Below are 57494 nucleotides of genomic sequence, written 5' to 3' on the forward strand. Positions count from 1 at the left end.
CAAGGCGAATATAGGTGAAATAGGGGTCATCTAACTCTTGCTCGGCGGAATGATGATAAACCACGCACAGTTGAATTGGGCTTTGGTGGCCGCGTTGGTAATTGGCCCGAGCAATAATACGTTGCTGCTCGGGTTGGTTTTGTCTACGCTGCCTAGGTGAAAGGTAAGCTAGGCTGGCGGCTACCTCTAATATTTTTTCACGTTTGTCATGACTAATCGATAAGGTTGGATCTTGATTAATGACGCGCGACACCGTTGACGGTGAAACTCCGGTCATTTTCGAGATATCGCTGAGTTTTGCCATATTTTAATCTCTTAGAATACTTCAGATATCTAGCGGATTGCTCTAGAGGTAGCAGTATACGATTAAACTAGTGGTGGGTTCCAAGTTGATTCCCCCTCGCCAAATAAATTATCTTATTTCGAGTGATAGAACAGCATGTTTGTTGGTTATTTGTTGGCATTTTGTTGTATTTCTCAGTTGGAGGTAAAATTTAGTAAATTTTTACCTGTGAATTGCTGTCCTTGTTTTATATTTCGCATAAAAACTACAAAAGATGTGATGCCACGCGCTTTTAGGCCGAAATGAAATTTGCTAGATGTTGTAAGCACTCATCGTAAGCTTAATAATGTAAACGTTACCACCATTGTCATTCAGCATTCAGTATGGAGATTGGAGAGATGAATCGTTTGCAACTATTAAGTATTGCAGCTTTAGCTAGCTGTAGTGTTCAAGCCACTGAAATTACGGCATGGGCTTGGGATCCTAATTTTAACGTTGCAGCATTGAAGGAAGCGGCAAGCGTTTATCAAAAAGATCATCCTGATTTTACCTTAAATGTGATTGCTTCAGGTAAAGAAGATGTGGAGCAAAAATTACACACCATGCTAGCCTCGGGCGTGACGTCTGCCCTACCTGATATTGTATTGATCGAAGATTACAACGCTCAAAAATATTTGAATGCCTACCCCGGTTCGTTTCAAGCTATGCAGTCGGTGGTTGACTATCGTCAATTTGCACCTTACAAAGTCGAAGTGATGACTGTTGGTAAAGACGTGTATGGCTTGCCTTTTGATTCAGGGGTTGCGGGGTTGTTTTATCGCCGTGACTTGTTGAAGCAGGCGGGAATCAGTGCCGATGATTTGCAAAGTATCAGTTGGGATGAGTACATCGATATCGGTAAGAAAGTGAAGCAAACCACAGGCAAATATATGATGGGGTTTGATATTCAAGACACCGTGTTTATCCATATTTTGATGCAGTCGGGTGGCGAGTGGTTCTTTAATCATGATGGTAGTTTGAACATTTTGCATAACAAGGCTTTAAAAGAAGCATTGAAAACAGTGAAAGCGATCCATGATGCAAAAATTGTTCGTCCGGTATCGGGCTGGTCTGATTTTGTGGGTAGCTTCAACAGCGGCAAGGTTGCTTCGGTGACTTCTGGCGTGTGGATGATTGGCTCAGTGAAAAGTGAAGCCAGCCAATCTGGTCAATGGGGGGTCGCACCGATCCCTAAATTGAATCTGGCCAATTCCGTTCATGCTTCTAACCAAGGTGGTTCTAGCTGGTACGTATTGAGTGCGGGTAAACAGCCTCAATTAGCCATCGACTTTTTGGATAAAACCTTTGGTGGCGATGTTGATATGTACCAGAAATTGTTAGTTGAGCGGGGGGCTTTAAGTACTTATCTGCCAGCTAAAACGGGTAAAGCCTACCAAGTCGATGATGCCTTCTTTGGCGGACAAAAAGTCTATGGCGACTTTTCCAAGTGGGTCGCTCAGATCCCGAAAGTACCTTACGGTATGTATACCCAAGAAGTGGACAATGCTTTGTCGGCTCTGATCCCATCATTACTTTCTGGTACGCCAGTAGATGAGATATTGGAAAGCTTAAATAATAATCTTAAGTACCAAATTCAATAAGTAAGGCGGTTAAAAGGTCACTTTCGTGGCCTTCGCATTCAACTTTTAAGTCGCTTTTTTCTGGAAGGTGTTTCGATGTCTAGAACACAAGCCAAGCTCCATCGTATGTACGATATTAATGGCTGGCTATTTGTAAGTATTGCCGTGGGTTTAGTGGCATTGATGACTTTGTACCCCATCGTAAGCTCGTTATGGTTATCTCTCCATTCGGGTAAGGGGGTGGTGACTAAGTTTGTCGGGTTCGGTAATGTTATTCGATTATTTTATGACCCCGTATTTAAGCAAGCTTTATGTAACACCTTAATCTTCTTAGTGGTGCAGGTGCCGATCATGATCCTGTTATCGCTAGCTTTATCATCTTGTTTAAACGCTCCTCAATTGAAATTTCGTAGTTGGTTTCGACTCGCGATATTTTTACCCTGTGTGACATCATTAGTAGCCTATTCGATTTTGTTTAAGAGCATGTTTGGTTTTGATGGTGTACTGAATGTCGCTCTGTTATGGACTGGGATTATTGCCGACCCAATCCCGTGGTTATCGGATCCGTTTTGGGCAAAAGTGACCATTATTATCGCGATTACTTGGCGTTGGACGGGTTACAACATGATCTTCTATTTGGCGGCGATGCAAAATATCGATAAGTCCATTTATGAAGCGGCAAGAATTGACGGGGTTAACCCTATTAAACAGTTTTTCTTTATTACTATCCCCTTATTAAAACCTGTGATTTTGTTTACCAGTATTACCTCGACCATAGGGACTCTGCAACTCTTTGATGAGGTGGTTAACATCACCAGTGGCGGGCCTGCAAATTCGACGATGACCTTGTCGATGTACATCTATAACTTATCGTTTAAGTTTGTGCCTAACTTTGGTTATGCAGCAACCGTATCTTACGTGATTGTTACTTTTGCTGCTGTGCTTGCATTGATCCAATTTAAAGTCGCTAAGGATAAATAATTTGATTAAATTTCGATTTGGTCGTATCGCAATGTATGGCTTTTTAATTGTGATGACCTTTGTTTCTTTGTTTCCTTTCTATTGGATGCTGGTGTCTAGTACTAACAGTAGCTCACAGATCAATAGTGGTAAATTGAGCTTTGGCGACCAGCTGATGGTCAATTTCAACAACTTAACGGATCAGATTGATGTTGCTCGGGTTTTTTGGAACACCAGCAAAATCGCCATTCTTAGCACTATCTTTACTTTACTGATTTGTTCGTTGGCGGGTTATGCCTTCGAAGTTTTTAAAAGTAAGGCTCGAGATCGCGTTTATGTCGCGTTGTTGGCAACCATGATGATCCCTTTTGCCGCATTAATGATCCCCTTGTTCACTATGTTTGCTAAGGCTGGGTTATTGAATACCCATTTTGCGGTAATTTTACCAACGGTATCCGGTGCTTTTATCATCTTCTACTTTCGTCAGTGCACTAAAGTTTTCCCCCGAGAATTGATTGATGCGGCTAGGGTCGATGGTGTGAAGGAATGGAAGATCTTTACCTTTGTGTATATGCCAATCATGAAGTCTAGTTATGCCGCAGCCTTCATTATTGTGTTTATGGCTTCGTGGAATGCCTTTTTGTGGCCGCTGATTGTGTTGCAATCGAGCGAGTTGAAAACAATTAATTTGGTGTTGTCTGGTTTTATTTCTGCTTATACTCCAGATTTCGGTTTGATCATGATAGCAACGGTTATCTCAACCTTACCGAGTTTATTTATTTTCTTTGCCATGCAGAAACAGTTTGTGGCGAGTATGACTGGGGCTGTTAAGTAGGCTGTGTACTCCAAGCATTTAGGATTAAAAGATAGGATTTATTATGGCTGATATACAGTTAAAAAAAGTCATCAAACGTTTTGGTAAGCTTGAAACTATTCATGGCATAGATTTACAGGTTGAGGATGGTGAGTTTGTGGTCTTTGTTGGACCATCGGGCTGTGGTAAGTCGACGCTGCTGCGACTGATTGCCGGCTTGGAATCGATCAGCGATGGAGATATCTATATTGGTCAGGACTTGGTCAACCAAAAGGATCCCTCTGAGCGCGGTGTGGCAATGGTGTTTCAGTCTTATGCTCTTTACCCTCATCTCAGCGTTGAGCAAAACATGGGATTTGGCCTACGGATGAATGGGCATCCTAAAGATAAGGTCAATAAATTGGTTGCTGAGGCTGCTGAAGTTTTGCAAATCAGTCATTTACTGGAACGTAAGCCGAAAGAATTATCTGGAGGGCAGCGTCAGCGAGTCGCGATTGGCCGGGCTATAGTGCGCGACCCTAAGGTATTTTTATTTGATGAGCCGCTTTCTAACCTTGATGCAGAATTGCGAGTGGATATGCGGATCGAAATATCCAAGCTACATAAAAAACTAAAAACCACCATGATCTACGTGACTCATGATCAGGTGGAAGCGATGACATTGGCCGACAAAATTGTGGTTTTAAAAGATGGCAATATCGAACAAGTTGGAACACCAATGGATTTATACCATCGTCCGTCGAATCAATTTGTTGCAGGGTTTATCGGTTCACCTAAGATGAATTTTATTCCGGCTCGTGTTGAACAAGTGAATGGTCATCATGTCACTTTAAGTACTTTGGATAAGCAGCAATTACTTATCGACACAAATGTTGCGAATGTTCATCCGGGTCAAGGTGTTAAATTAGGGATCCGTCCAGAGCATTTAGAAGTCGAAGGAGAAGGGGATGTTCGTTTTCGTTTTCAGTGTGATTTAGTTGAGAGGTTGGGTAATAGTACTTATATGTTTGGTCAAGCTTGTGGTGTTGAACATTTTAAAGTGCACTTACCTCGTGACCGAGAATTATCTGAAGAGAATGATAATTTCAATTTGACATTTAGTAGTAATGAATGTCATTTGTTTGATAAAGATGGTGTTCGAATATAAATAGCCCCTTTGCTAATATGCCTTAAGTCTCGTATTTTATATTCTATTGGCTTAATTATTTTTGTCTTTGGCCCTTCACTTATAATGTAGGGTCTTTTTTTATTTCAAGTTCATGGAGCGTCTAATCCTCTAATATTAAAAAAGACGTTTCGAAAGTCATCTGATTGATTTTAAATGCTAATTTGTAAAGCGTACGCTTCGTTCCTTCTACAGTTTCTTGCTTGTTCTTGAAACAGTGTTTCTTAAAATATGAATTTTAAAGTAGAGCGCTACTTAATAATATCGGTAAATTTTTACCATCTATTTTATATAACTTTGCTAGAGCTTGTGTTTTGAGTTTTTATATTTTTAATGGTGTTATGTTTTGTTTTTATTGAGGTAATATTTAATCGATTATTTAATTGGGTGTACATGACTAATAGTGTCTAATTTTATTCATTAGATGCGATTTTATTTAGATGGTGTACGTGTATTTAAATTTAAATGGACAGCTATAGTTATCTGAATCTTAGATGTTGGATTCAACCGAGACTGTATGCTGATGCTTGGGATGAAGTATGCAAATAGGAAAACAGTTTTATTGGCTTGTCGTAGTGCTAGCCAGCTTATTTTTGGTTGCTTGTGGGTCGAGTTCGACTGAGGAGGCCGCAAGGTGTGAGGTGGACTTTGGGGAACTCTCTATTCCGGTGCCTAGTCTGCACTCCGGATTTATCAAAGGGGCTGATGTTTCTTATGTTCCTTCGGTGGAAGCGCATGGAGGCAAATACTTTGACAATTGTGTGCAAACCGATCCTTTAGCGATTATGCAACAACATGGATTAAACGCGATTCGAATGCGTGTTTGGGTCGATCCTTTCAATCAAGATGGAGAAGCATACGGTGGCGGTACCAGCACTTTGGCCCAGGCTATCGACATGGGAAAAAGAGCCCATGCTTTAGGGATGCAATATCTGTTGGATATTCACTACAGCGACTTTTGGGCGGATCCTGGTCATCAGACGATGCCAAAAGCTTGGAAAGATCTCGATTATTCTCAGCTGGTTGCCAAAGTGGGTTCTTATACGACGGAAGTGATGGCTGCTCACCGTGCTGCTGGCGTGATGCCGGATATGGTGCAGGTCGGTAACGAAACCAATAGCGGTATGTTATGGCCTTATGGTTATATTTGGAAAGCTGGCTGGGATCAAACCTTATCATTATTTGATGCCGGCGCTAACGCTGTGCGGGCCGCTTATCAGCAAGACGAAACTGTGAAGATCATCTTGCATATTGCCAATCCTCAAAATCAGATCGATTGGTGGTTTAAAGAGGCTGTCGCTTATGGCATCGACTTTGACATTATGGGGGTGTCTTATTATCCCTATTGGCATGGTTCGCTCAGTAACTTAAAGTCAGTTTTAGAAGCGGGGATTTCGGAAACGGGTAAGCCAGTGATGGTGGTTGAAACGGCTTACGCATTTACTTTAGATAATGGTGATGACTTAGAGAATACCTTTACTGCAAGTAATTTGGTAGACGGTTATGAGGCTTCCATTGAAGGCCAAGCTAAGTTTTTAGCCGATCTAATGAATATGCTTGACACTTTGGACAAGCAACAAGGTTTGGGTATGTTCTATTGGGAACCTGCGGTGTTGCCAGTGAAGGGCGTAACTTGGGCTACTGCTGCCGGCATGGAATATAATAATGATGTTTGGTATGAAGGAAATAACTGGGACAACCAAAATATGTTCGACTTTGAAGGTAACGTATTGCCTTCCATAGACGTATTTAGTGGTCAATAAAATCTAGTTACGCGAGTTACATGCCTCTGAATATAAAAGGCGGCCCAATGCATAGGGTCGCCTTTGTTATATCTAAAGTTTGAGAGCTACAGGCCGTAGCTGTAGCTTGCTTGTAAGCCCAGTGGTAAACCCAGTCCCCAGTAGATGAGTAAAAATGCTGTCCATACCACCAGCATCACCAGACTGTAAGGCAGCATCAGTGACATCAGCGTTCCGATGCCGGTGCCTTTCACATAACGCTGGCAGTACACGACCACTAGTGGGAAGTAAGGCATTAAGGGAGTAATGATATTGGATGACGAGTCTCCGACCCGGTAAGCCGCCTGGGCTAAGTCGGGCGAGATATTCAGTTGCATTAACATCGGAACCAGAATTGGCCCAATCAGCGCCCATTTCGCCGAAGAAGAACCCACAAACAAGTTCACAAAAGCGACTAAGAGGATCATTCCCACCACGGTCACAGCGCTAGGCAAGGCCAGCTGTTTGAGCGTATCGGCACCCTTCAGAGCCATCAGAGCACCAATGTTAGATTGGCTGAAGGCGGCGATAAAGAGTGCGCAGAAGAAGGCCATTACAATGTAGTAAGACATGCCATTCATCGATTTACTCATGGCCTGGATCACGTCTCGAGAGTCTTTAAAACTCCCCACGATAAAACCAAAGACGGTGCCGGGAATAATGAACAGTAAGAAAATTAGCGGTACGATTGACTGCATTAATGGCGCCGAGAATTCGACCAGTGAGCCGCTGGCTGAGCGTAGTGGAGAGCTTTCAGGGGCCGAGACTGCCCATAAGCCTGCTAGGCCTGCGAACATCACCGCCGAAGAAACTTTAAAGGCAAAGCGTTCTTTTTGGGTGATTTCATCGAAACGAGGAATATCTTCCGGGTCGCCATCCACGGGGGTATCTTTGAGGCGTGGCTCGATAACTTTATCGGTCAAATACCAGCCAATTAAAATGATCAGCAGACTGGAGGCCGAGGAGAAAAACCAGTTGTTGAGCGGGTTGATTTGAATCGCTGGATCCAAAACCTGCGCCGCACTTTGAGTAAAGCTTTGCAGTAACTGGTCGATCGCCGATGGAATAAAGTTTGCGGAGAAGCCACCACTCACGCCTGCAAATGCGGCGGCGATGCCGGCCAGCGGATGCCGTCCAGCGGCATAGAAGATCACCCCGGCCAGCGGGATCACCAGTACATAACCGGCATCGGTTGCGGTATGGCTGATGATTGCGACTAATACGATGGAAGGCGTCAGCAGTTGTTTCGGCGTGACCTTGAGCATCATTTTTAAACCGGCACTAATATAGCCAGAATGCTCGGCAACCCCCACGCCTAACATGGCAACGAGTACCACCCCCAGTGGAGCAAAACTGGTAAAGGTGGTTACCATGCCAGACAAGAAGCCGGCAAGCGCCTCTCCGGTTAATAAGTTATTGACAAAAATGGCTTCGCCAGTGCGTGGATCAATTTCAGCAAATTGGACATTGGCGAGCAGTGCAGACACCACCCACACCAAAAATAGGGCGCCTAAAAATAATACCGCGGGATCCGGTAGTTTATTGCCAACGCGTTCTACAGTGTCAAGCATGCGGGCGACGCCACCCTTGGCAGTGGGTGTGGCGGTTGTTGAACTCATATTTACCTCTAGGTTATATTCTAAACTCTTCGGTTCAGTTGATTTTGTTGTGATTGAACCCTATTGACTGGGCATAAAGAAAACTATCGCCGGTAAATTAGTTTAATTCACTGTATTCTTCTTTGATTTGAGTTAATAAAACCACACGTGGTTTGGTTGGTGGTTTAATATGTTTTGTTTGGTTGTTTTTATAATATGCTAAGGCGGTAATACCAATGCAACATTGGATGTTTGCTCTTTCGACCACCGGTCCGATTATTTTAATGCTGTGTTTGGGGTGGTTTTTGCGCCGTCGTGAAGTGTTGAATGAGAATTTCATCAAACAAGGCAATAGTCTGGTGTTTAACATCAGCTTGCCGAGTTTGCTATTTTTGAGCACCGCCTCTAATCCCCTGAGCCACTCTTTAGATTTCTCTCTGGTGATATTGGGGGTGCTATTTACCCTGACTAGTGTGCTGCTGCTGTTTGTTGTCAGTCGACCCTGGCTGCGCGGTGGACGCCAAGGTGTGTTTATTCAGGGGGCTTTTCGCGGCAATATGGGGATTATTGGCATTGCCATGGTGCTCAATGCCTATGGCATGGATGTATTACCCAAAGCAGCGTTATTCCTGGCTTTCATGACGATGACCTTTAATGTGGTGTCGGTTGCACTATTGGGTGCCAAGCGTAGCCGTATCATCAGTAGCTTGCTTAAGAATCCACTGATCATTGCTATTTTGGCGGGTCTGCTATGCTCGGCGTTGGGGCTGCAACTGCCAGATGTTGTAGCAAAAACGTGTCAGTATCTTGCCAACATGACCTTACCTTTGGCTTTGATCTGCATCGGTGCCAGTCTGCAATGGCAGAGTTTTAAAAGTAATTTGTCGCCAGTGCTCTGGGCCAGTGCCTGTAAGCTGATTATTATTCCATTGTTGGCGGTGACCCTTGCACTGTATATGCAGTTTAGTGGCAGTGATATTGGCCTGCTGTTCTTAATGATGGGCACCCCTACTGCGGCGGCTAGTTATGTGATGGCCAGCAAGATGACTGAACATGGCCAAATGGCCGGCGAAATTGTGGCCTTTACCACGATGTTTAGTGCACTCAGTGTGAGCGTAGGTTTGGTGACTCTGGCCTCTTTACAGTTGATTTAAGCGTTCTCTCGGGTGGGCGGGTTCCACTCACCCGAGATCATGGCATGCGGTTTCTCATGTTGCTGTTTTGCACAGCCAAGGTGTCGCTGCCGGGCTTCAGATCTAGCGCTGTGTTATTGCTCAGTCGCAGCAATAAATTGTTGAATGCTGCCGAGCATTTGCTGGAAATAAGGGTTGTAACTCAGCCGTTGCAATTTGGGGTTACGGCTTAAGTTCTGTTCGCTTATTTCGCCCTTCACCACGTCACTGTCTTGCTTGCACTGCGCGTAGCGCTTTAGGTTTTTGAGGTAGTGGCTACAGTTTCGATAGTCGCCGTTTTCCCCATAATGGGCATTGCTCGGCGCATTAATGGTTGCGGTATGGGCAATCCCTTGAATTGCTTCGCAAGAGGCGGTGGCACAACGCGGCGTGCTGATGCTTAAGTCCTTGGCCAGAGTGGCTGGAATGCTCGCCGGATCGCCATAATAAATCAGCATGTCCTGAGCGGTGGCACTGCGTTTGGCGGGCTGATGCCATTGCTCTAGAATGGCCAGGGTCGCGCGGGTATCGATGGTTTGATCCTGCTCGCTGGCAACCACTAAAAGCGGCACATTGGGTAAGTGTTTACTGTTACGAAACTGCTTGTTTAGATGGTTCATCAAGTCGTTCACCTGCGCCCCGGCGTTATAGGCAAAGGATTCGTATTTGGCGAAGTCTACATCGCCTTCTTTATCCAGCCAGCGACTAAACCAACTCACATATTTTGCCAGCCAGGCAAGGCCGCTGTGTGCTTTGGATGCAGGAGACCATAACATGACCCCCTGAACCTGTGCCGCGTGTTGTGGGTTGGCCAATAGGTGGCTAAGAATTAAGGCTCCACCGGTAGAGAAACCGCCGAGGTAGACCTGGGAGTAGTCTTTGAGACTGCGCTCGATGGCGTAGTCTGCCGCTTGTTGCCACTGTTGATAAGTGACCTTTAGCAAATCGGACGGAGCGGTCGCGTGACCGGGCAATAGCAGCGTTCTTACATCAAAACCCTGCTGGTAAAACTGCCAGGCTAAGTCATGAAAATGAAAGGGCGAGTCGGTTAAGCCGTGGATCAATAACACCAGCTTTTGCTTATTGGGGTGAGTCAGCTGAAATGGTGCCAATAACTGCTGTACGTTGGCTTTACCTTGCCACTGTTGTTGTTTGGCCAACCAACGATAGGTCGTGGTGCTAAGGGGGCATTGCATGTTGGCGCGTGGATTTCTCTCGGCGATAACCTGACGCGCATAATCCAGGTATTGTGGATAGCTTTGTTGCAGCTGGTAGCTAAAGTGAGCGCTGCCACCTTCTCGTGCCTGACGATAGGGTGCCTGCTCAATGTATTGCTCAATCAGCGCTTGCCGTTGATTAATATTAACGCAGTTTTCTGGCTCACTTTGAGCCAGACTAAGGCCTGAGAGCAACAGTGTGCTACTTAAAAAAAGTTTGCCGAGCCAAATTTGAACATGCTTCATGCTGATCCTTCGCGAATGGGAGCGCTGATAGATAGTTAATAGCGCTCTATTGTAATGATAAAAAATTCAGTAGCCTAGTCGCAGTTGATTTTTTTGTAATCGGTGAGTTTGCAACTAAAGTCATTGAATCGCTAAGAGTTATGAAGCGCCCATCCCCCTTAGCTTTTGTCGTCGCAACTTATTGGTGGTGGCAGGACAGGGAGTCGATGACTTGTTGGCTGCTTGCCGCTGGCAGTCCGGCGACCCGGTCTCTAATCAGCGCCATTGTGGAAACAATTTCACTTTGATCCGGCGTACATTGCGCAACCAGCGCGACGATTTTTCGTTCAAGCCGCTGCTGTTCTAATGAATTCAGCTGATATCTTGATTCATTGTGGTTAGCCAGATCAAGCGAGAACCAGAGATTAAGAAAGCTGGCCAGTGCTGCATTATTACTATCAAGGGTATTGTCAGCAGAGCTTAATATTTCTAATTCACTGATAATTTGCTCTGATGTTCGAAGCTCAGATACGCCCTGAACTAAATTGCTCAGCAATGTCTCTGGTAAATCAGTACGGTAAAGTTCGGTCGAAGTGCTCGCCAGATTGCTGACTAAATCCTTATAAACCATTTGCTGAGTATCATTCTTGAGAGAGGAGCTTGCTTTATTAACTTCTATAACAATATAGGTGTTGTCAGTATAAAAACATTCAGCAGGCGATTCTTTGCTTGGGTCATTACAATCGATGCTGATGATTTTATTGTCGGCGTCTTTTTTCTCTATGGTTTTATAGACGATTCGGCCATTTTTGGGGTTGATGCTTAGCTCTGCCCAATTTGTAATATTGTGCCGATCATCTTCTCTTATGAAGGCATAATTTCCGGTTAACAAGATACCGGTTTCTAAGTTTGGATCTCCGCCGACTGGTTTCAGCTCGTAAGTGTAATGAAAAACGCGATCTTCTTGTTGGTCGGTCACCAAACTTCCAGCTAACTGAGATAGTGCTCCAGATAAGGGGGATGCTGGTGGATAGAAAGTCGAACCTAACTCACTTAAGTTTTTAATGAGTTGCTTTAATTGTTCGCCAGGCTTATCAAATTCGACGATGTAAAGATCAATGACAAAATTATTACCGTTATATTTCAGTGGCCCGTAGATGGTGCTTAGGTTTGAAAAGTTAAGCGTTTGCCCCTCTCTTACATCATCGGAAAAGAAAACGACTCGCGCATTCTCCAATCCCTTGGAGCCAAAGTTTAAGCTTTCAGTGCCTTGTTCAAAGGCATTCACTACGATCGCTATCTCGCCATTCGTAGGTTCTCCACGGAGCACACTGAGTGGCGAACGCCATTCGGTAAACTCTTGAATATACATTTGTTTGATTGAAACAACTAAGCCATCCCCGATGGCGAGCTGCGAGTTCTTGACATCTTTGGGTTTGATGTATTTTCCGGCAGTATTGTCGGTGGGGTTATAATACCGGTAGTCGGTGGCACCTTCATTAGATATTGCACAACCAGACATTAGTGCCGCAAGCAAACATAGTTTGATTAGCTTCAGAATACTCATTATTTTCCGTCCTTGTGTATGACTTATTGAGCTCAGCTCAAAACCGTTGGCTAGATGTGTTTCACATCGCTTTGTCAGCTTCGATTGACAAACTTGGCGGCCAAGTTTGTGGTGAAGCTCGACAGCTCTTAAGCGAGCATGCCTTCCTTCCATCCATGGAATTGCTTGCGGATAGCACTCATGGGCTTGACCGCTCAATTGATGAGCCTAGCCAGCATATATAAATAAACCTATCAAATAAAATGAAGGCTTGGCTAGCCATTGTTATATGCTTTGTGAAGCGGCGCTTGCTTGTGTTGCCTGGTTCCCCCTTTGGTTAATATGCCAGCTAAAACTGTTGCTGATAAAGGGCATTTTGGCAGGCATCGCGCGAGCGTCGGTGAGGCCGATTCGACCGGATCTTTGGTTCGGGACCAAATCGCAGCCATGAGGGCACTCGACACAAGCATCGTTGTTGTGGAGCGATTATTTATGACTTCCTCTCCAGTTGATCAAATATCGAGATTTCCCAAGGGCGCATCGCCAGTAGCAGTCCGGTATGGCGTCGTTTATCTAAAGGCAGGCTGGCATCCTGTTGATTGAGCGCCGCCGCTTCCTTGGTGAGTTGATTGAGTTTACGGCGAATGATTTCTATTGAGCTTGGTGAATAGTGACCGCGCAGGTAGAAACGAAAGCTATCATCATCTTCAAACCGAGAATTCATAAATTCGTTCAGCACTTGCTGTTCCATGAAACGCTCCAACGGACCGTTACTGATCCATCTAAAGTCCTGAGCGATTAGCAGTTTATAGGCATTGTTCGGCAGCAGTTGGATCATCTTTAACTTGTCGAGTCGGGCCATCAGGCGAATACATTGGTGTTGGTCGATCTGATAGCGGCTGATGATTTCGTCAAAGCTCCAACCATCGCGGACACACACCGCCACCAGCAATAATTTGTGGTCATCCATCAACTCTTGTTCTTGCTCTCTGGTGAGCTGACTTAGCTTATCTTTTTCTTGATCGGCCAATAGAAACAAATCGATCAGGTTGAGATCAACGATATGACACATTGCTTCCAGGCGCTCCAGAGAAAAACTATTGGTAGAAAACATGCGTTTAATATTGGCTTCGCTCATATGCAAACGCTGGGCGACATCTTTATAGGTGAACCCTTGCTGCTTAAATACTTGCTTGAGGGTATCGCGGATCTGCTGTAATTGGCTCATGGTATATAAATACTATACTAAATGGTCACTCATACTAAACATATTACGCCGAGGTTTACAGTAAATAGACTAATCCCTATTGTTAATTCGAACTTAACCAAGAGGGAAACATCATGAAATTATGGAAATCACTGCTCATCACCGGTATCGCTTTAAGTAGTTTCAATCTTGCCGCTGCCGACTCAGGACAGCACTTCACTCAATCGGCGAAACACTCCGCCCTTGCCGCTTCAAATGGTTTACAGGGCAGCGGGCAAGTGGTTGCCAGCGTAGTGGCAACCCCGATTGTAGTGGTGGGGGCTTCAACAGTGGTGGCTGGTAGCGCGGTACTGGCATCCGGTATGGCTTTAGCCGAGTCGGCGGATAGCTCGGTGCCTTTGGAGATTGGTGACGCCATCGTCGTGGGTTGTAACTAGTCTGCCGCTCTCAATAACAAGGATGCTCAAAATGAAAGTATTAAAACAGTTCGTCATCGTCTCAATGTTGTTCTTTACCGGTTATTGTTTGGCCGGCAGTGCGCCGGCCGATGAAGCGAAGTTTGAACCGGCAGCTATTGCTCAATTCTCCAAGCAGGTCGAGAAATACGCTGCCGCCCATCATGCCAATGTGTTCATCATTGGTCGGGTTGGGCGGCCGCAAAAAGATTTGCCCAAGGGGATCCAGTTTACTCATACCGCTTTGGCCGTTTATTCACAGTTGAAGCTCACTTCGGGAGAAACCACCAAGGGTTATGCTATCTATAATCTCTACCAGAATCAGGGAGACTTGGGTCATAGCAGTTTAGTGACCGACTATCCGGTGGATTTTTTCTGGGGAGTGGATAGTTTAAAAGCTGGCATTGTGATCCCAAAGCCTGAAGTACAAGCGGGCTTGCTGGCCTTAATTGCCAATAATCGCTATCAAACTTTGCATAATCCCAACTACTCGGTACTGGCTAACCCTTATAATGCTCAGTTTCAAAATTGTACTGAATATACTTTGGATATGCTCAACGCGGCAATTTTTGATACCACCAACCGCCAGCAACTGAAAGCACACGCTCAAGCCGAATTTAAACCGCAGGTGCTTAAAATCAATCGCTTTAAGTTGTTGATGGGCGGTTTGTTTCTCGATGAGGTCACGACTAAAGATCATACTGGTAAGTTAAAGACCGCAACCTTTACTTCGATCGCTCGCTACTTACAGCAGAAAGATTTAATTCAGGATGCGGTGGTGCTCTACCCGCACGATGCTTATCAGCCTTTACTTTAGATATATTGATTAAATCTACAATTCGTATAATTTAGGGGACGTTATGACTCAATTCATCAACAGTGAACCGCAAATTCATCAGCCAGAGAGCAACCATGTTCCGGGCCCATTTAATTTCAGGAAGAAAAGCGACATGAAACATCATCACTTGCCAAAACCCAGCGCTGCTTTTATTGCAGCCTCTTGGGCCGCCTTATTACTTGGTGCTGCGGCTTACCTACTTGGCCTATGGAATGCCGAGATGCAGCTCAACGAAAAGGGTTATTACTTTACCCTCTTGTTATTCGGATTATTTTCTTCGGTATCTTTGCAAAAGTCGGTGCGTGATAAGTTAGAGGGTATCAAGGTCACTGCAATTTATTTCTCGCTCAGCTGGTTTTCCTTGGCTGCGGCTATCGCTCTATTGGCCATAGGCTTGTTTAATGCGTCTTTAGCGCTGAGTGAGAAAGGTTTTTATGGCATGGCCTTTTGTTTGAGTTTATTTGCTGCGGTATCGGTGCAAAAAAACACCCGCGACTTAGCTTATTTTAATCAAGAGGATGAGGGCAGCAGCTCAGAGTCGCAGCCTGATGAAGTTGCGTAGTGTGGAGAATTAAACTAGCCAAAGCGGGTGATGTCTGGTTAGCTTAGCAGCTAAGCTCAGATCCGAAGGGGAAGTTTCGGCTTGCCCCTTTGCTTTAAATGAAGGAATGAACATGGCAGTGCAAGTGATCATGGCAGATTTGGCGCAGCTTGAAGCGGTTGCCGAATTGTTTGACCAGTATCGAGTTTTCTATAAACAAAACAGTGATTTAAACTTGGCTCGCGATTTTATCGCCGAACGGATGCGGCTGCAGCAATCGGTGATTTTTGTAGCTTTATCCGCTGAGGGGCGAGCCTTGGGGTTTACTCAGCTCTATCCTAGCTTTTCGTCGACTAACGCGGCGCGGATCTGGATCCTCAATGATTTGTTTGTCACCCCTGCGGCGCGTGGTCAGGGGATTGCGCCACAATTGATGAATGCGGCAAAACAGCATGCTTTAGCCACCCAGGCGGTGGCACTTGAATTAGCCACTGCCACCGATAACCATCGAGCACAGGCGCTGTATCAATCTTTAGCTTATCAGGTCGATCGTGAGTTTATTCACTACCACTTACCTCTGGAGCCAGTTCAGTGAAGGGCGAATTGTGATGCAGCAGGCCTTTGTTTTAATGGCGAACTACAATCGGCAGCTGAATCGGCAGTGTTATGCTTGCGCTGCTCAATTGAGCCAACACGACGTAAAGCAAGAGCGTGGTGCCTACTTTGGTTCGATCTTTGCCACGCTCAATCATATTTTGGTCGGGGACATCCTGTGGTTGCAGCGCTTTGCCCGACATCCTAGTGCTTTTCGTGCCTTGCAGCCAGTGTTGAGTCTGCCTGTGCCGACCGGTTTGCAGCAAATTCTGTATTCGAATTTGGGGGAATTGCAGAAGGCCCGAGAGTTGATGGATGAACTGATTATTGATTTTATCGGGCAAATTCGCCAGTCGAATTTGCAGCATCATCTGCTTTATCACAATAGCAAAGGACTGCCTTACAAAAAGAATTTTGCCAGTTTGCTCCTGCATTTTTTTAATCATCAAACCCATCATCGTGGTCAAATTAGCACCCTCTTGTCGCAATTTGGTATTGATGTGGGAGTGACCGATCTGCTGAGCTTGATTGTCAATGAAGACTAATGTTGGGAGCGCTGCAGCTCGCTTTCATCGAGTCTTAATATATCTTGCTGCCATTGTTCGGCAACAAAATCGATAAATTGTCGAACCAGTGGAGATTGATAGCTGCGCGACAAATACACCGCCCATAAGGCGTGCTGTGGCAGGTGGTACTCATTGAGTATCGGCTGCAACTTTCCAGCCCTGATCAAGGGATTCGCCTGATCGCAGGGCAGTAAAATTATCCCTCGACCTTTTAGCGCTGCATTCAGGAGCAGGCCCATTTCGTTGGCTTGCAGGGTACCGGAAACCTCCACTTTATAGCTTTGCTGGTGGCGAATAAACTCCCATTGCTTATGTCCGAGGTGGAGCAAACAATTATGCTGTTTCAAGGCATTTAAGTCGCTGGGGCGACCAAACTGTTTCAGATAGGCGGGGGCGGCACAAATGACCGAGTCCACTCGCATCAGGCGGCGCGCGATCAACTGTTCATCGGGGGCTTGGGTATAACGAAAAGCTATGTCTACCCGCTCATCCACCAGTTGGGTGAAGCGATCCGAAGCGACGATGTCGATATTGACTTCAGGGTGGCGCTGGCAGAACTGGGTGACTACATCCAGCAATATATTTTGTGAGAAGGCCACTGGGGCGGTGAGCCGAATGCTGCCCATCAAGCGGCCAATTTGTTGCTGAGCTTGTAGTTGCATCGCCACCGTTTGAGCGATGATCTGCTCACAGTGGCGCAGCGCTGTTTCACCAGCCGAGCTCAGGCTGACCTTGCGGGTGGTGCGGTGTAATAGCCGTTGTTTTAACCAGGCCTCTATCTCCTGCACGTGTCGTGAGACTTGTAAGCGGCTTAAGTTAAGCTGCTCTGCGGCCTTAGTGAAGCTTTGGGTATTGGCCACTTCAATGAAGCTGCGCATGGCATCGAGTTTGTCCATTAGCTTATTAGTGCTCTATTTGGATACAATATGCATCATTATTGGCTATTTATCACGAAAAACCTAGATATTAAACTGCAGCAGTTGTTAATCATTTAGAACAAAACAGAATAGGATTGATTGATATGAAAGTAGCAGTATTAGGTGCAAGTGGTTGGATCGGGAGTCATATTGCAGCAGAAGCCAAGCAGCGTGGTCATCAAGTGCTCGCCTTAGTGCGTGAGCCAGGTAAAATTACTGACCCGGCTTATGAAGTGCGTCAGTTTGACATTCAGCAGTCAGCAGATCAATTGAGCGAGCAGCTTGAAGGGGTGGATGTATTGCTGGCCTCAATTAGTGGCCGAGCCGCTGGCAACCATGAAATTGTTGCCGCTACCGCAGAGCAATTGTTGGCACAGTTACTAAACAGCAGCGTTGAGCGCTTGCTGTGGGTTGGCGGTGCTGGCAGTTTAGAAGTGGCTCCCGGCGTCACTCTCGCTTCGGTCCCTGAGTTTCCCGCCGAATATAAAGCAGAATCCACTGCGCAGGCCGAAGCGCTGCAAGTATTTAAACAAACCACCAGCTCCGTTAACTGGACCTACATCAGCCCTGCGGCTGAAATTTTTCCCGGCGATAAACAAGCGGACTATCGTATCGGTGGCGAGCAGCTGCTTAGTGATGAACAGGGCAATAGCCGGATTTCGGTGAGTGATTATGCGGTTGCAGTGATCGACGAGTTAGAAAGTGGCCGTCATCCCAAACAACGGATTGGTGTGGCTTACTAGACTAGAACTAAGTCTGAGCGCCAGCCAATGCTGGGCGCTCAGGATTGGCTTCAAGAATTAGTCAATGGCCAGTTGGTAAACCGTGGTGGTGCCGGAAACTTCGTTCCCTACCGCGATATAGTGCTGGCCGATCCGTGAGAAGTAAGTGATAGACTCCGGCCCTAAATCTCCCGCCTTCGGATTATAAGTGGCGTTGGCACAATCACCATCCTGATCAACTTGGCTACAAACTGGCTGGTTAAAGTCGCGATTATTCACAAAATCCAACAGCACTGGTGCCGCAGGTTTGGAAATGTCGTAAGCGGCGACGCCCCCTTGACGCTCTAGACCGATAAAGGCAATGGTTGCGCCGTTGATCTTGGCAACGGTGATGGCTTCGGGCTCAACGCCCTTGTCATCCGAGCGGTCATCGTTGCTTTGATTGTCATTGCTGGCGTTCCAGTGCTGTGGACTGTTGGCTAAGTCTGATAATTGGTTGCCACTATCGAAGATCCGGTTTGCGGCTAAGTCAAAAATCGAAAAAGAGCGGGCACCAAAGGTATAGATCAAGTCGTTCGGTCCGATGTTTTTATTGTCGGCGACCACCTTGATTCGACCAATGGATTTTTTGTTGGCGATGGTGCCTTTTTTGCCATATCTTGCCTGATCCATTAGCGGGTGCTTGGGATCGACGTTCAGTTTGTAGCCACGAGTTTCGTCGCTATAGGAAATACAATCATCGATATGATGCTGGTATTGCTCGGCATTCTGATGTTTGCCACCCTCTTTATAGTCATCGCCATCCCATTGGTGTCCCGCTTGTTCACATTGTTGCTGGGTGGTGGGGTAAATATACTCTCGGCCATCGCCTTCGTTGGCGGTAATCAGGTAATCCTGACCATCGATGTTAAAGCTGGCAATGGAGTCTGGCATATAATAGCCCACCAACTGCGGGTAGCTGGCTTGGCTAAATTGTTGGTCTTTGTTGCTGAGATCGAGTTTTGCGCCATCGCCCCCCGCTGCAACACTGGCCCAGCTTTTTACCCCTAGCCCCTTAATCGACTCGATCTGCGCACTGGCGATATCGATGATGGCAATGGCATTGTTCTCCTGCAAGGCCACAAGCGCTTTCCCATGTTCTGTTAAAGCGATGTATTCCGGCTCAAGATCTTGCGCGACACTGGCACCAAAGGGACTCGGCAAGCGGACATCTTTGAGTTCGCCATGCCGTGCCTGACCTTGGTTAAATGCGCTAAAGCGTACTTGATGGATTTGCGCTTGTTGGTCGCCAAACCCGTTCGCCAGATCAACGATGGTTACCGAACCTTCAGGATCTTGAGAATAATCTCCATTGGGCTCGCCTTCGTTGGCGCTAAGCAGATAACGGCTATCGGCTGTCATGGTGACCATGTCTGGCAGAGCGCCAGCGGGGTAAGTGTTTATCAGGCTTAAATCATCGGAGCGATAGAGCGCGATAATGCCGTTTTGCTGCTTGTTTTGGTTTTGAATGGCGACCGCCACAATGCCGTTTTTTGCCACCACGCTATTGGCATCGCCGATGGCGATCCCGGCTTTTTGGGCGGCGGCTTGTAAGTTAATTTTACCGTCTTTACTGGGCGCACTTTGTTCCGCAGATAAGCGCAATACATCAATACTCTGATCTTTGGCATTCACTACATAGAGCTTATCGCGACAGCTGTCATAGGAGACGATTTCTGCCGACGAGCTGGCAAACTCACTGCCGGAAAAGTGACTGCCGACGCGCTTCATTTTTAAGCTGTTTAGACCTTGTTTTTGGCTCAGAGCTGCTTCTGTGAGGCAGTTTATGTTTAGGTCTTGGATGCTTTGAATGGCACTTGCCTGAGCGGTTTGAATAGAAAAACTTGCACCGACCAGCAAGGCTAAGCTGCTGTAAATCCGTATCGTGTGGTTTGCTTCCATGTTGATCTCGAGTATTTATGAAAACCCTTAGCATAGGACAGCAATGTGGCAGTTTTGTGTCTCTGGCTCAGTGATGATACGGATACCGCTTTAAGCGGAACTCTGGGATCATCAATTTGACGGGCGTCGTGCGGGCTGGCCAGCCAAGGCAGACTCGTTGGCGATGAACTTAGCCACCGAGCGTCCCAGAGTTTGCGGATAGTAAGGCGATGGCATGGGCGTTAACTGGCCTTGAAGGTCGCTGCTATACCCGCGTTAACTTACTGAGATGGTGTTGTGATGCATCCTTCCTTGCTTGAATTACTTGACGCGGGTAATGCTGATTGAATGCTGTTGACAAAACACTTGCAGTATCGCGCCCGGCCTTAGTTGTTCGATTTGAGATTGATGCACAGCATCAAAACCGCGCTGTTGCCAGCTACGTTGCTTCAGTTCGGCTTCGCCCAGTGGATAAATATCTTGCTGGCTGAGGCTATCATGTCGCGAAATGATCCAGACACGTTGTTGCTCCACCATGACACTGGTGAAGGCTTGTTTGAGTTTCCAGCCAAGGCGTTTGAGCATTTGAGGCTCCTTAAAAATGAACGTCAGTTATACCATAGCCGGATCTTGAAAAACCAATGCCTTCTTTGAGTGCGGGTGCGAGCTCTTAGATCGAACACTCACTCGAGGATTGCCTCCACACCTCCGACCAGATACAATTGTTTTTAACAAAATATTAACAAGGCGTATGGTATGCATATTGATAGACTCTTGGCCGAAATTGCCGAGCGAGTCCCGCAGGGCAAGACACTGACGATATCGAGTTGCTGGACTCAAGGGCGAACCGTATTTGGTGGGCTTTCCGCCGCACTATTGTCTGATGCGATGCAAACTCTCGTGAGTGATTCGCAACGACTATTACGCTCTCTCAGCACCAGTTTTGTTGGCCCCTTATTGGCTGATATGCCTTTTTCGATAGAACTTGAATTACTTCGTACAGGAAACAACGCTAGCCACATCAATGCCAGAATCGTTCAAGCAGGGCAGGTGGCGGTGACTCAACAAGCTAGTTTCGCTCTGCCTCGCAACTCTCGACTGGTGGTAAACTCTCAAATGGGTCACCAGTTGTCGTTGCCTGAGCGTTTAGCGATTTTACCAGATGTAGAGGGGCTGAGCCCTCGTTATATGCAGCATATTGATTTGGCGCTTGCCGCGGGTGGCTTACCTTATAGCGCCAGTCAGGATTCCCATTTACATGGTTGGATGCGCTTTAAACAGCCGCCTCGAGCCTTCAGTGACGCCCATCTGATTTGTTTAGTGGATGCCTGGCCACCAGCCGTGATTCAGATGATGAAACAACGCGCTCCCGCCAGTTCCATGACTTGGAATCTGGAGTTTGTTCATCCACAGCGCACGGTTGCCGCAAGTGATTGGTTAGCTTATCAGGCCCAGACTCGCCAAGCTGCCGATGGGTATGCGCATTGTGAAGCCAATATTTGGGATCGAGATGGCGAACTGCTCGCCATTAGCCGCCAAATGGTGACGGTATTTGATTAGTCGACAGGGGCTGCAGGCTACCTCCGGCTACCCAACTATATTTATGCATGAAGGGCGTAAATGGCATGATCAACGATTCGCCCATTTAGATTTTCTGCATTAGAAATAACCCCTTCTAGTTTCAGACCTAAACGTTCACAGACGGCTCTACTCGCCAAATTCTCTGTAGCGGCGGATATTTCAACTTTATGCATTTGTAATTCATCAAATGCAATGTCTATCAGTTTTTTACAAACACGAGTCATAATTCCATTGCCTTGAGCGGATTCTATAAGCCAATAACCAATGTCGACTTTTTTTAATTCGTGATTAATCGTGTTGAAGGAGACATTACCAACGAGTATTTCATTGTAAAATACGCCACAGACCATTGATTTCCCATCGGCGTAATCATGAAGAGATTTTTGGATAAACGAAGCAAAGTCCTGCTCCGTTTTACAGTGTGGAGGCCACACTAACCACTGCTCAAGATAGGGTAAATTTTCTTGGGCCAATTGAGCGTATATTGGAGCAAAAGACTTTTGAACCAATGACAACTTAATATCATTATCTACTTTTAAACTGAACAAGAGTCACTCCTTAAATATCAGAGACGGCCTTTTTGATGCGCTAGTGTATGTCCCGCAGCGGCATGAATGCAGTGAAAAACCTTTGCAGGAGGCTCACCGTGTAATGATTAAACGCGAAGGACTCGCGAATGGCAAGGGCATTACCGTGAGGGAATGCCTGAAGAAAGCCAAAGGTTTTTTTATCTAAAGAGAGGGCGAGCTAATGAAAAACATCATATGCGGCATAGGCTGGAGGCGAGTTGGCACAAGACAACGAAGCCAAGCTATCTAACGGTCACCGTAAATGATGCAGCAGTGTGCGAGAAAAGAGAAAGTGCATGTTCTACTTCTTATAAACAAAGAGTGGGGAGGTCTGCTTAACCAGCGAACGTTTAACTCACTCGTTCTATATCCGACCGGACTTAGGAACGGTGGCGCCAAAACAGAAGCCATCACTGGGGTACAAAGGGGCTAATCGACCGTTGTATCTTAAACACTTTCAGGAAACGCCCTGTGCGGGGCCGCATACGGGGGCTTGAGGTTACCGGCTACCCGATGAGGCCTTTTTAAAACATTGACCATGCATCTAGGCCAAGACTCTCGATACAGGGAACAAGTACATCAGCTAAGAACTCTTTCTCTTCAGTATCTAAGTCATCCCAAGGTAAATCATCTACCAGATCGTTTACATCCGAAAACCTTTGCTCTGCATCTTCAACTAAAATGCCAACTGATTTCAACTTATCAAGGAAACAGATAGTAGTTTCATTTAATAGCTTAACGACTTCAGGAACTGAAATGTTTAACCCTCGTGATTCCCATGCTTCAAGGGAATAATTGTCAGTCGCTTTAGCTTTAGTAATAATTTGTTCAAAATTGCTCATTAAACACTCCCTTTAGAGCGCCTATACTTGTTAGCACTAAACTCTTTTCAGAGGCAAGTGCGGTGGTTCTGGGAGTTCAACAGTAATTTGGTCTTCAAGTTTGACTATCCCACCTTTTATCACTGTAGCCATAATGCCGGCTTTCCTTATCAAGTTTCCCTCAGCATCTTTATCCAAAACTGCTTTAGTTAATCCTTTTTGATAGTTATCGAGTTGTGCACAAGGGTTTCTTAAACCAGTGACTCGAAGAACAACATTTTCACCTAGCTTGAGTACTGTGTTTGTTGGGAGAGAAAGGAGTTCTAGGCCTTCGGTTAGAACATTTTCACCAATGGTACCAGCTTCAATTTCAAAACCTTTATCTCTTAGTTCTACAAAAAGTTCAGAATGGAGCAAGTGAACTTGACGAAGGTTTGGTTGTGATGGGTCAGCTTTGACACGCGACCTATGTTTAACAGTCTTGCCGCAATGAGCATCCCCTTCTATTCCCATCCCTTTAAGAAAGCATAATGATTCATATGTTTTCTTGGAGAAATTATGTCCTTCATCTTTTGATAGTGATACGACTTTCATAACATCATCCTTTTGCTGGCACGTATTGTTAGAATTTTGATTACACAAATTTGCACATTCCCAAACCAAGTCGGTTACCATTCTTTACTGAATAAGCATATTTTGCATAGAACTCTTCTTTACCTTTTGCTGACAGCAAACCTATTGTTGCCCCGACTCACATGCTAAATTCAAGTATTTTTCTATGAGGCACATTATTTCAGATCCAAGGCCTTGTCTCCGGTATTCTGGTTGTACGGTAACATCCTAAATATAAAAGTACATTTCTCCATCATCAACAACACGACCTGTAGTTATGAGTTCACCTGAACTATAAATGATTGCCCAAAATAATGAGTTATTAATACTATTGAAAATGACTTTTTCTGAAGGAGTCGCCCACCCAATTTATTCCCGTATTTTCAGAAATTCTTGAGCTGTAGGAGCACTTTTTTTCTTCATATAAATTCCAATATGCCACCAAAATAGGTCTGTGAATTTCAATGGATTATTAATTTTTGAGATTTTTTATTGATAAGCTTTATTTTTTCTAGTTTAATGGATTTTATTTTTAATAAGGTGGAATTTATGAGCATAGACTCTCTAATCTCAACCAAACTCAAAAGGTTACGTAAGAGACAAAACTTAACGCTAGACTCCTTAGCGGAGCGAAGTGGCATTAGTCGATCAATGATTTCGTTGATTGAACGTGGTCAATCAAGTCCAACCGCAACGGTACTAAACAAATTGGCTGATGCCTTGGGGATCTCTCTTCCAGAACTGTTTTCTGATGACTCAGAAAAGGCCAGCAATGACTCTCTATCGGTGTCTAATTTGGAGACGCAAAAAACCTGGCGAGATCCAGAGTCTGGTTACATTCGCCGTCAACTTACGCCGAAAAATTCCTCTTCACCAGTTGAATTAACCGAAATTATTTTTCCTCCAAAGCAAAGCGTTACTTTCGAAAACATGCTCAGACATATCGAAATACATCAGCAGGTATGGGTGATCTCGGGCGAGATTGAAATATATGATGATGATTCAACATGGCATCTCAAAGAAGGCGATTGTTTAGCATTTCAACAAAAGGAACACACCACATACTTTAACCCTAATAACACAGAAGCCAGGTATTTAATTACACTTACCAGCCTCCCGCTTTCAAGGAGAACAAATGATGGAATATAAGGTTATAACCTGTACATATGAAAAGCATGCACGAAGCATCCTAGATATATTTAATGATGCTATTGAAACATCTACAGCTTTGTACGAGTACGAAAAACTCTCAATGGAAAGTATGATTGGATGGTTTGAAACCAAAATAAACGGTGCATATCCAGTCTTTGGATTGGAATCTCTAAATGGTGAATTGATGGCATTTGCTAGCTACGGTTCTTTTAGAATGCGGCCTGCTTATAAATACTCGATTGAACATTCTATTTATGTTCATAAGGATTTCCGCGGCAATGGCCTAGGCCGAATTCTACTTGAATTGCTCATCAAATCAGCAAAAGAAAATAATTATCACGCCATCATTGGCGGTATAGATGCTGATAACCTCGGCAGTATCGCTTTACATAAAAAACATGGGTTTCAGCATGTAGGAACTCTACCTGAAGTCGGATTCAAGTTTGGCCGTTGGCTGAATTTAGTTTTTTATCAACTCGTATTAGATACCCCAACATCACCAACTGAAAAATAGAGAGTAACTATTACATAGGAGATGCTCCATGCAATCTTATACCACTTTATTTATCTTGATCGCAGCAGGTATCTCTTTGGTGATTCAAAATATCATTATGGTTAGAATTACTGATAAGGTATCTACAGTAACCATTACGTTATTACTGAATTCAATCAGTGGTCTATTTATATTGCTGATTATTCTGTGTATAAAAAATGGAATGGCAGGTATTTATGAAGCAGTACGGCATATCAGCCCAATGTCTTTACTTCCTGGGGTTTTAGGCTCATTTTTCGTATTTTCAAGCATCTTTGGCTACAAACATGTCGGTGTGGCAACAACAATAGCAGTATTAGTTGGCAGTCAATTAATATTCGGCATCATCGCCGATAGCTTCTATACTTCTTTGCCATCAAAGCACAATATAAGCACTATTGTTGGTGCGCTGTTACTTATAGCTGGCGTAGTTTTGATTGTTCAATCCAAAAAATAATCCGCATATAAATTTAGATATATGCGCAATGAATAAAGCCAGCCACCGTAAAACCTTACTAACGGTTAGGCGGCTATTTTGATGCGCTGTGTACGCCCTGCATGGGCGTCAACGAGCTGAAAGTTACCTATAGGAAGTTTAGCGTTTTGTTATTAAACGCTAAGGGCTCGCGAATGACAGGCGCATTATCGAATGCTTACCTAGCATCTCAATGTGCTTCGAGATGGATGGATTAAGTTTTGCTACTCGAAGTGAAGTGCATACAAACGGACGCGGATTCTGTATTTCAGCTAAGCGGACCTTAAGCTGACTATCAAAATCCAGAAGTTTCATAATTTCTCCTTGCTCCTGAGGCATATCAACGCCCAATTAAGGTGTGACCACGCTATAACATCAAACTAAACCATTGTACTGTAGAAAATTCAAATTGGAGTGAAATCGCCACGCGTTGCGAGTCACTCTCAAATCTTTACAAATATGAATGGCTTCGACATGTGCTGGCTTGTCAGCGAGCACATATTGCGGCGTTTATTAGCCTGAAAGGCAAGCCTTCGAGCTTGCTTGTCTTTATAATGCTGAGCTTGATACATAGATAAGGCCGATTTGCTTGATGCGAGATAACAAGAAAGCTCATCCAAGGGTGAAAAGCCTGCTTCATCCGCGCAATCAACACCGCCAGCGTTATGATTTTGTCGCATTAATTAAAACTTGCCCAGAGCTCAAGGCCTTTGTTGCGCGAAATGCCTACCAAGATCTGTCCATCGATTTCTTTAATCCTCAAGCGGTACGCTGTTTAAACAAGGCCTTGTTAAAGCATTTCTACCATATTGAGGGCTGGCAAATTCCCAAGCACAACCTTTGTCCGCCAATTCCCGGACGCGTTGATTATATCCATTATCTTGCTGATCTGCTCGGGCAGAGTCAGGGGGGAGATATTCCGCGAGGTGCCGGTGTGCGCTGTTTAGATGTTGGCGTGGGGGCGAATTGTGTTTACCCCTTGGTAGGTAGTGCGGAATATGGCTGGTCGTTTGTGGGGAGTGATATCGAAGCCGCCTCATTGCAATCGGCGCGGTTGATTGTGGATGCAAACCCGCATTTAGTGGCGCAAATAGAATTACGTTTGCAGCGCCAACCTGCTGCTATTTTTAAGGGGATGATTCAAGCCGATGAGCGTTTTGCTTTGACCTTATGTAACCCGCCTTTTCATCGTTCGGCGGCAGAGGCTCGCAGTGGTAGCCAGCGTAAGCAAAGCAACCTGAAAGCGCGTGGTAAATATCAACAAAGTTTGAATTTTGGTGGTCAAAGTAACGAGCTTTGGTGTGATGGCGGGGAGCTGAAATTTATCCAAAACATGCTGGTAGAGAGCCAACTTTTTGCAGAGCAATGCTTGTGGTTTACCAGCCTAGTCTCTAAAGAGTCCAACCTAAAAGGCATTTATCAAACGTTAGAACGATTAAAGCCGGCGCAAGTGAAGACCATCAAGATGGGTCAAGGTAATAAAATTAGTCGTTTTGTGGCTTGGAGCTTTATTTCACCCGCACAACACCGTCACTGGTTGAGTAACCCGCGCTGAGTCGATTATTTACTAGCGTAAAATGGTATGGATATTCCATCCTTCGACGAACTAAGGTATAAGGGCGCTATGAAAATACCCAAACGAATACAGCCTTTAGTTGATGATGGTCTGGTCGACGAAGTGCAAAGTCAGTTAATGAGCGGCAAAGAGGCCTCGGTGTACGTAGTACGCTGTGGGAATGAGATCCGCTGTGCCAAAGTTTATAAAGAAGCCAGCCAACGCAGCTTTAAGCAAGCGGTCGCTTATCGTGAAGGGCGTAAGGTGCGCAATAGTCGACGTGCCCGGGCGATGGAAAAAGGCTCAGGATTTGGTCGTGAGCAGCAAGAAAAAGTCTGGCAAAGCGCCGAAGTGGATGCGCTTTACAAGCTTGCTGCGGCGGACGTTCGGGTGCCTGAACCCTATGGCTGCTTTGACGGGGTATTGCTGATGGAGTTGGTGACCGATGACGAGGGCTATGTTGCGCCGCGTTTGAATGATGTGATGATGTCGGCGGAGCAAGCCGTAGAAGATCACGAAATGATGATGCGCTATGTGGTGCGCATGTTATGTGTGGGTTTGATCCATGGTGATTTGTCGGAGTTTAATGTGCTGGTGGATCAGTATGGTCCGGTGATTATCGATCTCCCTCAAGCGGTGGATGCCGCCGCCAATAATAATGCAGAGTGGATGCTGGCGCGGGATATCAACAATATGCGTGATTATTATGGTCAATATGCGCCAGAGCTATTAAAGACCGAGTACGCGAAAGAAATCTGGGCACTTTTTGAAAAAGGTGAATTAGCTGCTGAAACCGAGTTGACTGGTCAGTTTACCCAAGAGGATACGGTGGCCGACCTTGCCGCAATTATGCAAGAAATTGACTCGGCTCGAGAAGAAGAGCTGCGTCGCCGCGAACGGATTAACGAAGCCAAAAATGGTGTAGACGAGAGTAAATATAACTGGGCCGACGACGATTAAAGAAGTGGTAGAGCGTCATTTTTTTAATTGCTTAGGTACTTTTGTGTTAGCTGAGAATGACGCGTCTCGATTCAAGGTTAATCGGTGCGAAGCTAAATGCTCGTAGTGGTGGAGGCCAGAGGCTAAATACCTCAGGTTACCTGATTACACGGCATTAGATATGTGGTTATGATGTTGGCTGGTTTTGTTGTTGCCGTTGCCATTCCAATGCGACTTCACCCATTGTTTTAGGTGCTCCACGCTAAAAGCGTTGCCTTTACTTTCGGTTTATACAGCGAGTAAAGCGGCGATAAATGCCTTTACTGAGTCCTTAGCTATTGAATTAGAGCCCTTTAATATTCGAATGAATTTGGTGATACCGGGCCAGGCTCCCGCTACACGGTTTGGCGCGAATGCAAAAGCTCGCATGGAAAATGCTTTCCCAGAACCCTAGCTGGATTTAGCCAATAAAATGTTTCTGAAGAGGCCAAAACAAGCAAAAGTGACCCATTCACAAGATGTTGCTGAAGCAATCTGGCAAGCTGCCACCGTGTTGCTGGTGACGATGCGAAAGCAATGCTATTTAGCGACTAATACGTATTTTTCTACATGGGTTTGCAAGGCATTTAGCTTAGTCACGTTATTCCTTTTAAATACGAATGGCTGAAGTGAGCATTGGCGCGGCTACTCGGGTGGGTGCTTATATCTTTGATGCTATTGGGCTTGGCTGGCGGTCTAGTTCTCTTAAACGTTTTCGCACATTTATCGATTAGGCGACTTAAGTCAGCTAAAAAGCAGACTTAAGTTTTGTCATCGCGACGTAGCAATGTGAACACTGCGTCTTATTTATATAGCCCCAACTTTGATTATGAATTGGGGATATTTTTTCATCTATAAACTATCGGGTTTATTAATCATAACTTAAACATAAATTTATAAGACTGGTAATTTTTGATGCGTAGTTGATTCTTCAAACGCAGCCGCCATACCTAAAAGTTTCCCATCCTTGAAACGCTTACCAAGGAAGCTTAAGCCAACAGGGAAATTATTTGAAAATCCGGCTGGTACACTTATCACGGGTCTTCCGGTAAAGTTCGCCCAACCACAATGAGTACCTAGCTGATTAGGGTCAATCAAAGTTTCTGGATCTTCAACTTCAGCAGGTGGCAAAGAGACGGTAGGGTAAATAAGTGCATCTAGACCATATTCTTTGTAAATTTTATCAACACCTTTCGAAAACTTCACTCGACTCTCGACAGCTTCATTAAAGGTTTTAGGATCAAGCGGTTTGTTATCACTGTAGCTTAACCAGTCTTTAGTAATCGCATTCATTTTCGGGCTTTTCGCAATAAGGTCACCGTAGTTCAATACGTCAAAAGGTTCTGTTTGCTCTTTAAGTCCTTTTGGTATTTTAGCTTCGGTTCTTACGAAATAATCTTCTTTGCCGGTGGCATCCCAGTAAGAACCGGAACCGTATTCTGTCCACCAATCAGATGAAATATGAATAGCTTGTATAATAGCGCCTTGAGCGCGAAGTTCATCAAGTGCTTTCTGCATTGTCGCAGAGATCTCGGGTGTGATAGCTATCTCTGCTGTCCATCCACCGAAAGGAGCAACAACATAGCCGAGTACTTTCCCTTTCAAAGATTTATTATCGTTTAGACTATGTACCAAAGTCTCTGTCAACGCATGACCGTGAGTTAGGGCATCTTTTTGATCTTCACCAGCCATAACATCAACAACAGTTGCAGCATCAATTACGTTTTTTGCTAGCGGGCCTATGGTATCGCCAAGAGTGTTATAGTCCATTCCTGTGGTAGGAACTATACCGGGAGATGGGCGATATCCAACGAGCGAGGTGAATGATGCTACATCTGTAATCGACCCACACGACTCAGTACCAAGAGCCACTGGTGCATAACCGGCAACAACAGAAGCAGCAGAACCACCGCTTGAACCATTAATATTTTTTGTACGATCTTGAGGATTATATGTTCTTCCGCCCGCACTCGATAAGGTATCCCAAAACATAGCAAATTCAGCCATATTTGTTTTACCCATTATCAATGCACCTGCTTTGATAAGCCTATCAACCGCCACAGCGTTATGGGCAGGCTGATACTCTTTTAATGCTTCATTACCATGACTGGTTGGCATGTTAGATGTATTAATATTGTCTTTAACAAAAATTGGGACTCCAGCAAGTGAAAGACTCGATTTATCGTTTAGTTTATCTAGCGCCTTTGCTTCTTCAATCACATCGGAGTTTTGTGTGAGAATAGCATTAAAGCCTTTCTTGGAGCTTTCAATTTTGTCGATCCGAGCCATGTATGCTTGTACTAATTCAACAGCAGTAACTTTTTTATGTTTGATGTCATTAATGATTTCTGTCACGGTGTAGTTTTCTACATTTTCGACGGCATAAACATTTCCTCCAAATAGAATTGCAGCTATCGCTATGCCAAGTGCTTGCTTCCTCATGTTCATTACTCCTTAAAATGAAATTGACAAGCTTTAAAGGCATCTTCTGTGCCATACAAGACATTAGGATCAAAACAGATTAAATAGCATCCTAAATGATTATGTTTTATGCAATCATTTGATCTTATTGGTGCGTGCGGCCCTTTTTTAGTGCACTGAAATATTTAATTGACCGATTCCTCATTATTTTCAAGGGCGTGAATAATTGGTGTTATTAAATAATTGGATTGCTGGAATACTATTAAAAATAGAGAGAATAAAATATACATCAACCTGATAAAGGCCATGTATACATATTCGATTAATTAAGTATAAGAGTGACTTTGGGAATGATTAAAAGTGAATATTATAAATTACTTCGAGGCATGTCCATATTAGCTCAGCGACGCGAATACGCCATTGTCTAATGCAATACAGATAAACCCTACAAATTTAATGGGCCCAAATAAAAGATCATATTTTAATATGCTTACTATCAGAATATTGCAGAAATAGATTCTTCATTACTGATGTGTCGAATCGCTTCAGCGAGTATTGGCTGGGTCACTCAGGTGGCGCTTAATAATAACGGCAAATAATATTTGGACTAGTGAATCGATTTGGGCGGAAAAGGATTTAGCTCAAATCTAAGCTGCCAAAACACCCTAGAAATTGGGAAACTGTCAGCTCAGCTCAGCTCTGAGCTACTACACCCTATTCTTGCCCCGAATATAGGGCTATTTTAGTGAGCCAATTGCTTGAATTACAGCCCCAATCCCATGGTGATTAATCCCCTCATTTACCACTCGATCAAGAGCTTCAAGGTGGCGAAATGAAAAGTTAGGTAATTCTTTTATTAACGTTTCTTTTGAAATCATCATTGAAGCTACAGGAGGCCCCCCCGTTTTATATACTAGCTGCTCAGGTCTATAACCCTCTAGCAAAAAAACACCAGAAGGTTTAATTGCTAATTCAATTCGACTATATAAATCTTGCCTGAGTGTTGGTGGTAAGTGACAGTATATAGAGACAATACCGTCCCATTTACTTTCTCCAAGATCAAATGTTGCTAAATCGGCACAAATAGTTTCAATCACTACGTTATTTTCTTTAGCTAGCCTTTCTAATTTTTGGATGGCCACATTAGATATGTCTACCGCTGTTACCGAATACCCTAATTTGGTAAGAAAAACTGCATTTCTTCCTTCACCTTCAGCAAGTAATAACACTTTTCCTTTGGGGATTGCATCGTAATGACTTTTAAGAAAGTCATTCGGCAATTTCCCATAAACATATTCTTCTGTATCGTATATTTGATCCCACATATTAAATTCTCTATTTATGAAGCAAGTTTCGTTTACTTATATGCTAACAACTTCTCATAAGGAAAATTAACCTTGTTAGAACAAGATAATCTCACCCCTTTCTCCCATTGATTGTTTAACACCATATCACTCCTTTTTAGCAATTTCAGCACGATAGAACACAACTTGATAATCGAGTCATAAACGAAGGATGCGATGGCTGGTGGCAACAAGGAATGCCATGAACACAGTTTGCAATGACCGCTTTTTAAGCCTTAAGCGATGGAAAAACTAGGGGATGAGTCCTGTTATTCGGCGCACTTTTGGATTTGTTTGATTAACCATTGCAGGCTGTCTTGGCTGTCATACAGTTGGTGAGTGAAGATGCTCAGCGATAAATTGGGTAGGTCGGCGGGCAGTTGCACGATTCGAACTGGCAGCATTGTGGCAAGCTCCTGGGCGATTTGCAACGGCACACACATTAGGTAATGGGTGTTGGCAATCACCTTGGCGCCGGCGGCGTAACTTTGGATGGTGGTGGCAATCTGACGAGCCTGATGTTGTTTGAGTAACCAACGGTCGATGGGATCGGCACCGGAATTGATTAAGGGCAGGTGAACCTGAGGTGTTTGCACAAAAGTCTTTAGACTGAACTGTTCGGGGAAGCGACTCTGCTGCGCCACCAAGCCAACATAGGGGTCGCTCAGCCAGGGATAACGGCGATAATAACGCGGCATATCTTGCAGCTCGTCGACGCCTAAGATGAGATCGATACGGCCCTGCTCAATGCGTTCCATCTGGGTGTTTTCCGAAAGAATATCAATCGCGATCCGGATGTTCGGTGCATTGCTCTCCAGCATTTGAGTGAGTCGTGGTAGCGCAAAAAATTCGAAGTAATCAATGGCGCTGATATAAAAAGTTTTGGCATCCCGTTGCGGATCAAATGGCTTCATTTGATCGAAGGCCGTATCAATCGCCCTCAAGCCTTTTTGGATATTGGGCATCAGTGATAAGGCGAGTGGGGTGGGCTCCATGCCGCTTTGGGTTTTAATAAACAGTGGGTTGTTAAAGCGCTTGCGTAATTTTGCCAGCACATGACTGGCGGCCGATTGGCTCATATACAGTTTCTGGGCGGCTTTGGATAAGTTACGTTCTCGGTGTAGTACCACCAATAGGCGAAGTTGATTAATGTCGATATCCATCGTTATCGAACTCTCTCATATAGAAATGAAAAAAATGCATTTTTATTATAACCAAATCAAGTAGACAATGTGTCTCTGTTTTAAGCACTGAGGTTGGATAGTTGATGAGAAAGGTAAGCGTCGCCGCAACACAAATGTCTTGTTCCTGGCAAGTGAACGATAATATGGATAAAGCCGAGCGTTTAGTTCGCCAGGCCGCCGCGCAGGGCGCACAAATTATCTTGTTACAAGAGCTGTTTGAAACCCCTTATTTTTGTATCGAGATCCAAGAATCACATTTGGGTCTGGCCTCCGAGCTTGAAGATAATCTGGCCTTTCAGCGTTTAACCGCGCTCGCTAAAGAGTTACAGGTGGTATTGCCTTTTAGTTGGTTTGAAAGCGCCGGCAACGTGCGTTTTAACTCGGTGGCCATGATCGATGCCGACGGCAGTTTGCTTGGTATTTATCGCAAAACCCATATTCCAGACAGTGATGGATATTTGGAAAAGTACTATTTTAGCCCGGGAGATACAGGCTTTAAGGTCTGGCACACTCGCTACGCAAAAATCGGGGTGGGGATTTGCTGGGATCAGTGGTTTCCAGAAACCGCGAGAAGTTTAGCGCTGCAAGGGGCTGAACTGCTCTTATTTCCTACCGCAATTGGCAGTGAACCCAGCCAACCAGAGATGGATTCGCAAAGCCATTGGCAACGGGTGATGCAGGGCCACGCTGCGGCCAACCAAGTTCCGGTGATTGCATCGAATCGAATTGGTCGCGAGCAAGCGACATCACGCGATTTAGCACTGACTTTCTATGGCTCTTCGTTTATTGCCGACGAGACTGGCGAAATTGTCGTTAAGGCCGATCGTGAAACTGAAACGGTGTTGGTGCATCAGTTTGATCTGGATGCTATTGCATTTCAGCGCAGCGCCTGGGGCTTGTTTAGAGATCGTCGTCCCGAGCAGTATCCACATCTACTTACCCTTGATGGTCGCTTAAACAAATAATTTTAAATGGTGATGCTCCCTTGATTGGCTGTTGGTCAATCTGTGGGGAGATGGCAAGCCAAGCAATGAGGGAGCTATATATGAGTCAACAGCGAAAAACGCTGCCAGCGGAAGATGGTTTTAGCATGCCCGGTGAACACCAGCCACATAGTGAGGTATGGATGTCATGGCCGATGCGACCAGACAATTGGCGGATGGGCGCAAAGTATGCGCAGCAAGCTTTTGTTGCGGTGGCCAGTGCTATCGCTCGGCGAACGCCGGTGGTGATGTTGGTGAATCACGCCCAATATGCCAATGCGAGAATGCAACTACCAGCGCAGATTAAAGTGGTGGAAATGTCTTATAACGATTGCTGGATGCGTGACATGGGGGCAACCTATTTACTCAATCAAGCGCAGCAGCGTCGTGGAGTGAGTTGGCAATTTAATGCTTGGGGCGGCTTAGTCGATGGGCTGTACTTCCCTTGGGATCTCGACAATGCTGTGGCCGAGAAAATGTTGAACCTCACTGAGGATGATATCTATTGCGCACCTTTTATTTTGGAAGGTGGTTCGATCCACAGTGATGGCGAGGGTACCTTATATACGACCGAAGAGTGCCTACTTCACCCCAGCCGTAATCCGGGATTGTCTAAGCGACAAATTGAAACTCACTTGCAGAATTATCTTGGGATTGACAAGGTGGTTTGGCTGCCACAAGGTTTATATGACGACGAGACGAATGGCCATGTGGATAACATAATGCATGTGGTTAAGCCGGGAGAAGTGGTGCTTACCTGCTGTGATGATCCCAGTGACCCGCAATATGCCATCAGCAAGAAGGCCTATCAGGTTTTAAGCAGTCAAAGCGATGCCAAGGGACGAGCGATTAAGATACATCAGCTGCCGATGCCTGGTCCCCTTTATATGAGTGAGCAAGAAGCCGAAGGGATCGAGCCAAGTGCTGGGATGAAACGTCAGGCGGGAGAGCGCTTGGGGGCCTCTTATGCAAACTTTCTGATTAGTAATGGTCAGGTGATCTTTCCGCTGTTGGATGAACGCACCGATCAGCAGGCTCGGGATGTATTGCAACAGGCCTTCCCTGAACATCAGCTGATTGGCGTCGAGGCCCGCGAAATAGTGTTGGGCGGCGGTAATATTCACTGCATTACTCAACAAATTCCGCGCTCAAAGTCGCTTGCAGGGTGAGCGCTTTGCCAAGCCACTGCGCTAAGGCGGTGGCTCTCTGCTCTAAGCTCTAGTTTTGCGCTAAAAAGAATTGATAGGCGGCATTGCCGGTTTCATCTTTGTAGTCAAAACCGAGTTGTGCCAGATGCTGGGTAAAGGCTGCGGTATCGCTGTCTTGTAATTCGAAGCCGGCCAATACCCGTCCGTAAGCGGAGCCGTGATTACGGTAGTGGAACAGGGTAATGTTCCAATGGTTACCCAGTGTTTGTAAAAACTTGAGCAAGGCACCGGGTTGTTCGGGAAACTCAAAGCTAAATAGCCGCTCGTTTAATACTTTGCCGGGTTTGCCTCCCACCATATAACGCACATGCTGTTTAGCAAGTTCATCGTCGCTGAGATTGGTCACCGCATAGCCGCTGGTACTCAGGCTATCGAGCAAGGCCGGCAATTCTTGTTCGCTATTACTCACCCGAATACCAACAAAAATGCTGGCTTGTTGCTCATTGGCATAGCGGTAGTTAAATTCGGTAATGGCTCGTCCCCCGAGGTGTTCCACAAACTCGAGGTAAGCGCCCTGACGTTCGGGAATATTAACCGCCATTACCGCTTCTTTTTTCTCACCCAGCTCGGTACGCTCCGAGACATAACGCAGGTTATGAAAATTAACGTTTGCCCCAGATAAAATCGCCGCCAAGCGTTGGCCTTGTAAATTGTGTTGCTGGGCATAGGCTTTTAAACCCGCCAGCGCCAGTGCGCCGGAAGGTTCTGAAATGGCCCGGGTATCTTCAAAGATGTCTTTGACTGCCGCACAAATTTCATCGGAATTGACGGTGATCACTTCATCTAGATAGCGCTGGCAGAGCCGGAAGGTTTCTGTGCCAATTAGCTTGACCGCCACCCCATCGGCAAATAGCCCCACGCGTTCCAGCGGGGTTGGTTTGCCTGCGGCCAGTGCGGCGCTTAAACAGGCCGAGTCTTGCGCTTCTACCCCAATAATCTTGATCTGTGGCATCAGCTGTTTGATATATACGGCCACTCCCGCGGCGATGCCTCCGCCGCCTACCGGCACAAATATCGCGTTGAGGTGCATGTCTTGTTCCAGTAGCTCTTTGCCAATGGTGCCTTGTCCGGCGATTACATCCACATCATCGAAGGGCGGGATCAGGGTATAGCCGCGTTCAGCGGCGAGTTGTTTACTGTAGTGGCTGGCTTCATCGAAACTGTCCCCGATCAAACGTACATCGGCACCCATGGCACGCACCGAGTCTATTTTGATTTCTGGAGTGGTGGTGGGCATCACGATGATCGCATTAATATTGAGCCGTTGCGCCGACATTGCTACGCCCTGAGCATGGTTACCGGCCGAGGCGGCAATCACCCCGCGCTGACGCTGAGTCTCGCTTAATTGGGCGATTTTATTGTAGGCGCCGCGTAACTTAAAAGAGTGCACTGATTGGCGGTCTTCGCGCTTCAACAGAATTTGGTTGCCCAGTCGCTTGGATAATTTGGGAAGTTCTTGTAAGGGCGTTACCTGAGCGATTTCATAAACTGGGGAGAGTAAGATCCGGCGAAGGTAATCGTTGGCACTGGGTAAGGTTTGGGACATGGTAGTAACCTACAACTTGCATTAAATTAGCCCGGCGAACCGGGCTGAATATGACATCGAGAAAGGGCTTAGCCGAGTTTACTCTTATCGCGTACTGCACCCTTGTCGGCGCTGGTGGCGAAGTGAGCGTACATCTTCAATGAAGTGCTCACTTCACGCTCCCGTCCCACTGGGCGCCAGGCATCACTGCCTTTGGCTTGCATTGCGGCGTGGCGTGTGGCCAGTTGCTCTTCGCTTACTTCCAGTACAATGCTGCGCTCAGGGATGTTGATATCGATGATATCACCCTGTTCAACTAAACCAACCACGCCACCACTGGCTGCTTCTGGCGAAATGTGACCAATTGACAGACCCGAGGTACCGCCAGAGAAGCGACCGTCGGTTAGCAAGGCACATTTTTTACCTAAGCCCATAGATTTAAGGTAAGAGGTTGGGTAAAGCATTTCTTGCATGCCGGGGCCACCTTTTGGGCCTTCGTAGCGAATTAACACCACGTCACCCGCTTTGACCGTACCATCTAAGATCCCGGCAACTGCATCATCCTGGCTTTCAAAAATACAAGCCGGGCCGCGGAATACCAAGTTGTCGTCATCGACGCCAGCCGTTTTCACAATACAGCCGTCCAGGGCAACGTTTCCTTTTAAGACCGCCAGGCCACCTTCTAGGCTGAAGGCATTCTCCAAGCTACGAATACAGCCTTCGGCACGGTCGGTATCGAGTTCATCCCAGCGGCAATCCTGACTGAAGGCTTGGGTGGTGCGAATACCTGCAGGACCTGCGCGATAAAAATCTTTCACGGCCTGATCCTGAGTTTGCATTACATCCCATTTAGCCAGCGTTTCGGCGAGGGTTTCGCCCATGATGTTGGGCACCTCACGGTGAATGTGACCGGCGCGATCCAGTTCACCTAGGATGCCCATAATGCCACCGGCGCGGTGTACATCTTCCATATGGTATTTATTGGTTGAGGGGGCAACTTTACACAGTTGAGGCACTTTACGGGACAATTCGTCCATATGCTGCATGGTGTAATCTACGCCGGCTTCTTGAGCAATCGCGAGCAGGTGCAACACGGTATTGGTGGAGCCACCCATGGCGACGTCAAGAGTCATGGCATTTTCGAAGGACTCGAAGGTCGCGATAGAACGGGGTAATACGCTGGCATCATCTTGTTGGTAGTAGCGAGTGCACAAATCGACGATGCGTTTACCAGCATTTAAGAACAGTTGCTTGCGATCGGCGTGGGTGGCAAGCATTGAGCCGTTGCCCGGTTGGGCTAAACCGAGTGCTTCCGCTAGGCAGTTCATCGAGTTTGCGGTGAACATGCCAGAACAAGAACCACAGGTAGGGCAGGCGCTGCGTTCCACTGCTTCGCTGTCACTATCGGAAACATTCTTGTCGGCGCCCATCACCATGGCGTCCACCAAATCGAGTTTAATGATTTGGTCGCTCAGTTTGGTTTTACCAGCTTCCATTGGTCCGCCCGAGACAAAGATCACCGGAATGTTGATCCGCATTGCGGCCATTAACATCCCCGGCGTAATTTTGTCACAGTTAGAAATACAGACCATGGCATCGGCGCAATGCGCATTCACCATGTATTCAACCGAGTCAGCAATCAGATCGCGAGAGGGTAAGCTGTATAACATGCCACCGTGGCCCATGGCGATGCCATCATCCACTGCAATCGTATTAAACTCTTTGGCAACGCCGCCAGCGTCTTCAATTGCGCCTGCCACCATTTGACCAAGATCTTTTAGGTGAACGTGACCCGGGACAAACTGGGTGAATGAATTCACCACTGCGATAATCGGTTTACCGAAGTCTTCTTCTTTGGTTCCCGTTGCACGCCATAGGGCACGGGCTCCGGCCATGTTACGGCCTTCGGTTGTGGTGGCACTTCGCAGTTTAGGCATTGCTGTTTACTCCGTTAATCTGGTTTGCGTTTGCATATTTGGGTTTAGGCCATGACCACTTTGGCAGCGGGCATCACCTGTAATTGTTGTATGGTGACTTGCTCAACGTCGAATAATTTAATCAATTGATTATACAGCTGAGCGACCGGACGCTCACTGCTTACTGTGAGTTCAATTGAGTAAATTTTCGCGTTGAGTTCAATATTCATCGATTGTACTAAAAAACCGCGGTGACGTGTCACCCGTAATACACGTTCCAGTACATCGGCTTGGTTACGGGTTTCGATTGTGAGTGCATGTTCCATTAGCATTCCTCCATCATTTTGTCGTTGGCGACCCCAGGTGGTACTAGCGGCCATACATTCTCTTCGGCATCGATTAAAACGTGCAGTAGGTAGGGCCCTTGACTGTTGAGCATTCTATCTAAGGCAGCTGGGATCTCTATTTTATTGCAAATGGTTTCACCGGGAATATCGAAGGCGGAAGCCAATTTTACAAAATCAGGGTTGTCATCGAGGATGGTTTCACTGAAGCGACCATTAAAAAACAAGTTTTGCCACTGGCGTACCATACCCAAACGATTGTTGTCGATAAGCAGCATCTTGACCGGTAACTGAGCACGTTTAATGGTTGTCAGCTCTTGTACGTTCATCATGAACGAACCATCACCGGAGACATTAATTACGGTATCGTTGGGGCGGGCAAACTGAGCGCCAATGGCTGCTGGCAGGCCAAAGCCCATGGTCCCCAAACCGGCGCTAGACAGGTGGTTTTCGGGGCCGTTAAATTGCATGTGCTGGGCGACCCACATCTGGTGCTGACCCACATCGCAGGCAACCACGGTGTCTTGGTCGATCATTTGGCTGAGTTGATGCAGCATGCTGGGCGCGAAGATATGCTCGCCCGGATGGTCATAGCGCCAGGCAAAATCATGTTTACGTTGGGTGACCAGCTCGCGCCATGGCTGAATATCACACAAGCAGTACAGTGCCGGCAAGGTGAGTTTTAAGTCGCTGCTTAAGGCTACATCGGGTTCTCGGCGTTTACCAAACTCACTAGCATCAATATCGAGGTGGATCACTTTGGCGTGAGGGGCAAATTCATCGAGTTTACCAGTGACCCGATCGTCGAAGCGAGCCCCAATGACTAATAAGACATCGCATTCCTGAACGCTGAGGTTGGCGGCTTTGGTGCCGTGCATGCCTAACATGCCGAGGTAACAAGCTTGCTGCTCGGTGATGGCTCCAATGCCTTTGAGGGTGCTGACACTCGGGATCTGAGTGTAATCTAAAAACGCGCGTAATTCGCTAACCGCGTTCGCCATGCCGACGCCGCCGCCGACATAGACGATGGGCTGTTTGGCTTGACTGAGCAGGCGTTTCGCCTGCTTGAGTGCATCCGTTTCTGGAGGATTGGTCTGCAGGGCTGGGGCGAGGTAGGGCTGGCTCTCTTCAATTTCGGCTAACTGAATGTCTTTAGGCACATCGATTAACACCGGACCCGGGCGACCACTGGTGGCGATGACAAAAGCTTGTTCAATGGTGCGTTTGAGCTCGCTGATGTCGGTAACCATGAAGCTATGTTTGGTCACGGCCAGGGACATGCCTAAAACGTCGACCTCTTGAAAGGCGTCGGTGCCGATCACTGGCTGGGCAACCTGTCCAGTAATGGCCACCAGCGGAATTGAATCGAGCTGAGCTTCGGCAAGGCCGGTGACCAGGTTGGTTGCGCCGGGGCCAGAAGTGGCTATACATACCCCGACTTTGATGCCGCGGTTAGCGCCCGCTCTGGCGTAGCCCACCGCCGCCATTGCTGCGCCCTGCTCATGGCGGGTCAGCATATGTTTAATGCCTCCGTCGTAGAGCGCATCGTAGAGCGGCATAATTGCGCCCCCCGGATAACCAAAGACTTGTTCTACGCCCTGTTCTTTTAGAGCCGCTACAATTTGTTGAGCACCATTCATTCCCATTTCCTTTCCGCCGTTAACAAAAAACCCCCGAGCTTTGCAGCGCGGGGGTTTGGTGTTGTTTGCTTATTTCAGTTACAACAGCGCATCCCCGCGCGGTGATAAAATAATCACCACAAGGACGACGCTAATGACTAGAGCAACTGAAAAAGACATATTTAATAATTTTCCTCGAACAATAGGCTACAAGTATCACAGGATAAAATATGATTCAAGCTTGCTTTTCTTCCGCAAAGTTCCGCTAGCTGTTGGATAAATAAACGAATTGTAGTTTGATTTGCTAATTAAGTGTGATTCATTAGTTCTATATTCCAATTTGTTGTTTTTTACTGGTTATTTATATTGCATTTACAGCATAAAATTAAGTCGATTTTTCTTGGTATTAATTCATTTTTTAGTGGGAGGGGTGGCTGCTGGGGCAATCAGTGAGGGTTTTGGGCATCGCTGATAAACATGCTAATGTGAGACATATCTGTATTGTATTTAAGGATATGCCATGACCGAAAAAGAAAAGATGTTAGCTGGTAAGCTGTATTTGGCCTTTGATGGCGAATTGGTTGAGGAGCGACACGAGGCGAAGTCTTTATGTTACGAGTTAAATCTACTGCATCCAGAAGAAGACCTGCGGTCGGAAGTGCTGGCAGAACTGCTGCCAAACAGCCTTGACCCATGGATTGAGCCCACATTTTTTTGTGATTATGGTTATAACATTACTACCGGAAAGAATTTCTACGCGAATCATGGTTGTGTGATCCTCGATGGCGCTCCGGTAACCATCGGTGATGACGTGATGTTTGCCCCAGCAGTACATATCTCTACGGCGACACATCCTTTAAATAGCCAACAACGCTTAGCGGGATTAGAGCGTGCTTTGCCAGTCATCATTGGAGACCGGGTATGGGTAGGCATGGGAGCGAATATTTTACCGGGGGTGAACATTGGCGACGATGCCGTGATCGCCGCCGGGGCGCTGGTAAATAAAGATGTTGTAGCCAGAACGGTGGTGGCTGGCGTACCTGCCCGGTACGTACGAGACGTTCCCGAGCAAGCAGAAGATTAGCTCGGTGTAGGTAGAGCCTTAGGATTCGCTTTGTTTCACCACATTAAAGTTGTTCCAGGCCTGCGAGCAGGGCATCACTTCTAAGCTGTTAATGTTGATGTGGGCGGGTTGGTTGACGATCCAATAAATAATATTGGCAATATCTTGCGGTTGCAGTGCATTGCTGTTGCCATACAGCTGGTCATATTTTTGTTGGTCGCCGGCAAACCGTACCAAGCTGAATTCACTTTCCGACAGACCCGGCTCGAGGCTGGTGACTCGCACGCCAGTTCCCACTAAATCGCAGCGCAAATTCCGCGAAAACTGCGCTACAAAAGCCTTCGACGCGCCGTAAACATGGCTGCCGGGATAGGGCCAGTTAGCAGCAATCGAGGCCAAGTTAATCACTGAGGCGACTGGTTGCTGGCTTAAGCTTGGCAGTAAGGCGTGAGTCACATTCACCAGCCCGGTGACGTTGGTATCGATCATGGTGTGCCAGTCGCTTAATTTGGCCTGTTGGCTTGGGTCGGTGCCCAGAGCTAAACCTGCATTGTTGATTAGCACACTTACTTGCTTGAAATTTTCTGGTAAGTCGGCGACTAAATCGGCCACTTGCTGGCTGTCGCGTACATCCAGGCTGGCGTAGTGAACCGGGCATTGCGAGCCCAACTCATCGGCTAGCTGGGCTAAGCGCTCCAGGCGTCGTCCGGTGAGGATCAGCGGCCAGCCATGCTGAGCAAATAACTTGGCGCAGGCCAGACCAAAGCCCGAAGTTGCACCGGTAATGAAGACGCAGTTGTTCATAGTTAATTCCTTGTTTTCATGCTGAGCTGCAGAGGGTCGCCCTCGTCACGCTAAAGGGCTTATTTGATGAAGCTCAGCTTAACGAAGTTAGTTCTGCTCGTTATAGAGCCAAAAGGTTGAACCGAAGGGACCAAGGCACCGACCGTATCGTGAGTGAGAAAAAGCTTGAAGATGTCGTACTTTCGCACTGCTAAGGGCGCTTCGCGTTACACATTTACATCCCAGGATTCGGTGGGGCAATGGTGCGACGTTAAGCCCAGGGCTATGGCGTTTTGAATCCAGATTGGCAGAGGGGGCGATTCCCTTAGGTTAAACATTACCGAAGTAGACTATTTGGCTGCAGGGGCTCGCGTGCATTTTTACTTTATGCTTCGGATATCTTGGGCTTATCAAAATGCTGCAACACAAAATCTACGAGTAGTCTCACCCGGAGTGGTAAGTTATTTCGGTCACGATATAACATTGATAGGGTACGGGCTTGGCTGCGCCATTCTGGGAGCACTTGCTTTATTTCTCCTCGCTCAATCATCGGCAAAGCAAAATAATCTGGAATATAACCAATACCTAATCCAGCTTTCACGGCATTTGTCATTAGCAATATTTCATTCACCTCTAGGCGCACTGATTGAATCGGATGGTGATTAAACTCTTCCCCACTGGCCTTGTGAACGAGTTGCCAAGGAATCATAGGACGGCAGATCACCGTTGAATGGGCGCATAGTTGCTGGGGCTGGGTGATGTTGTAGCTTGGGTGCTCTGGATGACAGCATAAGATAAAGTGTATCTGTTTTAGGGGGCGGATGATCCAATGTTCAAGGGCCGGATTACCGACCCGAAAAGCCACGTCTACCGCTGCTGCTTCAATATCCGTTAAGGCATTTGAAAAACTTAAATCTAATTTGATATCAGGGTATTGCAATAAGAAATCATAGAAGATTGTTTGTAAAAACTGTGCGCCAGCATTGACGGGTGCGGTGATTCTAATTTTGCCTTTAGGTTGATGCTTTTCTTGATGTAGATCTTCATCGATATCATTCAGTTCCTCAAATAAAGAACTTGAACGTTGAAAATACTGCTCGCCAGTATGAGTTAAGGAGACACGATGTGCATCTCTATTCAATAGTCTTAATTGGAGATTTTGTTCCAATTGGCTAATTCTTCGGCTTAAGGTCGATAGGGGCATCCCTAAGTGGTTTGCGGCTTGTTTGAAGCTGCCAAGTTGAGCTACGGCACAAAAACAACGTAAATCGTCAAGAGAATAAGTAGGTTTCATAAATGGAATTTACCGTCTTAGTTTTGCTTCTTTATCCAGATAATAAAATCAATACACTATGCTTCATGTTTTGACAAGTCGCTAGGAGTGACCATGACTTTTTCTTCCACTACCAAAGCAGTTGTGTTGCTTGTTTTCTGTACCTTTTTTTGGGGGAGTTGCTTTCCTATTGGTAAACATGCATTAAATGAAGTGCATGCTTTAACCTTGGTTTTTTGGCGATTTGTAATTGCAGCAGGGTGTTTACTTATTTATTTGCTGTGGGCTGACATGCAGAAACTGAGTCTATCTTTAAACCAGTGGCTATGGGTGGTTACGGTCAGTGTAATCGGTGTGGGTGGGCTTAACTTAGGTTTATTTACTGGACTAACTTATACCAATGCAGCCAATGGCTCACTGATTATGGCTTTAAGCCCATTAATGACCTCGCTGATTGCTTGTATTGTGTTACGTAAATTACCATCTTTTGCGCAATGCCTTAGCTTGTTGGTTAGCTTATCGGGAGTCTTGTTGGTGGTCACCAATGGGCATCTTGAAACGCTCGTATCAATGAAAATTAACCATGGCGATAAACTGATATTTTTGGGGATGCTGGCTTGGAGCCTGTATACCTACTGTAGCCAAGGGATCAGCCGTTGGATGCCGGTTATTCCATATACCTTGCTTGGGATGCTGAGTGGTGCTTCTGTGATTGGTCTGATGTGCTTGCTTACTCCCAATGTTCATCCGCTCACTGAAGTGCTTGAAGGCTCTTTGCTGAGTGTTCTGGATCTAGTATATATTGGTGTTTTTGGCACCGTTGCCGGGTACTTGCTGTGGCTGAATGGGGTTCGTCATCTCGGTGCATCGAATGCCTCGCTGTTTTTCAACCTGGTTCCGATATTTGCTGTTTTCACTTCGTTCCTGATGGGGCAGGCGGTCACTCAGCTTCAATTACTAGGTATTTTAATTGTGATTGCGGGACTGTTGCTCCCACGCCTGATGTTGTTAAAACGAGCACCTGTCCAGCTATAATGCCGAATCACAAAAGGTGCTTTAAAGATAGTTGGAGGGTGCTCAGCAAAGAGACGTGAATTTTGGATAATCTTTGCAAGCACCCTTGCTTGGCTAGGCGTGCTTGGCGAGCTTGCTGTGCTGTAATTGCTTGAGCACATTGCCGAGTTGCGCCAGGCCAGTTTCAATTTTGCTGTTTTCAATTGCTGAAAATCCTAAACGAATATAATTTTTGGGCGCATGCTCTTCGGCAAATAGGCTATCGCCAGATTCCACTAAAATCCCCTGTTTTGCTGCTTCGATGACCAGTTCTGTACTTGCGACATTGCTTGGTAATGCCAACCAAAAGCAGAAACTTCCTGGGGTGGCGTGCAGTTCGCATTGACCCAGGTGCTGTTGTAAGCCCTGATACATAAATTGCCATTTCTGTTCATAAACATGGCGCATTCGGCGCACATGACTATCGTAATAGCCTTGACCAATAAATAGCGCGGCGGTGCGCTGGTTATTGGCGGGCGGGTGACGGTACATCAGCCGGCGCAGTGCACGCAATTCTGCGACCAGTTGTTTATTGGCAACAAGGTAGCCAAGCCGTAAGCCCGGAGAGAGTGATTTAGATAGGCTACCGATGTAGATGACTCGACCATGTTGGTCGATACTTTTGAGCGCTGGTAGAGGTTGTGCCTTAAAGTTTACTTCACTCTCATAATCATCTTCAATTAGTACAAAATCGTCCGCATTGGCCTGTGCTAAAAGCGCCTTGCGTCGTTCAATGGGCATGGTGACTGTTGTTGGGTATTGATGGCTGGGTGTAATACAGACATAGTCACACTGACTTAGTTGTGGACCTAATTGCAGGCCTTGTTCATCGAGAGTTAATGGGATGGGGCGCGAACCACACTGATTAAAAATATGTCGTTGATCGGCATACCCAGGATTCTCGACCCCCACCTTAACGTCCTCTGTGACTAATAATGAGGCGAGCAGGTACAGTGAGTTTTGAGTGCCAAGGGTGATCAGAACTTCTTCGTTGCTGGCGGTAATGCCACGCTTGGATAAGATCTGTTGGCGTATTTGGGTGACTAATTCTTTATCGTCGACGTCGATGTAATCTTCGACCCAGTCTTGTACGCAATTACGGTTTTGCGCGATCCGCGAACATTCACGCCATTGATAGATTGGAAAGTGGCTTGGTTCTATTTGTCCATAAATGAAGGGATAGGGGTAGCGTAGCCAATTTTTATCTTTATTTAAGGTGCTAAAAGATGCTGGGGTGCTGCGTAGCCTTTGTTGCCAATTTACCTGAGTCTGGTCCAATGCTGGGCGAGATTGCACCAATTTGAGAGCGGGTTGTTGCGCTAATTCGGGGTTGACATAAAAGCCGCTCCGCTCATGTGCGATTAAGTAACCTTCATCCACCATGCTCTCGTACACCAAGACTACGGTGTTGCGCGATACCTTGAGTAGCTGAGCGAGCTTACGGCTTGAAGGAAGCGCCTTGGCGCCAAAGTAGTCATGTTGAATTAGCTCGACTAATCGCTCTCTGATTTGCTGTTGTAAACTTCTACCTGGGCGAAGTTCAATGTTCATCATCAAGTCATTCATGCCATACATCCTATGAAACTCGCTAGAGATATTATCGTTCTCTGCGCTTTACAGGTGATTGTCTGCAATTTATTGGCCAAATTGACGGATTATCGTTTGTGATTTCTTGGACCTGCAATTGAAAAAAATTGGCCCTATAGCTGGTTTTTTACAGGCAGTAACTTAAAACAACACGCATCGTGTCAGGTTCAACAAGGAGTTAACAATGAAACAGCTAAAGATAAAAACGGCGATAGCGGCTTTGGCCACTTTGATGCTGGCATCGACGGCAAGCGCTAAAGACGTCACCATTGGTTATCAGGGGATGTTTAATCCATGGAAACACGCGATTAACGAAAAATTGGTGGAAAAAGAGACTGGCTATACCATCAAATGGCGTCGCTTTGACTCGGGCGCGAAAGCAATGACGGCAATGGCTTCGGGTGCTTTGGATATTGCATCCGCGGGCTCCAGCCCCATCGCCAGTGCCGTGAGCCGAGGCGTTGATATAGAACTGATTTGGATTTTAGAAAATATCGCAGATGCGGAAGCCTTAGTGGTTCGCGATGGATCGGGAATTAATGCACCTTCAGATCTAAAAGGTAAACGGATTGCAGTGCCATTTGTATCTACGACTCACTTCCATGCCTTGTTTGCTCTAGAGCAATTTGGCTTAAGCGAAAAAGATGTTCGGCTGATTAATATGCAACCCAACTCGATTGCCGCAGCTTGGCAGCGAGGTGATATTGATGGTGCCTTTATTTGGGATCCAGCTCTGGGAAAAATTAAACAAAGCGGTAAGGTGTTGATTACTTCTGCAACTTTAAGCGCTTGGGGAAAACCGACCTTCGACGGCCTCGTGGCAAATAAAGAGTTCGCCGCGGCAAACCCTGATTTTGTCAGCAAAATGATTAAGGTTGTTGCAGATTTAGATGCCGATTATCGAGAGCATAAAACCAGCTTTGATGCCTCCAACCCAATCGCACAATCGATCGCTAAAATCAGTGGTGGCGATGTGAACACGGTGGCCGAAGTATTAGACCTATACGAGTTTCCAGACATGAAAACCCAGCTTTCTTGCAGTTGGTTAGGTTGTGGTGCCGAGGGTGGTGCCAGTAAGTCGCTCAAATCAACTTCTGAGTTTTTGAAAGAGCAAAAGAAAATTAATGACCTCATGCCAGACTATAGCAAGTTTGTGAATCCCTCATTTGCCGCTGCTGCCGCAAAAATGTAAGCCGAACAGGTGAGTGATACAGGAGACTTAAAATGAATACGCTGGAAATTCACGATGTATCGGTAGTCTATCCTGCAGCCCAAGGCGGTGATCCGGTTACCGCCTTATCTGAGGTGAACTTAAACATTGAGCAAGGTGATTTTGTGGTTGCGCTGGGTGCATCGGGGTGCGGCAAAACCACCTTACTCAATTTGATCGCTGGTTTTATTTCGCCGACAAAGGGCTACTTAACGCTGGGAGACAGTGTGATAGAGGGCTATCCCAGGGTGGCCTGTGGTTTGGATATTGGGGATGAAATTGTCGGGCCTGGGGCTGACCGCGGTGTGGTTTTTCAAAAACACGCACTGTTGCCGTGGTTGAATGTGATTGAAAACACCGAGTTTGGCTTAAAACTGCAAGGTGTAGACAAACAACAGCGCCGCGAGCGCGCTGCCAGCTATTTAAAATTGGTGGGCCTGGAAGATTTTCATCAGCACAAGGTTTATCAGCTTTCCGGCGGGATGCAGCAACGGGTGGGGATCGCCCGAGCGCTGACCAATAACCCAGAAATGCTGTTACTCGATGAGCCCTTAGGTGCCTTGGACGCCTTAACGCGAGAGTCTTTGCAAGAACTGTTGTTAGACGTATGGCGCGAAACCAACAAAATGATGTTTTTTATTACCCATAGCGTAGATGAGGCCTTGCTGTTGGCGACGCGTTTAATTGTGATGTCGCCTCGTCCCGGGCGAATTACCCATGAGTTTAAAATCGATTTCAATCAACAATTTTTAGCTTGTCGGGATGCCCGCAAGGTGAAATCGAGCGCCGCCTTTATTGCCATGCGAGAACAGGTACTAGCGATTATTCATGGCGATGAAGCAGCCGTTGCCTAAGGAGCAGATTATGACCACAAATACCATTGACGCCAGCCATCTGAACCAAGCTGAGTCGGAACGCCCGTCGGCGGACTATATTGCGGTGCCTGCTCACCAGAAGCAGCTTACCCCGCTGGCCCAAAAAGTACTACATACCACACAGCAAATCGGAGCCAGCAAAGCGGTCCCGAGTGGTGAGTACTTTGGCACCCCTGGTGCTGGAGACAGTAAGCTCATCGCGCTGTGTTCTACTTTATTCTGTCTTGGCTTGTGGGCCTTGGTCACCGAAGCTGGCATGATCAAACCGATGTTTTTACCTTCCCCTTTCGACGTATTAGCGCGCTTATGGGATGTGTTAATTGACGGCTTTGCAGGGGCTACGCTGGCAGAGCATTTAGGGGCGAGCTTAAGTCGGATCTTCGGCGCGTTTTTGTTAGCCAGTTTGATTGGGATCCCACTTGGGGTGGCCATTGGCTGTAGTCGAGTGATTCGTGGCATGTTTGATCCCTTGATTGAGTTTTATCGACCGCTGCCTCCTTTAGCTTACTTACCACTGGTGATCATTTGGTTGGGGATTGATGAAGCGAGTAAAGTCACGCTGATCTTTCTGGCGATGTTGGCACCAATCGTTCTGAGTGCTCGTTCAGGGGTGAGTTCGGTGCGAATCGAACAAATTCAAGTGGCTTATTCAATGGGGGCAAGCCGCTGGCAGGTGGTGACGCAAGTGATCGCCAAAGGCGCACTGCCAGATATTATGACCGGTATGCGGATCGCGATTGGTTTTGGTTGGACGACGCTGGTGGCTGCAGAAATGGTTGCCGCCGAGCGAGGTATCGGCTTTATGGTGCTGAACGCATCTGAGTTTTTAGTGACCGACGTGGTGATTGCTGGCATCGTGGTGATTGGGATCATTGCCTATTGTTTTGATCTGATGATGCGCTTCCTCGAAAGTAAATTGATCCCATGGAAGGGTTATAACTAAATACTGATGTAGCGTAAAGATTTAGCTTTGACATGTTGTTTGCCCGGTTCGCCGGGCTTTTTTATATCTGGGGCCTGTACTGAGGGCCAATATAAGGGCAAATATTATCAGCCCCAACCAGAGGCTTTTTAGGCGTGATATATCGATTGAGCTGTGAGCGAAAGGCGGTTGCTTGATTAAATGTTCTTGAGTGGGTATTTGAAGTTTGACCATGGGCGTTGGGCGTTGCATCGTAATAAAGTTATATCCGGTTTGTGCTGCGGTGTTTATTCTGAACTCAAGTTAATTTTACAGTTTCATATTAACGACACATTTGTGAGTTAGTACTTTGTTTTTCAAAGAAAAGGTGCATACTGTGCAGCTTGAAAATAAATTGAAGAGGTTAAAAATCGTCATGTCTATCGACTCGACAATTCTAGGCTATTTCGCTGCATTTTGTACTACCTGTGCTTTCATTCCACAGGTGATCCATACTTGGAAGACCAGAGATACCAGTTCGATATCGCTCGGTATGTATGCGCTGTTCGTATTAGGCGTTTTCTTATGGTTGGTTTATGGCATTTTACTCGAAGATTTACCGATTATTATTGCTAATATCATCACTTTCACCCTCGCATCGGCAATTTTGTTGTTGAAAGTGAAAGATTCTTTCGGCAAATAAATCGCAAGTATTGCAGGAAGAGCTTGGTTGTCGATTATTTCCAGTTAAATTCACCATTAAGTGTATTGCATTCCAGCAACGAGTTCTCGGCATCGTCGATATATATTTGTTGCTCAGAGGAAACTGGGTAGCTTAAATAGGCCGAGCATTCGGCACTTTGGCCGTTACCGACCACCACTTTTGTCTGCGGCTTTAAAGTGCAGCGAACCAATTTGTCGAGCGGGGACCATTGGTAACAGATCTCATAGTCGGCGCGGTATTTTGCGATTTCCCCAGAGGGTTGCTGAAACGCCCACCATTGGCCAAATTGACTATTGGGGTTGGTGCTGTTCCATGCTCGATAAACGGTGACTTGAGTGGCAAGCTTACTTCGATAAACTTGTCCCTGACACAGTTTCCCTTGGTTTGGCTTGCCTAAAGCTTGATTTAACAGTTGCTGATCATCAATCACTTCGAATTGGTCTTGCATATCTGCGGGTAGCGCTACACTACCGAGGCATTTGGGCTCTGCTTTGGCGAGGCTTGGTGATTTAATGGTTGTGCTGCTGCAGGCCATTAGCAAGCTGATTAGCAGACTGAAGAATAGGTTTTTCATAGGCGCTTCTGATAGAAAACATAACTTACAATGATTGTAGACCTTTAGTGAATATATTCTAAATATCTAAGTTGAATGCTTGAGACAGGCCACACAAGCTTTGCTTTGTCCGCGCACTAAGCGAAATATAGAGGCGAAGGCTTAGATTTTTGAGGGCGGATTAACCGCCATTTTAAGTTATATATTTCAATTAATTACTAAACCAATCAAAAACGGCTGGAAAAATGAAGTGAGAAGGTTTTAACTGGCGATAATGATCCTAGACAATAAACTAGAAGGAAGCACGATGGCAGAGCAGTATACCCCTCCAACAGTTTGGACGATGGACAATGAAAATGGTGGTAAGTGGGCGAGTGTGAATCGACCGGATTCGGGAGCCCGGCATCAACAGGACCTACCGGTAGGGGAGCATCCCTTGCAGTTGTATTCGATGGGAACGCCAAATGGGCAAAAAGTGACCATTATGCTCGAAGAACTATTGGCGCTGGGCGTGACGGAAGCTGAGTATGACGCTTACTTGATTAACATTGGTGAGGGCGATCAGTTCTCATCAGGTTTTGTCGAGGTGAATCCTAATTCGAAGATCCCGGCCTTGGTGGATCGCTCCGGTGAGACCCCCATTTCAGTATTTGAATCGGGCGCCATCTTACTTTATTTAGCCGAAAAATTTGGCTGCTTGCTGCCCAAACAGCCAGCGGCTAAAGCGGAAGTTTTAAACTGGCTATTCTGGCTGCAAGGTAGCGCACCGTATCTAGGTGGTGGATTTGGACACTTTTATGCATATGCGCCAGAGAAGTTTGAATACCCGATCAATCGCTTCTCGATGGAAGCGAAACGTCAGTTAGATGTGCTGGATAAGCGTTTGGCTCACAATAAATTTATAGCGGGTGAAGAATACACTATCGCAGATATCGCGATTTGGACTTGGTACGGCAACTTGGCACTGGGCAAACTTTATGATGCTGCTGAATTTTTAGATGTAGGCTCTTATCCCCATGTTGTTGCTTGGGCGCAAACCATCGCCGCTCGTGAAGCCGTTCAACGTGGACGTATTGTGAATCGTTCGTCTGGTGAAGCTGGTGAATTCCTTGCCGAGCGCCATAGTGCGGCAGACATCGATCAAGCCTTAAGCAAGCGCTAAATAGACGTTGCTGCTCCCTATTGAGGGGGCAGCCGTTGCCGTTTGTTTCGCGACACTTAAGCGACGGCGCGTTCCGGCCTTAATATATCTTCTCTACTGAAGCACCCATGCCGAGTAAGGCGACTAGCACCATCACCGGTAGGGCGATATGTTTAAAGCTGCGTGGCGGCCAACGATTAAACGCCGTTTGGCCGATCTTTACGGCCAGCATGGTCGGTAATAGCAATATGCCTATGTGGCTAAGTACCTGCCAATTAAACACTCCGCTCACGATTAAGCCCAGCACCGATAACAGCTCGCTCACGATAAAAAACAAAATCATGGTGGCGCGTTGTGTTTGTGGTTTGAGTGGACTCGACAGCATATAACACACCACCATTGGTCCCCCGACCGAAGCGCTGGCGGTGCCTGCACCGGATAGAAAACCAAATAGGACTGCAGTTAAGGGTTTATCCATGTGGGGGAAGCGAATGTTGCAGGCAAGGAATAACGAAAATAGCAAAATGAATACACAAATTGACAGTTTGAGCAATTCTGCTGGCAGTAAAATCAGTAGACCTAAGCCCAGCGGGATCCCCAGTAAAGAGCCGAACATTAGTTTTTTTAAACTCGAATAATCCGCCTGTCGTCGCGCCTGAGACCACAGGCTCAAACTGCACAATAAATCCAGCGACAAAATCACAGGTACACTCTGCTGAGGGGTAAAAAACAGATTCATACCAATGATGGCGATCGCAGCAAAACCAAACCCAGTGAAGCCTCGAACGAAGGCTGCCAGCATGACCACCGGTACCATTAAGCCAATACTGTCCATGCTCACTCCCTAGAGCAAAAGCTTGAGTTTGCCTGCTTTGAAGTTCTTACTATAGGGCCAATGAAACTAAGTGTTAGGCCAGTGTGCTCCCAATAATTTGTTCTTTTTGTCTGGCTCCATGGATTCGAATTGCTGGTCCTAAGCATTGCTGTGTTGCCGAGTTAAGGTCTGTTCATGTTTTATGTCAGTCATTCGTCTCAGGGAGTAGCGATATGTCATTAGTTAATGCCGCGGCCATCGAGCAAGATCGTCAACATGTTTGGCATCACCTTAGCCAGCACAGCGTGTTAGCAACTCAAGATCCAATGGTCATGGTGAAGGGGCAAGGTTCGCGCGTATGGGACGCCAAAGGAAATAGCTACTTAGATGCTTCTGCGGGGGGCGTATGGTGCGTGAACGTAGGTTATGGACGTAGTTCCATCGCTGAGGCGATTAGTCAACAGCTCACCCAACTTAATTTTTTTGCCAGCACCGCAGGCACGATCCCAGCAGCTGAATTTGCCGAAAAACTGTTAGCTAAAATGCCCGGTATGAGCCGCGTTTATTACGCCAGTTCAGGTTCTGAGGCTAACGAAAAAGCCTTTAAGATCGTGCGCCAGATAGCCCATCGAAAATATGGCGGTAAGAAGCATAAGATCCTTTATCGTGAACGCGATTACCATGGGTCAACCATTGCAACCTTAAGTGCCACCGGTCAGGAAGAGCGGCGCATGCAATATGGCCCCTTTGTACCTGGTTTTGTCGAATTTCCGCATTGCTGTGAATATCGGAGTCAGTTTGGCGAGGTGAAAGACTACGGGGTGTTGGCCGCCAAAGAGCTTGAAAAAGTTATACTGCGGGAGGGACCGGATACCGTGGGCGCGGTGATTTTAGAGCCGATTACTGCTGGTGGTGGGGTGATTACTCCGCCTGAAGGTTATTGGCCAAGCATCATGGAAATTTGTAAAAAATATGATGTATTACTGCACATTGATGAAGTGGTTTGCGGTTTAGGTCGTACTGGCGAGTGGTTTGGTTATCAGCATTATGGCATCAAACCTGACATCGTTACTCTGGCGAAGGGGGTTGCCTCGAGTTATGCCGCAATTTCCTGCACCGTGACTACCGAACAAGTTTTCAATGAGTTTATTGCCGACAGCAGCGATCGTGATGCTTATTTTCGCGATATTAGTACCTTTGCCGGTTGTACCGCAGGCCCTGCCGCGGCATTAGAAAATATGCGCATTCTTGAGCAAGAAGAATTGGTGCATAACAGTAAGGTTATGGGCGACTATTTGCTGGCTCAACTCAAGCACTTGCAGAGCAAACATGGGATCATTGGCGATGTGCGGGGTAAGGGTTTATTACTGGGTATTGAACTGGTCAGTGATCGCGATTCGAAAACTCCGGTCGACGAGAGCGTGGCGGTAAAAATTGCGGCGATGTGCATGGCAAAAGGTCTGATCATTGGTCGCACCAACCGTAGCTTCACAAGTTTTAATAATACCCTGTGTTTGTGTCCGGTGCTCACTTTGAGCCAACAAGAAGCAGACTTCATCGTGTCGACTCTCGATCAAGTGTTCGCTGAAATTGCCCGATAATTTGGTCGCAAGAACATTTTTGGCCAGAAACCTGTGACTTGATGGAGCCAAAGCACGCTGCTGTTTTATCAGCAGGGTGCTAGTTTGCTTTGTTTATCGCAGTGTGACTGCTCTTTACGCGAAAAACTTGTTTCGATCGCGGCTCTCATATCCTTGAACGATAAACGTTTAATTGCCTCGCACCTATCAATCTAATAGGTATTAGCCATTTCACAGCCTCCTCCCTGCCAACTATAGTTAGAACTAATCGGTCATTTAAATGGCCAAACAAGGAGGTCTTATGCAAAACCTAACTATTAAAAATTATATGAAAACTCAATTCTTGAGTTTAAAGCTGAAACAAAGCATTAGTGACGTGAGTGAAAAACTGATTGTGTCACAACAAATCGGTGCCCCAGTGGTAGATGAACAAAATCATTTATTGGGTTGGGTTTCCGAGCAGGATTGTGTGGCGCAAATGCTGCAAGCAGGCTACTACTGTGAGCAGAGTGCGTTGGTCGAAGACATCATGAATCGAGATGTGTTGAGCGTGAGCCCTGCTGAAAGTGTTTTAGATCTGGCCAAGCAAATGCTGGAGAACAAACCCAAAAATTATCCGGTGGTGGAAGCTGGCAAGTTAATTGGTTTAATCGATCGCAAAGCAGTGTTAGTGGCGCTGCAGCATCACCAACAGCAATGTTTTGTTGATCGGAAATAGTAGACGTGAATGTTATGTGGACATTGGTAAACTCGTTTTTAGCGCTGATTTGAATTGTCTAAACGAATGATTGAATGGCGATGATTGTTATCTATCTGCATGATAAATAGGTATAAAAATCATATAACAGCGAACTGAATAATCACCTTTATGTGGTATTTAGAGGATTGAATTTTACGGTTTGAACCGTGATTTTTGTGAACTTTTTCCGAAATAAAATTTGGATACACGGAGGTTTGAGTTCACTGAAAATTTTAGTTTCAGTGAATAAACAAGTTCAATAAATTGCACTCAAATACAAATGATAATTGATCTCATTTGTATTTGGGTGCAGAATACGGCCACTATTTATGGTTTGCCGTGATTTTGTTGTATGAAATGGATGTCTGTATTTTTGCTTTTGCTCGGTGTCGTAGTGGAGCACTCTAGTTATGCTGCTGATGATTTTTCCTGGTTAAAAGCTGAACCTCATAATGAAGCTTCGGTTAGAGCCTACCTTGAACAACAAAATCGCTCCGCTCAACTAACGCTAAACCCCTTAAAACCTTTGCAGCAATCCTTGATCGCGCAGTGGCAGAATGCTGCATCAGCTAAAGCTGAAAGTCCTTGGTTAATTCGAGGTGATGACGAACTCAATCAAATTTGGTTGAATGGTGAGCGGGTGATTGCTCGGCGTAAGCGAAACAGCCAGTCTCAAAGCATATTATTGAATATCGAACAGCGGGCTGCAAAACATGATTATTATCGCTTAGCCAATTGGTCACTCAGCCCCGATGGAAAACACCTTGCCTTGGCTGAAGACGTCGTGGGCGATGAAAACTACCGTATCGTTGTGATTAATCTAGCTCAATCGACGGCTCTGCAAGTGGCAATCAAGAGTGAAACCGCTTTGTTATGGGGACGCGATAGTCGTCGCTTATATACGATTGAACACCTGAGTACAGAGCCTGCTGGAGTGGCTCTCTACGAGCACTTTCTTGATACTGGACGGTCTCAACTAAAGTTGATGGAGTCCGATCCTCAGTGGATCTTGTCAGCCTATGTGGCAAGTGATCCGGAATATGCGGTCATCCAGCTAAATAATGAGGTGATGTCGGAGCAGCGACTACTCAACCTCGTTACAGGAGCGCTGTTAGAGCCTATTCGGCCACGCCAAAATGGTATTGAGTATTACGCTAATGTGGTGCATGGCAAGCTCTATATTAACAGCAACCATACCGGCAATTTTGGTTTATACCAAAGTGCCTTAGGTGCATCACAATGGCAAGTCGTATATATCCCCAAATCGTCAGCAGAACTGAAGCATTTCTATCTCTTTGCCGCAGGCATCCTGATCCACGAACACGAGCAGGGGCGGGATCAGTTAGTCATTATTGGCTATGACAAAGCGGAGCCTCTGCACTTAGCGATGGCTCCGGAGGGGGCCGTTGGTTGGATTAGTCGCGTCGGTGATTTTAACAGCAATATTGTCCATATTCGAAGTATGTCAATGATTCAGCCCGCGAAGTGGGAGCGTCTTCATATTGGTAATGCTCAACGTTCGTTGATTAGTGAAGATGCCTATCCGGGGTTTCAGCAATCAGCCTACCGAACGGAGCAAATTAGTATTCAGTCGGGCTCGGTGCGCGTCCCAGTTACGCTGGCTTACAAAAGCAGCATGCTACATCGGCAATCACCGGTTTTGTTATATGGCTATGGTGCTTATGGTTTTACGATGCGGCCGTATTTTATGTCGCAAATCATCTCGTTATTGGATAAAGGCTTTATTTACGCGATTGCTCACGTACGGGGCGGTGGCTATTACGGAGAGGCATGGCATTCCGCAGGTAAAGGGGTCAATAAACCTGCTGGTATCGCCGACTTTGTTGCGGCGGCTAAGACTTTGCAGAGTTTTAAACAAGGACAACGGAAAATAGCAGCAATGGGATCCAGTGCCGGCGGAACGCTGATCGCGGCGGCAGTTAATCAACATCCTGAGTACTTTTCAGCGGTAAGCCTCAATGTGCCTTTTGTGGATGTGGTGGCGAGTATGTCTGACGCTTCACAGCCTTTGACGGCACAGCAATATCATGAATGGGGTAATCCCAGGCAGGCTAATGAACTGGCGGTTATGGCTGATTATGATCCGGTGAATAACGTTGGGGCGTTGGATTATCCTGCCACGATGGTGCGAGTGGGCTGGCATGACAGCCGAGTACCGTATTGGGAGGGGGCTAAATACCTTTCTTTGTTAGCTGCGCGCAGCCAAGGCCGCGGCCCCT

General features: G+C 46.2%; 54 protein-coding genes (2 of these 54 cut by a window edge). 31 read left to right on the forward strand and 23 right to left on the reverse strand.

The annotated features are described in order from the left end of the window. A protein-coding gene (locus ACRRSY_RS01755; protein ID WP_432464260.1) for a LacI family DNA-binding transcriptional regulator crosses the window boundary here: on the reverse strand, positions 1-304 show its 5' portion. Its footprint begins 737 nt before the window's first position; 304 of the gene's 1041 nt are visible here — the first part of the coding sequence; its start codon is at positions 302-304; the stop codon falls past the left edge of the window. Positions 305-681: 377 nt separating this feature from the next. On the opposite strand from ACRRSY_RS01755, the gene ACRRSY_RS01760 reads away from it, so the two are divergent. From ACRRSY_RS01760 to ACRRSY_RS01780, 5 genes are all read left to right on the forward strand, one after another. Further along, positions 682-1923 (forward strand): ABC transporter substrate-binding protein, encoded by a 1242-nt coding sequence (locus tag ACRRSY_RS01760; RefSeq protein ID WP_432464261.1) that lies wholly within the window; start codon positions 682-684, stop codon positions 1921-1923. A gap of 75 nt (positions 1924-1998) precedes the next feature. Next, positions 1999-2883: a carbohydrate ABC transporter permease gene (locus ACRRSY_RS01765; protein WP_432454917.1), complete on the forward strand. Its 885-nt coding sequence runs from the start codon at positions 1999-2001 to the stop codon at positions 2881-2883. Position 2884: 1 nt separating this feature from the next. Then, entirely contained in the window at positions 2885-3697 is an 813-nt protein-coding gene (locus tag ACRRSY_RS01770) for a carbohydrate ABC transporter permease (protein ID WP_432454916.1), read from the forward strand. Positions 3698-3740: 43 nt separating this feature from the next. Beyond that, the gene (locus ACRRSY_RS01775; protein ID WP_432460705.1) at positions 3741-4823 is read left to right on the forward strand and encodes an ABC transporter ATP-binding protein; all 1083 of its coding nucleotides are present in this window, start codon (positions 3741-3743) and stop codon (positions 4821-4823) included. 557 nt (positions 4824-5380) lie between these two features. Continuing rightward, positions 5381-6604, forward strand: a complete 1224-nt coding sequence (locus ACRRSY_RS01780) for a glycoside hydrolase family 53 protein (protein WP_432460706.1) — start codon at positions 5381-5383, stop codon at positions 6602-6604. Between the two features lie 86 nt (positions 6605-6690). Here the strand turns inward: ACRRSY_RS01780 and ACRRSY_RS01785 are convergent, their stop codons facing one another. Beyond that, positions 6691-8241, reverse strand: coding sequence for an AbgT family transporter (locus ACRRSY_RS01785; RefSeq protein WP_432464262.1), 1551 nt, complete (start codon positions 8239-8241; stop codon positions 6691-6693). Between the two features lie 215 nt (positions 8242-8456). Between ACRRSY_RS01785 and ACRRSY_RS01790 the strand changes: the two genes are divergently transcribed. Beyond that, positions 8457-9374, forward strand: a complete 918-nt coding sequence (locus ACRRSY_RS01790) for an AEC family transporter (RefSeq protein ID WP_432460708.1) — start codon at positions 8457-8459, stop codon at positions 9372-9374. Positions 9375-9487: 113 nt separating this feature from the next. Here the strand turns inward: ACRRSY_RS01790 and ACRRSY_RS01795 are convergent, their stop codons facing one another. The 3 genes from ACRRSY_RS01795 to ACRRSY_RS01805 all read right to left on the reverse strand — a co-directional run bounded on the left by ACRRSY_RS01795 (position 9488) and on the right by ACRRSY_RS01805 (position 13608). Continuing rightward, positions 9488-10855: an alpha/beta hydrolase gene (locus tag ACRRSY_RS01795; RefSeq protein ID WP_432464263.1), complete on the reverse strand. Its 1368-nt coding sequence runs from the start codon at positions 10853-10855 to the stop codon at positions 9488-9490. 178 nt (positions 10856-11033) lie between these two features. Further along, complete coding sequence (locus ACRRSY_RS01800) at positions 11034-12401, reverse strand: hypothetical protein (RefSeq protein WP_432464264.1); 1368 nt, start codon at positions 12399-12401, stop codon at positions 11034-11036. Positions 12402-12870: 469 nt separating this feature from the next. Next, positions 12871-13608, reverse strand: coding sequence for a helix-turn-helix domain-containing protein (locus ACRRSY_RS01805; RefSeq protein WP_432454909.1), 738 nt, complete (start codon positions 13606-13608; stop codon positions 12871-12873). Positions 13609-13721: 113 nt separating this feature from the next. Between ACRRSY_RS01805 and ACRRSY_RS01810 the strand changes: the two genes are divergently transcribed. The 5 genes from ACRRSY_RS01810 (at position 13722) to ACRRSY_RS01830 (ending at position 16560) form a co-directional block, all read left to right on the forward strand. After that, on the forward strand, positions 13722-14024 hold the full coding sequence (locus tag ACRRSY_RS01810) for a hypothetical protein (protein ID WP_432460712.1): 303 nt from the start codon (positions 13722-13724) through the stop codon (positions 14022-14024). A 31-nt stretch (positions 14025-14055) separates the two neighbouring features. Next, positions 14056-14859 carry a DUF2145 domain-containing protein gene (locus ACRRSY_RS01815; RefSeq protein ID WP_432460713.1) on the forward strand — a complete coding sequence of 268 codons (804 nt, stop codon included), beginning with the start codon at positions 14056-14058 and terminating at the stop codon, positions 14857-14859. A gap of 133 nt (positions 14860-14992) precedes the next feature. Beyond that, positions 14993-15442: an inner membrane protein YiaA gene (yiaA, locus tag ACRRSY_RS01820; protein WP_432456113.1), complete on the forward strand. Its 450-nt coding sequence runs from the start codon at positions 14993-14995 to the stop codon at positions 15440-15442. Positions 15443-15554: 112 nt separating this feature from the next. After that, positions 15555-16016, forward strand: a complete 462-nt coding sequence (locus tag ACRRSY_RS01825) for a GNAT family N-acetyltransferase (protein WP_432454906.1) — start codon at positions 15555-15557, stop codon at positions 16014-16016. Continuing rightward, on the forward strand, positions 15973-16560 hold the full coding sequence (locus tag ACRRSY_RS01830; protein ID WP_432464265.1) for a DinB family protein: 588 nt from the start codon (positions 15973-15975) through the stop codon (positions 16558-16560). The genes ACRRSY_RS01825 and ACRRSY_RS01830 overlap by 44 nt, the downstream gene beginning before the upstream one ends. Here ACRRSY_RS01830 and ACRRSY_RS01835 read toward each other — a convergent pair. Continuing rightward, the gene (locus ACRRSY_RS01835) at positions 16557-17477 is read right to left on the reverse strand and encodes a LysR family transcriptional regulator (RefSeq protein ID WP_432454904.1); all 921 of its coding nucleotides are present in this window, start codon (positions 17475-17477) and stop codon (positions 16557-16559) included. The genes ACRRSY_RS01830 and ACRRSY_RS01835 overlap by 4 nt on opposite strands. Positions 17478-17602: 125 nt before the next feature. Between ACRRSY_RS01835 and ACRRSY_RS01840 the strand changes: the two genes are divergently transcribed. After that, positions 17603-18241: an NAD(P)-dependent oxidoreductase gene (locus tag ACRRSY_RS01840; protein WP_432454903.1), complete on the forward strand. Its 639-nt coding sequence runs from the start codon at positions 17603-17605 to the stop codon at positions 18239-18241. A gap of 57 nt (positions 18242-18298) precedes the next feature. Here the strand turns inward: ACRRSY_RS01840 and ACRRSY_RS01845 are convergent, their stop codons facing one another. Next, positions 18299-20161, reverse strand: a complete 1863-nt coding sequence (locus ACRRSY_RS01845; protein ID WP_432464266.1) for a choice-of-anchor I family protein — start codon at positions 20159-20161, stop codon at positions 18299-18301. A gap of 300 nt (positions 20162-20461) precedes the next feature. Beyond that, complete coding sequence (locus tag ACRRSY_RS01850) at positions 20462-20725, reverse strand: hypothetical protein (RefSeq protein WP_432454900.1); 264 nt, start codon at positions 20723-20725, stop codon at positions 20462-20464. A gap of 171 nt (positions 20726-20896) precedes the next feature. On the opposite strand from ACRRSY_RS01850, the gene ACRRSY_RS01855 reads away from it, so the two are divergent. Then, positions 20897-21700 carry an acyl-CoA thioesterase gene (locus ACRRSY_RS01855; protein WP_432454899.1) on the forward strand — a complete coding sequence of 268 codons (804 nt, stop codon included), beginning with the start codon at positions 20897-20899 and terminating at the stop codon, positions 21698-21700. Positions 21701-21741: 41 nt separating this feature from the next. Here ACRRSY_RS01855 and ACRRSY_RS01860 read toward each other — a convergent pair whose 3' ends face one another. From ACRRSY_RS01860 to ACRRSY_RS01870, 3 genes are all read right to left on the reverse strand, one after another. After that, positions 21742-22269, reverse strand: coding sequence for a GNAT family N-acetyltransferase (locus ACRRSY_RS01860; RefSeq protein WP_432460718.1), 528 nt, complete (start codon positions 22267-22269; stop codon positions 21742-21744). A 545-nt stretch (positions 22270-22814) separates the two neighbouring features. Beyond that, positions 22815-23132, reverse strand: a complete 318-nt coding sequence (locus ACRRSY_RS01865; protein ID WP_432460720.1) for a hypothetical protein — start codon at positions 23130-23132, stop codon at positions 22815-22817. Positions 23133-23168: 36 nt separating this feature from the next. Further along, complete coding sequence (locus ACRRSY_RS01870) at positions 23169-23705, reverse strand: MOSC domain-containing protein (RefSeq protein WP_432454894.1); 537 nt, start codon at positions 23703-23705, stop codon at positions 23169-23171. 567 nt (positions 23706-24272) lie between these two features. Between ACRRSY_RS01870 and ACRRSY_RS01875 the strand changes: the two genes are divergently transcribed. The 6 genes from ACRRSY_RS01875 to ACRRSY_RS01900 all read left to right on the forward strand — a co-directional run bounded on the left by ACRRSY_RS01875 (position 24273) and on the right by ACRRSY_RS01900 (position 28830). Continuing rightward, a complete protein-coding gene (locus ACRRSY_RS01875) occupies positions 24273-24872 on the forward strand; it encodes a helix-turn-helix domain-containing protein (RefSeq protein WP_432464267.1) in 600 nt (199 codons plus the stop codon). After that, positions 24859-25389 carry a GNAT family N-acetyltransferase gene (locus ACRRSY_RS01880; protein ID WP_432454892.1) on the forward strand — a complete coding sequence of 177 codons (531 nt, stop codon included), beginning with the start codon at positions 24859-24861 and terminating at the stop codon, positions 25387-25389. The genes ACRRSY_RS01875 and ACRRSY_RS01880 overlap by 14 nt, the downstream gene beginning before the upstream one ends. 28 nt (positions 25390-25417) lie before the next feature. Further along, on the forward strand, positions 25418-25864 hold the full coding sequence (locus tag ACRRSY_RS01885) for a DMT family transporter (RefSeq protein WP_432454890.1): 447 nt from the start codon (positions 25418-25420) through the stop codon (positions 25862-25864). A 610-nt stretch (positions 25865-26474) separates the two neighbouring features. Continuing rightward, positions 26475-27437 carry a 23S rRNA (adenine(1618)-N(6))-methyltransferase RlmF gene (gene rlmF, locus ACRRSY_RS01890; RefSeq protein ID WP_432464268.1) on the forward strand — a complete coding sequence of 321 codons (963 nt, stop codon included), beginning with the start codon at positions 26475-26477 and terminating at the stop codon, positions 27435-27437. Positions 27438-27506: 69 nt separating this feature from the next. After that, positions 27507-28397 carry a PA4780 family RIO1-like protein kinase gene (locus ACRRSY_RS01895; RefSeq protein ID WP_432454886.1) on the forward strand — a complete coding sequence of 297 codons (891 nt, stop codon included), beginning with the start codon at positions 27507-27509 and terminating at the stop codon, positions 28395-28397. A 250-nt stretch (positions 28398-28647) separates the two neighbouring features. Then, positions 28648-28830 (forward strand): SDR family NAD(P)-dependent oxidoreductase, encoded by a 183-nt coding sequence (locus ACRRSY_RS01900; RefSeq protein ID WP_432464269.1) that lies wholly within the window; start codon positions 28648-28650, stop codon positions 28828-28830. A 479-nt stretch (positions 28831-29309) separates the two neighbouring features. Here the strand turns inward: ACRRSY_RS01900 and ACRRSY_RS01905 are convergent, their stop codons facing one another. From ACRRSY_RS01905 to ACRRSY_RS01915, 3 genes are all read right to left on the reverse strand, one after another. Further along, positions 29310-30857 carry an amidase gene (locus ACRRSY_RS01905; protein ID WP_432464270.1) on the reverse strand — a complete coding sequence of 516 codons (1548 nt, stop codon included), beginning with the start codon at positions 30855-30857 and terminating at the stop codon, positions 29310-29312. Between the two features lie 716 nt (positions 30858-31573). Next, entirely contained in the window at positions 31574-32161 is a 588-nt protein-coding gene (locus tag ACRRSY_RS01910) for a class I SAM-dependent methyltransferase (protein WP_432464271.1), read from the reverse strand. Between the two features lie 287 nt (positions 32162-32448). Further along, positions 32449-33342, reverse strand: a complete 894-nt coding sequence (locus ACRRSY_RS01915; protein WP_432464272.1) for a LysR family transcriptional regulator — start codon at positions 33340-33342, stop codon at positions 32449-32451. A gap of 104 nt (positions 33343-33446) precedes the next feature. Here ACRRSY_RS01915 and aguB point away from each other — a divergent pair, with 104 nt between their 5' ends. Both aguB and aguA read left to right on the forward strand, forming a co-directional pair. Beyond that, positions 33447-34328: an N-carbamoylputrescine amidase gene (gene aguB / locus ACRRSY_RS01920; RefSeq protein ID WP_432460728.1), complete on the forward strand. Its 882-nt coding sequence runs from the start codon at positions 33447-33449 to the stop codon at positions 34326-34328. 80 nt (positions 34329-34408) lie between these two features. Beyond that, entirely contained in the window at positions 34409-35515 is a 1107-nt protein-coding gene (aguA, locus tag ACRRSY_RS01925; RefSeq protein ID WP_432464273.1) for an agmatine deiminase, read from the forward strand. Between the two features lie 49 nt (positions 35516-35564). On the opposite strand, the gene ilvA is transcribed toward aguA, so the two are convergent. The 4 genes from ilvA to ilvG all read right to left on the reverse strand — a co-directional run bounded on the left by ilvA (position 35565) and on the right by ilvG (position 40979). Next, on the reverse strand, positions 35565-37100 hold the full coding sequence (gene ilvA, locus ACRRSY_RS01930; protein WP_432464274.1) for a threonine ammonia-lyase, biosynthetic: 1536 nt from the start codon (positions 37098-37100) through the stop codon (positions 35565-35567). A gap of 68 nt (positions 37101-37168) precedes the next feature. After that, positions 37169-39016, reverse strand: coding sequence for a dihydroxy-acid dehydratase (ilvD, locus tag ACRRSY_RS01935; protein WP_432464275.1), 1848 nt, complete (start codon positions 39014-39016; stop codon positions 37169-37171). A 44-nt stretch (positions 39017-39060) separates the two neighbouring features. Continuing rightward, positions 39061-39321, reverse strand: coding sequence for an acetolactate synthase 2 small subunit (ilvM, locus tag ACRRSY_RS01940; RefSeq protein WP_432454872.1), 261 nt, complete (start codon positions 39319-39321; stop codon positions 39061-39063). Beyond that, positions 39321-40979 carry an acetolactate synthase 2 catalytic subunit gene (gene ilvG / locus ACRRSY_RS01945; protein WP_432454871.1) on the reverse strand — a complete coding sequence of 553 codons (1659 nt, stop codon included), beginning with the start codon at positions 40977-40979 and terminating at the stop codon, positions 39321-39323. Before ilvG ends, ilvM begins: the two co-directional genes overlap by 1 nt. Positions 40980-41478: 499 nt before the next feature. Between ilvG and ACRRSY_RS01950 the strand changes: the two genes are divergently transcribed. Further along, complete coding sequence (locus ACRRSY_RS01950) at positions 41479-42042, forward strand: sugar O-acetyltransferase (RefSeq protein ID WP_432454870.1); 564 nt, start codon at positions 41479-41481, stop codon at positions 42040-42042. Between the two features lie 18 nt (positions 42043-42060). Here ACRRSY_RS01950 and ACRRSY_RS01955 read toward each other — a convergent pair whose 3' ends face one another. Beyond that, positions 42061-42825 (reverse strand): SDR family oxidoreductase, encoded by a 765-nt coding sequence (locus tag ACRRSY_RS01955; protein ID WP_432454869.1) that lies wholly within the window; start codon positions 42823-42825, stop codon positions 42061-42063. Positions 42826-43189: 364 nt separating this feature from the next. Continuing rightward, positions 43190-44098 (reverse strand): LysR family transcriptional regulator, encoded by a 909-nt coding sequence (locus ACRRSY_RS01960; RefSeq protein ID WP_432454868.1) that lies wholly within the window; start codon positions 44096-44098, stop codon positions 43190-43192. 93 nt (positions 44099-44191) lie between these two features. Here ACRRSY_RS01960 and ACRRSY_RS01965 point away from each other — a divergent pair, with 93 nt between their 5' ends. Beyond that, the gene (locus tag ACRRSY_RS01965) at positions 44192-45112 is read left to right on the forward strand and encodes a DMT family transporter (protein WP_432454867.1); all 921 of its coding nucleotides are present in this window, start codon (positions 44192-44194) and stop codon (positions 45110-45112) included. A gap of 93 nt (positions 45113-45205) precedes the next feature. On the opposite strand, the gene ACRRSY_RS01970 is transcribed toward ACRRSY_RS01965, so the two are convergent. Continuing rightward, a complete protein-coding gene (locus tag ACRRSY_RS01970; RefSeq protein ID WP_432460735.1) occupies positions 45206-46696 on the reverse strand; it encodes a PLP-dependent aminotransferase family protein in 1491 nt (496 codons plus the stop codon). A gap of 205 nt (positions 46697-46901) precedes the next feature. Between ACRRSY_RS01970 and tauA the strand changes: the two genes are divergently transcribed. The 4 genes from tauA to ACRRSY_RS01990 all read left to right on the forward strand — a co-directional run bounded on the left by tauA (position 46902) and on the right by ACRRSY_RS01990 (position 50406). Further along, on the forward strand, positions 46902-47909 hold the full coding sequence (gene tauA, locus ACRRSY_RS01975) for a taurine ABC transporter substrate-binding protein (protein WP_432464276.1): 1008 nt from the start codon (positions 46902-46904) through the stop codon (positions 47907-47909). A gap of 32 nt (positions 47910-47941) precedes the next feature. Continuing rightward, complete coding sequence (locus ACRRSY_RS01980) at positions 47942-48781, forward strand: taurine ABC transporter ATP-binding protein (protein ID WP_432460737.1); 840 nt, start codon at positions 47942-47944, stop codon at positions 48779-48781. 10 nt (positions 48782-48791) lie between these two features. Continuing rightward, positions 48792-49745 (forward strand): ABC transporter permease subunit, encoded by a 954-nt coding sequence (locus ACRRSY_RS01985; RefSeq protein WP_432464277.1) that lies wholly within the window; start codon positions 48792-48794, stop codon positions 49743-49745. A gap of 394 nt (positions 49746-50139) precedes the next feature. Continuing rightward, positions 50140-50406 (forward strand): SemiSWEET transporter, encoded by a 267-nt coding sequence (locus ACRRSY_RS01990; protein ID WP_432454862.1) that lies wholly within the window; start codon positions 50140-50142, stop codon positions 50404-50406. 34 nt (positions 50407-50440) lie between these two features. Here ACRRSY_RS01990 and ACRRSY_RS01995 read toward each other — a convergent pair whose 3' ends face one another. Continuing rightward, entirely contained in the window at positions 50441-51001 is a 561-nt protein-coding gene (locus ACRRSY_RS01995; protein ID WP_432464278.1) for a hypothetical protein, read from the reverse strand. A gap of 286 nt (positions 51002-51287) precedes the next feature. On the opposite strand from ACRRSY_RS01995, the gene yghU reads away from it, so the two are divergent. Then, positions 51288-52142 (forward strand): glutathione-dependent disulfide-bond oxidoreductase, encoded by an 855-nt coding sequence (gene yghU, locus ACRRSY_RS02000; RefSeq protein ID WP_432454860.1) that lies wholly within the window; start codon positions 51288-51290, stop codon positions 52140-52142. A gap of 79 nt (positions 52143-52221) precedes the next feature. Here yghU and ACRRSY_RS02005 read toward each other — a convergent pair whose 3' ends face one another. Continuing rightward, positions 52222-52956 (reverse strand): sulfite exporter TauE/SafE family protein, encoded by a 735-nt coding sequence (locus ACRRSY_RS02005; protein WP_432454859.1) that lies wholly within the window; start codon positions 52954-52956, stop codon positions 52222-52224. Positions 52957-53168: 212 nt separating this feature from the next. Between ACRRSY_RS02005 and ACRRSY_RS02010 the strand changes: the two genes are divergently transcribed. From ACRRSY_RS02010 to ACRRSY_RS02020, 3 genes are all read left to right on the forward strand, one after another. Further along, positions 53169-54536, forward strand: coding sequence for an aspartate aminotransferase family protein (locus ACRRSY_RS02010; RefSeq protein ID WP_432454858.1), 1368 nt, complete (start codon positions 53169-53171; stop codon positions 54534-54536). A 280-nt stretch (positions 54537-54816) separates the two neighbouring features. Next, complete coding sequence (locus ACRRSY_RS02015) at positions 54817-55233, forward strand: CBS domain-containing protein (protein ID WP_432454857.1); 417 nt, start codon at positions 54817-54819, stop codon at positions 55231-55233. A 382-nt stretch (positions 55234-55615) separates the two neighbouring features. Next, positions 55616-57494, forward strand: the 5' portion of a protein-coding gene (locus ACRRSY_RS02020) for a prolyl oligopeptidase family serine peptidase (protein WP_432464279.1). It continues 125 nt past the right edge of the window; the window shows 1879 of its 2004 coding nt (coding positions 1-1879); the start codon lies at positions 55616-55618; its stop codon lies beyond the right edge, outside the window.

It is taken from the genome of Agarivorans sp. QJM3NY_33, assembly GCF_050870865.2.
Taxonomy (GTDB): domain Bacteria; phylum Pseudomonadota; class Gammaproteobacteria; order Enterobacterales; family Celerinatantimonadaceae; genus Agarivorans.

Bases quoted from the DNA above. Each gene is read 5' to 3' on its own strand.
- ACRRSY_RS01840 (WP_432454903.1), top strand. From the start codon at position 17,603: ATGAAAGTAGCAGTATTAGGTGCAAGTGGTTGGATCGGGAGTCATATT.
- yghU (WP_432454860.1), top strand. From the start codon at position 51,288: ATGGCAGAGCAGTATACCCCTCCAACAGTTTGGACGATGGACAATGAA.
- ACRRSY_RS01880 (WP_432454892.1), top strand. From the start codon at position 24,859: ATGATGGAATATAAGGTTATAACCTGTACATATGAAAAGCATGCACGA.
- ilvM (WP_432454872.1), bottom strand. From the start codon at position 39,321: ATGGAACATGCACTCACAATCGAAACCCGTAACCAAGCCGATGTACTG.
- ACRRSY_RS01765 (WP_432454917.1), top strand. From the start codon at position 1,999: ATGTCTAGAACACAAGCCAAGCTCCATCGTATGTACGATATTAATGGC.
- ACRRSY_RS02015 (WP_432454857.1), top strand. From the start codon at position 54,817: ATGCAAAACCTAACTATTAAAAATTATATGAAAACTCAATTCTTGAGT.
- ACRRSY_RS01875 (WP_432464267.1), top strand. From the start codon at position 24,273: ATGAGCATAGACTCTCTAATCTCAACCAAACTCAAAAGGTTACGTAAG.
- ACRRSY_RS02005 (WP_432454859.1), bottom strand. From the start codon at position 52,956: ATGGACAGTATTGGCTTAATGGTACCGGTGGTCATGCTGGCAGCCTTC.
- ACRRSY_RS01810 (WP_432460712.1), top strand. From the start codon at position 13,722: ATGAAATTATGGAAATCACTGCTCATCACCGGTATCGCTTTAAGTAGT.
- ACRRSY_RS01910 (WP_432464271.1), bottom strand. From the start codon at position 32,161: ATGTGGGATCAAATATACGATACAGAAGAATATGTTTATGGGAAATTG.
- ACRRSY_RS02010 (WP_432454858.1), top strand. From the start codon at position 53,169: ATGTCATTAGTTAATGCCGCGGCCATCGAGCAAGATCGTCAACATGTT.
- ACRRSY_RS01865 (WP_432460720.1), bottom strand. From the start codon at position 23,132: ATGAGCAATTTTGAACAAATTATTACTAAAGCTAAAGCGACTGACAAT.
- ACRRSY_RS01850 (WP_432454900.1), bottom strand. From the start codon at position 20,725: ATGCTCAAACGCCTTGGCTGGAAACTCAAACAAGCCTTCACCAGTGTC.
- ACRRSY_RS01815 (WP_432460713.1), top strand. From the start codon at position 14,056: ATGAAAGTATTAAAACAGTTCGTCATCGTCTCAATGTTGTTCTTTACC.
- ACRRSY_RS01760 (WP_432464261.1), top strand. From the start codon at position 682: ATGAATCGTTTGCAACTATTAAGTATTGCAGCTTTAGCTAGCTGTAGT.
- aguA (WP_432464273.1), top strand. From the start codon at position 34,409: ATGAGTCAACAGCGAAAAACGCTGCCAGCGGAAGATGGTTTTAGCATG.
- ACRRSY_RS01785 (WP_432464262.1), bottom strand. From the start codon at position 8,241: ATGAGTTCAACAACCGCCACACCCACTGCCAAGGGTGGCGTCGCCCGC.
- ACRRSY_RS01950 (WP_432454870.1), top strand. From the start codon at position 41,479: ATGACCGAAAAAGAAAAGATGTTAGCTGGTAAGCTGTATTTGGCCTTT.
- ACRRSY_RS01795 (WP_432464263.1), bottom strand. From the start codon at position 10,855: ATGAAGCATGTTCAAATTTGGCTCGGCAAACTTTTTTTAAGTAGCACA.
- ilvG (WP_432454871.1), bottom strand. From the start codon at position 40,979: ATGAATGGTGCTCAACAAATTGTAGCGGCTCTAAAAGAACAGGGCGTA.
- yiaA (WP_432456113.1), top strand. From the start codon at position 14,993: ATGAAACATCATCACTTGCCAAAACCCAGCGCTGCTTTTATTGCAGCC.
- ACRRSY_RS01825 (WP_432454906.1), top strand. From the start codon at position 15,555: ATGGCAGTGCAAGTGATCATGGCAGATTTGGCGCAGCTTGAAGCGGTT.
- ACRRSY_RS01895 (WP_432454886.1), top strand. From the start codon at position 27,507: ATGAAAATACCCAAACGAATACAGCCTTTAGTTGATGATGGTCTGGTC.
- ilvD (WP_432464275.1), bottom strand. From the start codon at position 39,016: ATGCCTAAACTGCGAAGTGCCACCACAACCGAAGGCCGTAACATGGCC.
- aguB (WP_432460728.1), top strand. From the start codon at position 33,447: ATGAGAAAGGTAAGCGTCGCCGCAACACAAATGTCTTGTTCCTGGCAA.
- ACRRSY_RS01905 (WP_432464270.1), bottom strand. From the start codon at position 30,857: ATGAGGAAGCAAGCACTTGGCATAGCGATAGCTGCAATTCTATTTGGA.
- rlmF (WP_432464268.1), top strand. From the start codon at position 26,475: ATGCGAGATAACAAGAAAGCTCATCCAAGGGTGAAAAGCCTGCTTCAT.
- tauA (WP_432464276.1), top strand. From the start codon at position 46,902: ATGAAACAGCTAAAGATAAAAACGGCGATAGCGGCTTTGGCCACTTTG.
- ACRRSY_RS01885 (WP_432454890.1), top strand. From the start codon at position 25,418: ATGCAATCTTATACCACTTTATTTATCTTGATCGCAGCAGGTATCTCT.
- ACRRSY_RS01775 (WP_432460705.1), top strand. From the start codon at position 3,741: ATGGCTGATATACAGTTAAAAAAAGTCATCAAACGTTTTGGTAAGCTT.
- ACRRSY_RS01960 (WP_432454868.1), bottom strand. From the start codon at position 44,098: ATGAAACCTACTTATTCTCTTGACGATTTACGTTGTTTTTGTGCCGTA.
- ACRRSY_RS01790 (WP_432460708.1), top strand. From the start codon at position 8,457: ATGCAACATTGGATGTTTGCTCTTTCGACCACCGGTCCGATTATTTTA.
- ACRRSY_RS01805 (WP_432454909.1), bottom strand. From the start codon at position 13,608: ATGAGCCAATTACAGCAGATCCGCGATACCCTCAAGCAAGTATTTAAG.
- ACRRSY_RS01990 (WP_432454862.1), top strand. From the start codon at position 50,140: ATGTCTATCGACTCGACAATTCTAGGCTATTTCGCTGCATTTTGTACT.
- ACRRSY_RS01870 (WP_432454894.1), bottom strand. From the start codon at position 23,705: ATGAAAGTCGTATCACTATCAAAAGATGAAGGACATAATTTCTCCAAG.
- ACRRSY_RS01965 (WP_432454867.1), top strand. From the start codon at position 44,192: ATGACTTTTTCTTCCACTACCAAAGCAGTTGTGTTGCTTGTTTTCTGT.
- ACRRSY_RS01985 (WP_432464277.1), top strand. From the start codon at position 48,792: ATGACCACAAATACCATTGACGCCAGCCATCTGAACCAAGCTGAGTCG.
- ACRRSY_RS01915 (WP_432464272.1), bottom strand. From the start codon at position 33,342: ATGGATATCGACATTAATCAACTTCGCCTATTGGTGGTACTACACCGA.
- ACRRSY_RS01955 (WP_432454869.1), bottom strand. From the start codon at position 42,825: ATGAACAACTGCGTCTTCATTACCGGTGCAACTTCGGGCTTTGGTCTG.
- ACRRSY_RS01970 (WP_432460735.1), bottom strand. From the start codon at position 46,696: ATGAATGACTTGATGATGAACATTGAACTTCGCCCAGGTAGAAGTTTA.
- ACRRSY_RS01980 (WP_432460737.1), top strand. From the start codon at position 47,942: ATGAATACGCTGGAAATTCACGATGTATCGGTAGTCTATCCTGCAGCC.
- ilvA (WP_432464274.1), bottom strand. From the start codon at position 37,100: ATGTCCCAAACCTTACCCAGTGCCAACGATTACCTTCGCCGGATCTTA.
- ACRRSY_RS01800 (WP_432464264.1), bottom strand. From the start codon at position 12,401: ATGAGTATTCTGAAGCTAATCAAACTATGTTTGCTTGCGGCACTAATG.
- ACRRSY_RS01995 (WP_432464278.1), bottom strand. From the start codon at position 51,001: ATGAAAAACCTATTCTTCAGTCTGCTAATCAGCTTGCTAATGGCCTGC.
- ACRRSY_RS01845 (WP_432464266.1), bottom strand. From the start codon at position 20,161: ATGGAAGCAAACCACACGATACGGATTTACAGCAGCTTAGCCTTGCTG.
- ACRRSY_RS01855 (WP_432454899.1), top strand. From the start codon at position 20,897: ATGCATATTGATAGACTCTTGGCCGAAATTGCCGAGCGAGTCCCGCAG.
- ACRRSY_RS01780 (WP_432460706.1), top strand. From the start codon at position 5,381: ATGCAAATAGGAAAACAGTTTTATTGGCTTGTCGTAGTGCTAGCCAGC.
- ACRRSY_RS01835 (WP_432454904.1), bottom strand. From the start codon at position 17,477: ATGGACAAACTCGATGCCATGCGCAGCTTCATTGAAGTGGCCAATACC.